This window comes from Gemmobacter aquatilis (assembly GCF_900110025.1).
In the GTDB taxonomy this organism is placed as follows: Bacteria; Pseudomonadota; Alphaproteobacteria; order Rhodobacterales; family Rhodobacteraceae; genus Gemmobacter; species Gemmobacter aquatilis.
On record NZ_FOCE01000012.1, the window covers coordinates 54,459 to 105,818 of the forward strand.

Here is a 51,360-nt window from a genome sequence, read left to right on the forward strand (position 1 = left end):
CCGACGCTTTCGCGGCGTCGATGGCGGACCGCCAATCGACCGGGATCGGCGGGGCGTCCTGCGCCTCGGCATAGCCGTTGCCGGTGGTTTCGGGGCCGGGGTCCATCCGTTCGGCGAGGCCCTTGCGGATGCCAGCCAGCACGGTGGCGGCGACCAGATAGGGGTTCGCGTCCACCCCGGCGGGGCGGTGTTCGATCCGCCGCGCGCGGATGTCGCCCGCCGGGATGCGCAGCGCGACGGAACGGTTGTTCACCCCCCAGGTCGGGCTGACCGGCGCGTAGCTCTGGCTGGCAAAGCGGCGCCAGCTGTTGGCATGGGGGGCAAAGACCAGCATGGATTCGCCCATGGTGGCGCGCAGCCCGCCCAGTGCGTGCAGGATCGTGTCGGACCACAGGCCTTCGGTGTCTTCGATGAACACGTTGCGGCCCGCATCGTCTTGCAGCGAGACGTGGAAGTGCATCCCCGAACCGGCGTAATTCTCGTTCGGCTTGGCCATGAAACAGGCGGTCACGCCATGGGCGCGGGCCTGCGCCCGCACGATGCGTTTCAGGCGCATCAGATCGTCGGCGGCCTGCATGACGTTTTCGCGGTAATGCAGCGTCAGCTCATACTGGCCGGGGGCGTATTCGGAGATCATCGTTTCGGCGGTGATGCCCGCCTTGGCGGCCCCGGCATAGATGTCGGAGAACAGCGGCAGCATCCCGTGCAGGTGATCGACGGAATAGACCTCGGTCTTGGACGAGGGGCGCCCGTCCAGCACGTCGCGCGCCGGGATCATCTTGCCGTTCGCGTCACGCTCATTGGCCAGCAGGAAGAATTCCAACTCGAACGCGCCCGCCGGGTGCAACCCCTCGGCGGCCATGGCATCGACCTGCCGTTGCAGCGCATGGCGCGGGTCGGAACCCATCTTTTCGCCGTCGAGTGTATACATCGACATGAACACCTCGCCGCGCGGCGGCTGGGTGTTGTGCAGCGGCTTCAGCGTGCCGGGGATCGGCCAGGCGCGCAGGTCGCCATCGCCCTGATCCCAGATCAGCCCGGTTTCATGCACATCCTCGCCGCAGATATCCAGCCCGAGGATGGAAATCGGCAGATGCCGCCCGCCCTTGTAGAAGCTGAGCAGCTCGTGACGGCGGATGATCTTGCCGCGCCCGATGCCATTGGCATCATGCAGGATGATGTCGAAAGCCTCGATTTCGGGATGGGCGGCGAGGAAGTCTTCGGCCTCGGCCACGGTGGAGCCGGAGGGGCTGTGTGTCTGGGTCATGTTATTGGAACAGTTCTGTAAGAATGTCGTCAAAGGCGGCGATCAGGCGGTCGATCTGGCGTTTCTTGGTGGCGGGGCTGACCAGCATCATGTTGTGGAACGGCGCGATCAGGCAGCCGCGGTTCAGCAGGGCGGTGTGAAGCGCGGCCTCGATTTCGGGCTGGTGGGCGGTGGCGGCCTCCGTGCCGTTCTTCAGCGGGCCGGGGGCGCAGATGAATTCCACCCGCGCGCCGACGCGCACCACATGCCAGGGGGCGCGGTGTTTCTCGATCACCTTGCGCAGGCCGGTGGACAGGCGCTCGGCGCCCTTTTCCATATGGGCATAGGCCTTGGCGGTCATCACCTCGGCCAGATTGGCCTTGAGGCAGGCAAATTGCAGCGGGTTGGCCGAGAGGGTGGTGCCCATGCCGGAATGGCCGGCAGGGCGGGCCTCATTATAGGCGGCAAAGCGGGCGGCCACTTCGGCGCGCATCCCCCAGACGGCGGTGGGCAGGCCGCCCGCCACGCATTTGCCCACCACGAACATGTCGGGGCTGAGCGAGTGGACGGAGGTATAGCCGCCGAGGCCGGAGGAGATGGTATGCGTCTCGTCGATGATCAGCAGGGCGCCGTGGCGGCGGGTGAGGGTGCGCAACCCGTCATGGAAGCCCGCTTCGGGCAGGACCATGCAGGAATTGGTCATCACCGGCTCGGTCAGCACGGCGGCGATTTCGCCGGTCAGCAAGGCGGCCTCGACGGCGGCCAGATCGTTGAATTCGACGCAGGTGGCGGTGTGTGACAGGTCGGTGATCTGGCCGACAAGGCCCTGGCGGTTGGCGGTCTTGCCGCCCTGCAGTTCCACCATCGTGTCATCCAGCGTGCCATGGTAGCAGCCGTTGAACACCAGAACCTTGGGCCGCCCGGTGACGGCGCGGGCGACGCGCAGGGCAAAGCGGTTGGCATCGGTGGCGGTGGTGGCGATCTGCCATTTGAAGGCGCCGAAGCGTTCGGTCAGCAGGGCCGCGGCGGCCAGCGCGTCTTCGGTGGGCAGCATATAGGTCAGCCCGCGCCCGGCCTGTTTGCGGATCGCCTTTGCCACGGGGGCGGGCGAATGGCCGAACATCGAGCCGGTATCGCCGAGGCAGAAATCGTCGATCCCGAAGCCGTCCAGATCCTCGATCCGGGCGCCTTTGGCCTTGGTCACCAGCATGGGGAAGGGCATCGGCCAATCCTTCATCCAGTGCATCGGCACACCGTCAAGGAAATGGGCGCTGCCTTTCTGCAAGGCGGCCTGCGTCTGCGGGCGGGCGGTGGCAAAGCGTTTCGCCTCGCGCTGGGCGAGGGTGGCTAGGCGGTCGCGGCGGATGCCGGCAAGCAGCGAGCGGTCGGTCATGGGGCACCTCTGGGGGGTCTGCCCGCTTATCGCCGGTAATTTGATCAAATTCAAGCGGCAAGATGGCCGCGCGTGATCCGGGATGAGCCTGGGAAAGCGGCACTGCTTTCACCCTGGCAAAAATACTCAATCCTCACGCGCCACTTGCGCGCCGGGTCAGGCAGCGCGCGACGGGATTCGACGTTCCAGCGCGCGGAACAGCAGCACGATCAGGCCTGTGATCGCCATATAGACCACGGCCAGCAGCAGCAGCGGTTCATAGGTGATGAAGGTGTCCTGCCGCACCCGGCTGGCGACGGCATAGATGTCTACCACGGTGATGGTGGCCACCAGCGGCGTGGCTTTCAGTTGCAGCACGGTTTCGCCGCCCAGCGTGGGCAGGGCGCGCTGCACGGCTTGCGGCAGCCAGATGCGGCGCAGGAGGGTCAGGCGGGGCATCCCCATGGCGCGGGCGGCCTCCAACTGGCCATGGGCGACGCCGCGAAAGGCGCCGCGCATCACCTCGCCCTCGTATCCGGCGAAGCTGAGCGTCAGGGCGAGCAGGGCATAGGGCCAGGCTTGCCGCAGGATCGGCCAAAGCTCGCTGTGGCGGATCCACGGGATTTGCGGGAACAGCGAGCCCAAGCCGTAATAGAGCAGCCAGAGTTGCAGCAGCAGCGGTGTGCCGCGGATCACGGTGCAGAAGGCGCGGGCGGGCCAGGCCAGCCACCATGGCCCCGCCGCCTGCGCCAAGCCCAGCGGGATGGCCAGCGCCATGCCAAGCGTGACGGAGGCCAGCAGAATCCAGATCGTGCGCCAGAGGCCAAGGGGGGCGAGGCCGAGGTAATCGGGCAGCCAGTCCCAGCGCAGGGTCAGGGCGCACCACGCCACCAGCGCCAGCGCGACGGCGGCCATGACGAGGCGGTGGGGCTGCCAGAACGCGCGGTTCATCCCCGCACCCCGCGTTGGCCGCGCCGGGCCCAGCGTTCCAGTCGCGCGAAGATCCAGCCGGAACCGATGGAAAGCACAAGGTAAAGGGCGCCTGCCGCCATGAAGAAGGTGAAATAGGCCTTGGTCGTGCCCGCTGCCTGCCGGGTTTCCTGTGTCAGCTCGCCAAAGCCCACCACGGCGAGCAGCGCGGTGTCCTTGGTGGCGATCAGCCAGAGGTTGGCGAGGCCGGGCAGCGCCGCGGACAGCATCAGCGGCAGGGTGATGCGGCGGGCCAGCAAAGCGGGGGGCATCCCCATGGCGCGCGCCGCCTCGATCTGGCCCGCGGGGACAGAGAGGATGGCGCCGCGCAACACCTCGGTCGCATAGGCGCCCTGCACCACGCCCAGAACGGCGATCCCGGCGGCGAGGCCGGAAATCTGGATACGGTCAAACCCGAAGCCGATCAGCAGGCGGTTCACGCTGTCGGTGACGGCGTAGTAGAGGATCAGGATCAGCACCAGTTCCGGCACCGCCCGGACCACGGTGGTATAGATCGCCAGCAGGTCGCGGGTGACCGGGCCGCCATAGAGTTTGCCAAAGGCCCCGGCCACGCCGATCAGCGACCCCAGCCCGAAGGCGCCAAAGGCGATGATGATCGAATTCATCAAGCCGCGCAGCAGATTCGCCCCCCAACCGGGAGGCGAATATTGCAAAAGGTCAAGCGAGGAGGCCGCCAGCGCGGCCCCGGCCAATGCCGACACGCCTTAGCCGCCGTAGATGGAGGAGGCGAAATAGGGTTTGGACACGGCCTCGTAAGTGCCGTCGGCGATGACCTTGGCGATGCCCGCGTTGAATTTCGCCTTCAGCGCGTCTTCGCCCTTGCGCAGCCCGACGCCGACGCCAAGGCCCAGCACATCGGTGTCATTCGCCACGGCGCCCTTGCTGTCGCAGCAGGCGGCGCCTTCGGGCGTGGCGAGGAAGGCATCGAGCGCGATGCTGTCGGCCTGCGTCGCGTCGATGCGCCCGGCGATCAGGTCCTGATTGGCCTCATCCTGCGTCTGGTAGATCTTGATTTCGGCGGCGGTGGCGGCGAAGTGTTTCTGCGCATAGGCCTCGTGCACGGTGGAGACCTGAACGCCGATGATCTTGCCCGCCAGACCTTCGGGCGTGGCGGGGAACGCATCGCCCTTGGCCCCCACGACCACCGTCGGCGTGTCATAGTATTTGTCCGAGAAATCAATGGTCTGCATCCGTTCCTCGGTGATCGACATCGAGGCCATGATCGCGTCGATCTGGCCTGCGGTCAGCGCGGGGATGATGCCGTCCCATGCCACGGGCACGATTTCACATTCCAGCTCGGCGGCCTTGCAGACGGCGCCGATCATGTCGATTTCCCAGCCGGTCCAGTTGCCCGAGGCATCGGGGGACGAGAAGGGCGGATAGGGTTCGGAGGCGATGCCGACCTTGACGGTTTCGGCCAGCGCGGCGCCGGACATCATCAGGACGGCGGCGAGGGAAAGGGCGATTTTCTTCATCAGATACCTCTTGCTGGTGGTCGTTGCGCGGGTTCAGCCCACGCTTTTCAGGAATTGTTTCAGCCGGTCGGACCGGGGGGCGCCAAAGACCGCCTCGGGCGGGCCTTCTTCCTCCACCCGGCCGTTGTGCAGGTAGACGACGTGGCTGGCCACTTCGCGCGCGAATTTCATCTCGTGCGTCACCAGAATCATCGTGCGCCCTTCGGCGGCCAGATCGCGGATCACCGCCAGCACCTCGCCCACCAGTTCGGGGTCGAGCGCGGAGGTGGGTTCGTCGAACAGCATGGCGCGCGGTTCCATGCACAGGGCGCGGGCGATGGCGGCGCGCTGTTGCTGACCGCCCGACAGGAAGGCGGGGTAGGTGCCCGCCTTTTCGGCCAGCCCGACGCGGGCCAGCAGGCGTTCGGCCCGCGCCACCGCCTGCGCCTTGGGCACGCGCAGCACATGGACCGGCACTTCGATCAGGTTTTCGAGGATGGTCTTGTGCGACCACAGATTGAACTGCTGGAACACCATGCCAAGGCTCTGGCGCAGGCGTTCGATCTGGCGGCGGTCGGCGGGGCTGCCATCGGCGCGCATGGCGACGGGTTCGCCGCCGATGGTGATGCGGCCGGAACTGGGGGTTTCAAGGAAGTTGATGCAGCGCAGCATGGTGGATTTGCCGGAGCCCGAGCCGCCGATCACCGCCACCACATCGCCTTCGCGCGCCGTCAGCGTGATGCCCTTGAGCACGTTGAGCGTGCCGAACGACTTTTGCAGCCCTTCGATGCGAATCGCTTCGGGTCTGGGGGGGGCAGGTTGGGGGTCGGTGGCGGCTGTCGTCATCGCAACTCCGTCATTCGCTGATTGCAGTAAGACGGCGGCGGTGTAATTATGCAAGTGTATAATTGAGGCGGCCATGGCGGAAGAACGGCGGAAATTCAGGCGCGAAGGCGAAGAGCGGCGGCGCGATGCGCTGATTTCCGCCGCGCTGGAGCTGATTGCCGAGGGCGGGCCGGGGGTGGCGACGGTGCGGGCGATTGCAGACCGCGCCGGGGTGACGCCGGGGCTGATCCGCCATTATTTCAGCAGCAAGGAAGAGCTGACGCGCGAGGCCTATCGCGCGCTGATGGAACGGATGAGCAGCGACAATGCGGCGGTGCTGGACCGGGCCGCCGATCCGCGGGCGCGGCTGGCGGCCTTTGTCGCGGCGGCGCTGCGCCCGCCGGTGATGGATGCGGCGCGGATGGGGCTGTGGGCCGGATTCATCCACCAGGTGCGGCGCGATGCGGCGATGGCGGCGGTTCATGCCGAGACCTATCTGGCCTACCGCGACCGGCTGCAGGCGCTGATCGCGGCGCTGCCGGGCACCGGCGATGCGGCGCGGCAGCGGGCGCTGGCGATTGCCTGCAACGGGGTGATCGACGGGCTGTGGCTGGAAGGCAGCGCGCTGCCCGAGGCCTTTGCGGCGGGTGAGCTGGAGCGGATCGGGCTGGACGCCGTGGGCGCCATTCTGGGGCTGGATTTGCCGGCCCCTTCTGAACAGACGGAAGACAGACCATGAAATATGCCAGCATCACCGAGCGCCTTGCCGATCTGGGCGGCGCGAAATGGGAAATTCACGCCAAGGCGCGGCGGATGAAGGCCGAGGGGATCGGGGTGATCGAATTCACCATCGGCGAGCCGGATGTGCCTTGCCCGGAAGAACTGATGGCGGTGGCGGCGCGGGCGATGATGGACGGGCGCACCGGCTATTCCAACGGGCGGGGCGAGCCGGGTTTGGTGCGGGCATTGGCGGCGCGCTATTCGGTGCGGCGCGGGCGGGTGATCGGGGCGGATCAGGTGATGTGCTTTCCCGGCACGCAGACCACGCTGTTTGCGGTGCTGATGGCGCTGGTCGAGGCGGGCGACGAGGTGATCCTTGGCGACCCGATGTATGCGACCTATGAGGGGTTGATCCGTGCCACCGGGGCGGTGCCGGTGCCGGTGACGCTGCGCGCCGAGCGGGGTTTTCATCTGAGCGCGCAAGATGTGGCGGCGGCGATCACGCCGCGCACGCGGGTGCTGTTCCTGAACACCCCGCATAACCCCACCGGGGCGGTGTTGACGCGCGACGAGATCGCGGAGTTGGGCGCAGTGGCGCAGGCGCATGATCTGTGGCTGCTGTCGGACGAGGTTTATGAGGATCTGGTGTTCGATGGCGTGCAATTCGCCTCGCCGCTGGATCTGCCGGAGCTGGCGGAGCGGGCGATTGCCTGCTGCTCGATCTCCAAATCCCATGCGGCGCCGGGGTTCCGGTCGGGTTGGTGCATCGGCCCGGCAGAGTTCTGCGCCCGGCTGTTGCCGCTGTCGGAAACCATGCTGTTCGGCGGCCAGCCGTTCATTGCCGACATGACGGCGCAGGCGGTCAGCCACCCGTCGCCGGTGGCGCCGGGGATGGTGGAGCGGTTCCAGCGCCGGGCGGAGCTGATGGCCGGGATACTGGACGGGCAGGCGGGGCTGCGGGTGCATCGGCCCGAGGCGGGGATGTTCGCGCTGGTCGATGTGCGGGCCACCGGGCTGTCGGGCACGGAGTTCGCGGCCTCGTTGCTGGAGGCGGAGCATGTGGCGGTGATGCCGGGCGAAAGTTTCGGCGCGGCGCTGGCGGGCTGGCTGCGGCTGGCGCTGACCCAAAGCGACGCGATCACCGCCGAGGGCTGCGCCCGCATCGCCCGCCATGCCGCAAGGCTGCGGGCCAAGGCGGCCTGAGCGGCCTTTTCTCCCATCGTCAGGGGTGTTCAGCCCCGGCATCGGCAGGGTTGCCCCCATCACGCGATGGGGATCAGATGGCTGGGCCTGATTGCAGGGGTCGGGGTCAGGTGTCGGAGCCGCTGCGCGTGGCGGATTCGAACCAGGTGACGATGGCGGCACGCTCTTCCGGCTCGATATAGCTGAGATTGGCGGGGGGCATCGCATGGGTCAGCCCGGCCTGCACATAGATGCGCCGCGCCTCTGCCGCGATCTGTTCGGGGGTTTCGAGCAGCACGCCTTTCGGCGCCCAATGGATGCCCTCCCAGCCCGGTTCGGCGGCGTGGCACATCGAGCAGCGGCCCTGCACGATGCTGGTGACATCCTCGAACCCCGGGGCGGAGGCGTAGATCAATGCCTGACCGGAGAGGGCGGCTTGCTGATCTTCCGCCGGGGCTTCGGGACGGAAGGTCGAAAGCCAGGCGATGGCGAGCATCAGCAGCACGGTCAGTGCCCATGTCCAGTGCGGGTTGCCCTTGCGGGCGTGCTGGGTGTTGAACCAGTGGCGGATGGTGACGCCCATCAGGAAGACGAGGCTGGCGATGAGCCAGTTATAGGGCGTGGCGAAGGCCAGCGGGTAGTGGTTCGACAGCATCAGGAACAGCACCGGCAGGGTGAGGTAGTTGTTGTGGGTGCTGCGCTGCTTGGCGATCTTGCCATATTTCGGATCGGGTTTGCGGCCTGCCTTGAGGTCTGCCACCACCACGCGCTGATTGGGCATGATGATGAAGAACACATTGGCCGTCATGATCGAGGCGGTGAAGGCGCCCAGATGCAGCAGGGCGGCGCGGCCCGAAAACACCGAAACGTAGAAATAGGACATGCCGACCAGCACGGCGAACAGCGCCAGCATCAGCAGTGTCTGGTTCGCGTTCACGAAGACCTTGCAGAGCAGGTTGTAGGCGATCCAGCCGAAGGCCAGCGAGGCGAGCGAGAGGGCGATGGCTTGCAGGGTGGTCAGCTCGGCCACCGTGGGGTCGACGAGGTAGATCTCGGCCCCGAGGTAATAGACCAGCACCAGCAGGGTGAAGCCCGAGACCCATGTCATGTAGCTTTCCCATTTGAACCAGATCAGGTGATCGGGCATCTGGGCGGGGGCCACGAGGTATTTCTGGATATGGTAGAAGCCGCCGCCATGAACCTGCCATTCCTCGCCATCGGCGCCGGAGGCGAGATTGCGGTCGCGGTGCAGGCCGAGATCAAGCGCGATGAAGTAGAAGCTCGATCCGATCCACGCCACGGCGGTGATCACATGGGTCCATCGCACGGCAAATTCGACCCATTCCCAGATCACGACGTAATCATTCATCGGCTTCTCCTTCGGGCTGGCTGTGCAAAGAGCTATACCGGCACATCGCTTTTCGGTTAATTCCATCAAATGCCGGAGCACTTTCAAATGCTCGAAGAAAATGAGGCGGGGCGCGCATGTCTTATGTGAATACCATCAAGATGTTCGTGCGTGTCTATGAATTGGGCAGCATGAGTGCGGCGGCGCGGGATCAGCGCACCTCGCCCGCGGTCGCCTCGGCGCGAATCTCGGAGCTGGAGAAGCATCTGGGGGTGCGGCTGTTCAACCGCACGACGCGCAGCCTGCAACCCACCGAAAACGGGCGGATCTTCTATGAAGGCGCGCGCCGGGTGCTGGAGGCGATCGACGAGGCGGAAGCGGCGGTGACGGATGTGACGCAGAACCCGCGCGGCACGGTGTTCGTGGCAGCGCCCCTGGGCATCGGGCGGCGGTTCATCGCGCCGCATGTGCCGGCGTTCAAGGATCTGTATCCGCAGATCGAGGTGCGGTTGCGCCTGTCGGACCGGATCGTCGATGTGACGGCCGAGGGGCTGGACGTGGCGTTTCACCTTGGCTTGCTGGATGACAGCGCGCTGAAGGTGCGGCTGGTGGCGGATTGCCCGCGCGTGCTCTGCGCGGCGCCGGGCTACATCGCGGCGCGCGGCAACCCGCTGGATGGGGCGGCGCTGGTGGCGGACCGGCATGATTGCCTGAACCTGCGCTTTCCGGGCGCGAAGGAATTCCAGTGGATGTTGCAGACGCCCGAGGGGCCGAGGCGGTTTGACATTTCGGGGCCGTTTGAAAGCGATGATGGCGATGTGCTGACCGGCTGGGCGCTGGACGGGCGGGGCATCGTGATGAAGCCGATCTTCGAGGTGGCAGAGCATCTGCGCGCCGGGCGGCTGGTGCCGGTGGCCACGGCCACGCCGCCGATGCCGACGCAGTTGAGCTGCCTGAGCCCGCATCGGCGGCTGCGCGACCCGAAGATCCGGCTGTTCGTGGATTTCGTCATTGCGCGCGTGCGGGCCGACATGGCGGCGCGGATGGCGGGGCTGGCGGCGGAACCGAACGCATGAGCGCGCGTTGGGGCGCGCGGCAAACCTGCCGGGGCAAGGGCGGGGAGCCGGGGCATGGGGACTGAGGCGCGGACGATCTGTGTGGTCGCCAACCCGAAATCCGGGCGCAATGCGCGGGATCGGGCGGCGATCGGGCAGGCGATGCAGGTCTTTGGCCCGGCGGCGGAACTGCGCCGCTGGCATCGGGGTGATGATCTGGATGCCTTTGTGCGGCGGGCGGTGGCGGACGGGTTCACCACCATTGTCGCCGCCGGGGGCGATGGCACGGTGATGGGCGTGGCCCATGCGCTGCTGGGGCAGGATGCGGCGCTGGGGGTGCTGCCGCTGGGCACCTTCAACTATTTCGCGCGCGGGTTGGGCCTGCCGCAAGAGCCGGAGCCGGCGGCGCGCGCCATTCTGGGCGGGCATCGGCGGCGGATTTCGGTGGGGTCGGTCAACGGGCAGTTGTTTCTGAACAATGCGAGCGTGGGCATCTATCCGTCGATCCTGCAGGCGCGGGAAGCGATCTATGAACGGTGGGGCCGGTCGCGCGCGCTGGCGCATTGGTCGGTGATCCGCACGATCTGGCGGTTTCAGCGGGCCAAACCGCTGGATCTGGTGACGGATGGGGTGCGGCAAAGCCTCAAGACGCCGCTGATCTTCGTGGCGCGGTCGGCCTATCAACTGGAACGGTTCGGGCTGACCGGGGCCGAGGCGATCAGCGATGACCGGTTCGCGGTGTTCGTGGCGCGGGGCGGCACGCGCTGGCATCTGCTGCGCACGGCCTGGCGGCTGGCGACGCGGCGGGTGAAGGTGGGCGAGGATGTGGACGTGATTTCGGCGCGCGATGTGGTGGTGGAGACGGGCAAGCGTCGCCCGCTGGTGGCGTTTGATGGCGAAAAGCGGCGAATGGCCGGGCCGCTGGATTTTCGGATCGAGGTGGGGGCGCTGGTCATCATCGTGCCGGACGACGCGGACCGGGTGGACGCATGACGCGGATCGTGCATCTGTCAGACCTGCATTTCGGCGCCACGGCCCCGGCGCTGCTGGCGCCGCTGTGCGCGGCGGTGGCGGAGTTGAAACCCGATCTGGTGGCGGTGTCGGGCGATCTGACACAGCGGGCGCGGGCCGGGCAGTTTCGCGACGCGATGGCGTTTCTGGCGCGGCTGGGCTGCCCGGTGATCTGCGTGCCGGGGAACCATGACATCCCGCTGTGGAACCTTGCGGCGCGGCTGTGGGCGCCTTGGGGCAGGTGGCAGCGCCATGTCGGCCGGCCGCTGGAGCCGGAGGTGGAGACGCAAGGGGCGGTGGTGGTGGGGATCAACACCGCCAATCCGCTGGCCTGGAAACAGGGGCGGATCACCGCGCGGCAGCTGGACCGGATCGCGGCGCGCTTTACCCGGGCCGGGGACCGCGCGCGCATCGTGGTGATGCATCACCCGCTGGAACATCTGCCGGGCGAGACGCAATGGTTGATGCAGGGCACCGCCGAGGCGCTGCGCCGCCTGCCGGGGGCGGGGGCGCAGGTGGTGCTGTCGGGACATATCCATGTCAGCCATGCCGGGCCGTTCACTGCCGCCCCGGGCCTGCTGTTCGTGCAGGCGGGCACCGGGCTGTCAACCCGGGTGCGGGAAGAGCGCAACGCCTTCAACGTGCTGGATTTTACGCCGGGTTCGGTGGTGGTGCAAACCTGGGTCGCGGATGCGGCGGGGCGGTTTGCGCATCTGCGCGACGGGCGGTTCGATCTGCCGCAGGCCCGCTAGGTGGAGGTGCTGTGGGACAGGGCGCCGCTGTGGCTCGGCCATCTGCCGGGGGCGGGGCAGGATCTGGTGATCGCGTTTTCCAGCATCGGCCATGACCCGGCGCGCCTGCCCGCGCCCGAGTTTCGCGCCACCGCCACGGCGGGCGGGCGCCCGGCGCTGTTCGTCGCGGATGCCAGCCGCAGTTGGGCCAATGCGCCCGATTTCGTCCCGGCGCTGCACCATGCCGTCACGGTGCTGCGCGCGCGTCAGCCGATTGCGCGGATCGTGACGCTGGGCCTGTCGATGGGCGGGTTCTGTGCGCTGGCGGCGGCGGAGGTGCTGGCGGCGGATTGCGCGATTGCGATCTCGCCGCAATTCAGCGTCGATCCGGCGCGGATGCCGGACGAGACGCGCTGGGCGGAGTGGGCCGGGCGGATCGCGCGGTTCACCTATCCGCAGGCGCCTTTGCCCGCGCGGGCGGTGCTGTGTCACGGGATGGAGGATGACGCGGCGCAGGCGCTGGCCTTCCCGGCCCGCACCGGGATCGACCATTTCCTGTTCCCCGGCCAAAGCCACAGCACGCTGGGCCCGCATTTGCGCCAGAGCGGCATCCTGCCCGGCGTGATCGAAGCCGCGCTGGCGGGGGATCGCCGCCGGTTGGGGCGGATCATGTCCAGCGCGCGCGGTGTGGCGCGCCGGCGGCTGGCGGATCAGCTGCCGCGATAGGTGGAATAGGCGAAGGGCGAGATCAGCAGCGGCACATGGTAATGCTGCGTCGCGTCAGGGATGCCGAAGCGGATCGGGATTTCATCGAGAAACAGCACGCCGTCGCCCGCCTGACCGCTGGCGCGCAGATACTCGCCCGCGCCGAACACCAGCTCGTAACTGCCGGGTTTCAGCGCCGCGCCTGCCAGCATCGGCGCATCGGTGCGGCCATCGGCATTGGTGGTGGTTTCGGCAATCTTTTTGTGGCTTTGGCCGCTGATCCGGTAAAGCGTGATCTTCACCCCCGCCGCAGGTTTGCCCAATGCCGTATCCAGAACATGGGTGGTCAACCGTCCCGTAGCCATCCTGCACCTCTGCGCCTTGCCAATCCTGCGGGCAACTCTGCCCGTCTTTGCGCCGCTTGGCGATAGTGCAGATGCAGCACAGGTCTTATCGGGATTTTTTGAAAAAACATTGTGCGATTGGCGCCTAATATGGGCGGGCAAGAAAAGGACCGATCATGCCGAACAGATATCCGCGCGATTTCCGGGGTCATGGGCCGCAGGCGCCGAATGCCGCCTGGCCGGGGGGCGCGAAGATCGCGATCTCGCTGGTGCTGAACTATGAGGAGGGCGGCGAGAACAACCTGCTGCATGGTGATGCCGGGTCTGAGGCGTTCCTGTCGGATATTGCCGGGGCGGCGCCCTGGCCGGGGCAGCGGCACTGGAACATGGAATCGATCTATGATTACGGCGCGCGGGCCGGGTTCTGGCGGCTGCACCGGCTGTTCACGTCGCGCGACATTCCGGTGACGATCTACGGCGTGGCCACCGCGCTGGCCCGTGCGCCCGAACAGGTGGCGGCGATGAAGGCGGCGGGGTGGGAAATCGCCTCGCACGGGCTGAAATGGGTGGAACACCGCGACATGCCCGAAGAGGTGGAGCGCGCCCAGATCGCCGAGGCGATCCGCCTGCATACCGAGGTGGTGGGGGCGCCGCCGCGCGGCTGGTATACCGGGCGCTGTTCGATGAACACCGTGCGGCTGACGGCGGAAACCGGGGTGCTGGACTGGATCTCTGACACCTATGACGACGATCTGCCCTATTGGCTGGAGGTGGGCGCGCGTGACCAGCTGGTCATCCCCTATACGCTGGAGGCGAATGACATGCGCTTTGCCACCGCCCCCGGATACATCACCGGCGAGCAGTTCTATCAGTATCTGAAGGACAGTTTCGATACGCTTTATGCCGAAGGGCAGGCGGGGGCGGCGAAGATGTTTTCGGTCGGGCTGCATTGCCGCCTGATCGGGCGTCCGGGCAAGATCGCCGGGTTGCAGCGTTTCCTCGACTATGCACAATCGCACGAAGGTGTGTGGTTCCCGCGCCGGATCGACATTGCGCAGCATTGGGCAAAAACCCATCCGAACAAGCGGTTCGCGCGGCCGTCCCGGATGGAGCGTGAGGTGTTCGTGGCCCGCTTCGGGTCCATTTTCGAACATTCGCCTTGGATTGCCGAGCGCGCCTATGAGCTGGAGCTGGGCTCGGCCCATGACAGCGCCGTGGGGCTGCACAACGCGCTGGCCCGCATGTTCCGCAGCGCCACGGCTGACGAGCGCCTGGGCGTGCTGCGTGCCCATCCCGATCTGGCGGGCAAGCTGGCGGCGGCGAAACGGCTGACGGCGGAAAGCACCGCCGAACAGGCCAGTGCGGCGCTGGATGCGCTGACCGATGAGGAACGCGCGACCTTTGAACGCCTGAACACCGAATATGTCGCCAAGCACGGCTTCCCCTTCATCATCGCCGTGCGCGACCACACGAAAGACAGCATCCTGCGCGCCTTCCAAAGTCGCATCGGCAACGACAGCGACACCGAATTTGCCACCGCCTGCGCGCAGGTCGAACGTATCGCAGAACTGCGCCTGAAGGATATCCTGCCATGAGCACCTATGCCGGCCCGATCGACGGGCTGCCGCCGCAAACCGCGCTGCATACCGGGCGCGCCGTGTTTACCGAATCCTATGCGGTGATCCCGCGCGGGGTGATGTCGGATATCGTCACCAGCTATCTGCCGGGCTGGGGCAAGACCCGTTTCTGGGTGATCGCCCGGCCGATGACCGGCTTTTCCGAAACCTTTTCGCAATATATCCTCGACATCCCGTCCGAGGGCGGGTCGGACGCGCCGGAACCGGAGCCCGGCGCCGAGGGGGTGCTGTTCGTCACCGAAGGGCGGCTGCGGCTGACCCTTGACGGGGCGCCGCATGTGCTGGGGGCGGGGGGCTATGCCTATCTGCCGCCGGGCTGCGACTGGACGCTGCACAATGTCAGCGCGGCGCCGGCCAGGCTGCACTGGCTGCGCAAGCTTTACGAGCCCGCCGCAGGCGTGGCCCCGCCCGAGTCCTTCGTGACCAACGAACAGCACCATGCCCCCGCCGCCATGCCCGGCACCAAGGGCGCCTGGGCCACCACCCGCTTCGTCGATCCGTTCGACATGCGCCATGACATGCATGTCAACATCGTCACCTTCCAGCCGGGCGGGCTGATCCCGTTCGAGGAAACCCATGTGATGGAACACGGGCTTTACGTGCTGGAAGGCAAGGCCGTCTACAAACTGAACAAGGACTGGGTCGAGGTGGAAGCCGGCGATTTCATGTGGTTGCGCGCCTATTGCCCGCAGGCCTGCTATGCCGCAGGCCCCGGCCCCTTCCGCTATCTGCTCTACAAGGATGTGAACCGCCACGCCAAGCTGCGCGGCCCCGGCGCTTTCGGACGCTGATGCGCTTCATCCTGGCAAAAATACTCCACGGGGGTCCGGGGGTGTGAAACCCCCGGGCGCTCCCCGCCCCGCGAAAGGCCTGACATGCGCGAGATCCATCCCGAACCCCTGACGCCCGAGGCTTTCGCCCCGTTCGGCGATGTGCTCGACGCCACGGGCGCGCCGGACCGGATGATCAATCAGGGCCTGTGTGGCCGGTTCCATGACCGGGCGAAGCTCGATTTCGGCGCCGAAGGTCGGGCGGGCCTGTCGATCTTCAAGGCCGAGCCGCGGCGCTTTCCCTATCGGCTGGATCTGGTCGAACGCCATCCCGACGGCTCGCAGGCTTTCATGCCGATGACCGCCGATCCGTTTCTGGTGATCGTGGCGCCGGATGAAGGCGGCAGCCCCGGCAGGCCGCGCGCCTTTCTGACGAATGGGGCGCAGGCGATCAATTTTCATCGCAACACCTGGCACGGCGTGCTGACGCCGCTGGCCGCGCCCGGCCTGTTCGCCGTGCTGGACCGGATCGGCGCCACGCCGAACCTTGAGGAACACTGGTTCACGGACCCGTGGACGATCACCCCCGCCTGAGCGGGCGGGGGAACGCCCGGCCTCCTCCGGGTGACGAACCGGGTCGCGACCACGGGGGGCGCGGGGCGGCAGCAACAACATCCCCCGAGGGAAAGGGTAACCGATGACAGAGACCACGCATCCCGTGGACGAAATTCTGCCGCCGCCCAAGCTGTTCGCGCTGGGGCTGCAACATGTGCTGGTGATGTATGCGGGCGCCGTGGCGGTGCCGCTGATCGTGGGGCGGGCGCTGAAGCTGGATCCGGCCGATGTGGCCTTCCTGATTTCCGCCGACCTGTTCGTTTGCGGCATTGCCACGCTGATTCAAAGCCTTGGTGCCACGCAATGGTTTGGCATCAAGCTGCCGGTGATGATGGGGGTGACCTTTGCCGCCGTCGGGCCGATGGTGGCGATGGCCAATGCCAATGGCGGGCCAGAGGGCGCGCGGGCGATCTTTGGCGCCATCATCGGCGCGGGCCTCATCTCGATGCTGATCGCGCCGCTGGTCAGCCGGATGCTGAAATTCTTTCCGCCGGTGGTGACCGGCACGATCATTCTGGTGATCGGGGTCAGCCTGATGCGGATCGGCATCAACTGGATCTTCGGCAACCCGGTGGGCCCGACCGCGCCGATGATCGTCGATCCGGCGGCGGCGGAGTGGATGAAGGCGGCAAGCGAGGCGGCAGCGGCAGGGGCCTTGCCGGAAATGCCGCCGAAGCTGGCGGCGGCGGCCACCATGCCGAACCCGGCCTATGCGCCTTTGGGCAATATCGCGGTCTCTGCGGTGGTGCTGGCGGCGATCCTGCTGATTGCGCGCTTCGCCAAGGGGTTCATCGCCAATATCTCGGTGCTGCTGGGCATCGTGCTGGGCTGCATCATTGCCGTATCCATCGGCGCGATGGGGTTTGAGAAGGTGGCGGCGGCAGCGCCTTTCGCGCTGATCATGCCGTTCCATTTCGGGATGCCGGTGTTTGATCCGGTGCTGATCGTGACCATGGTTCTGGTGATGATCGTGGTGATGATCGAATCCACCGGCATGTTTCTGGCGCTGGGCGATCTGACCGGCAAGACGGTGGATCAGCCGATGCTGTCGGCGGGCTTGCGCACCGATGGGTTGGGCACGCTGATCGGCGGGATTTTCAACACCTTCCCCTATACCTCGTTCAGCCAGAATGTCGGCCTCGTCGGCGTGACCGGGATCAAGAGCCGGTTTGTCTGCGTGGCGGGCGGGATCATCCTGATTCTGCTGGGCCTGTCGCCCAAGATGGGCGCGCTGGTCGAATCGGTGCCGACCATGGTTCTGGGCGGTGCCGGTCTGGTGATGTTCGGCATGGTGGCGGCAACGGGCGTGCGGATTCTGGCGGGGGTGAATTTCGCCGCCAATCGCAACAACCTGTTCATCGTGGCGGTCAGCCTTGGGTTCGGGATGATTCCGCTGATCGCGCCAAACTTCAAGATGTGGATGCCGCATGCGCTGCACCCGCTGATCGAAAGCGGCATCCTGCTGGCCTCGATTGCCGCCGTGGCGCTGAACGCCTTTTTCAACGGCGCCTCGGGCAGTGCTGCGGATGCGAAAGCGGCGGCGGCGGTGGCCGAACACTGAACCCGGTGCCCGCGCGGCCTTGCCTTGGGCCACGCGGGCATTTTCTGCGGACAAGCGTCTTGCTGTGGCGCGGGTTTTCATGTCTCACTCTCGCCCATGCAGCAAAATGATCCGCTTGGCCCGATCCTGAACAGCCCGCCGCCCGCGATCAGCCGCGCCGAGGCGATGGTGCTGCTGGCCACCCATTATGGCGTGATCGGCGACATGGACCGGCTGTCCTCGGAGCGCGATCTGAACTTTCGGGTGGAGGGTGACGAGGGGCGCTTTGTGCTCAAATTCGCCAATGTGGCGGAAGACCCTTCGGTGACGCGGTTCCAGAATGCGGCGCTGGAGCATATCGCGGCGCGCGATCCGGGGCTGCCAGTGCCGCGCGTCATCCCCTCGCTGACCGGCGAGACGGACATCCCGCTGGCCTCGGGTAGTCTGATGCGGTTGCTGAGCTATGTGGAAGGCGTGCCGCTGCATCTGGCGCCGCCGTCACCGGCGCTGCGCCGGTCGATGGGGGCGATGGCGGCGCGGTTGACCCGCGCGCTGGAAGGCTTTGCCGATCCGGCCGCCGATCATGTGCTGCAATGGGATATCAAACAGGCGGGCCGGTTGCGCCCCTTGCTGCCCGCGATTGCCGACCCCGATCTGCGGGCGTTGTGCGCGCGCTGGCTGGACCGGTTCGATACGGTGGTGCAGCCCGCGCTGGCGGCGCTGCCGTGGCAGGTGGTGCATGCCGATCTGAACCCGCATAACGTGCTGACCGATCCGCAGGATGCGGGGCGCGTGGCCGGGGTGCTGGATTTCGGCGATATGGTGCGCACGCCGCGCATCTGCGATCTGGCGGTGGCGGCGGCCTATCAGATCGACCCGGCGGCGGTGCAGGCCAGTCTGGCCGATGTGGTGGCCGGCTGGGAGGCCGTGCTGCCGCTGTTGCCGGGCGAACGGGCGGTGCTGGCCGATCTGGTGGCGATCCGCATGGTGACGACGCTGGCGATCACCAGCCACCGCGCGACGCGCCAGCCCGAGAATGCAGAGTATATCCTGCGCAACTTCCCTTCGGCGCGGGCGGGGCTGCTGGCCCTGCCGGGCCCTGTGTGAGGCGACCATGACCAAAGACCCGATGCCCAATGCCTTCCGCCCCGGGGCGGTGGATCTGCCGCCCGGCGAGGCGGCGCTGGTGGCGCGACGGCAGGCGGCGCTGGGGCCGGCCTATCGGCTGTTCTATGATTCGCCGCTGCATCTGGTGCGGGGCGAGGGGGTTTGGCTGTATGATGCCGCGGGCAAGGCTTACCTCGACACCTATAACAACGTGGCTTCGGTCGGGCATTGTCATCCGCAGGTGGTGGCGGCCATGGCGGCGCAGGCGGGGGTGTTTGCCAGCCATACCCGTTATCTGCATGACGGCGTGCTGAATTATGCCGAGCGGCTGCTGGCGACGATGCCAAGCGCCTTGGGCCACGCGATGTTCACCTGCACGGGGTCAGAGGCCAATGATCTGGCGCTGCGCATCGCGCGGGCGGCGACGGGTGGCATGGGGGTGATCGTCACCGAAAACGCCTATCACGGGGTCACGCTGAGCGTGGCGGAGTTTTCGCCCTCGCTGGGGGCGGGGGTGCCCTTAGGCGCGCATGTGCGCACGGTGCCCGCGCCGGATGCGGCAAAGCTGGGGCCGGATGTGGGCGCGGGTTTTGCGGCGGCGGTGCAGGCGGCGATCGACGATCTGCTGCGCCACGGGATCAAGCCCTGCGCGCTGATCGTGGACACGGTGTTTTCCTCGGACGGGGTGTTCGCCGATCCGGCAGGCTTTCTGGCGCCTGCGGTGGCGGCGATCCGCGCGGCGGGTGGGCTGTTCATCGCCGACGAGGTGCAGCCGGGCTTCGGGCGCACCGGGGCGGGGATGTGGGGCTTTGCCCGGCATGGCGTGGTGCCCGACATGGTGTCGCTGGGCAAGCCGATGGGCAATGGCTATCCGGTGGCGGGGCTGGTGCTGCGGCCCGAGGTGATTGCCGAATTTGGCGCGAAGGCGCGGTATTTCAACACGTTCGGCGGCAATGCAGTGGCGATGGCCACGGCGGGCGCGGTGCTGGATGTGATCGAGCAGGAGGGGTTGATCGCCAATTCCCGCGATGTGGGGGCGGTGTTTGCCGATGGGTTGCGCGGGCTGGCGAAAGATCACGCCTGTCTGGGCGAGCTGCGCGCGGTGGGGCTGTTTCTGGGGCAGGACATCGTGACCGATGGCGCCCCCGATGCGGCACTGGCCGGGCGGATCGTCAACGGCTTGCGTGCGGCGGGGGTGCTGATTTCGGCCACCGGGCCGGTGGGGCATGTGCTGAAGATCCGCCCGCCGCTGGTATTTTCGCGCGCGCATGTCGCGCTGTTTCTGGAGCGGCTGGACGGGGTGTTGCGGCGGCTGTGACACGGCGGTTTGGGCGGGCCGGGCAGAGGGGGCTTTGCCCCCGTCGCCTCCGCCCTGTCCGGCCCGATCCTTGCGGATCGTGCGTTCGGGCCTGACGTGCTTCCACTGGAAGCCCGTCCGGGCGGCCCTCACCCCCCAGAGTATTTTTGCCAGGATGAAGCTGCGGGGTCAGGCTTTCAGCCGGCGGGCCACGTCGAGCATCCGGTTGGAAAAGCCCCATTCATTGTCATACCAGCCGAAGACGCGCAGCATTCCGCCCCGCGTGACGCGGGTTTCGGGGCAGGCCATGATGATGGATTCGGGCCGGGCGCGCAGATCGGTGGAGACCAGCGGCTTGTCGGTGGCGCCGATCACGCCGCCTGCGGTGTGGAAGGCGGCGTTGACCTCTGCCGCCGTCGCGGGGCGGGTGGTCATCACGCAGAGATCGACGGCAGAGACCGAGGCGGTGGGCACCCGCACGGCAGAGCCTTCGAGCCGCCCGGCCAGATCAGGCAGCACCAGATCGACGAGGCGTTGCGCCGAGGTGGTGGTGGGCACCATGCTGAGCGCCGCCGCGCGCGAGCGCGAGAAATCGGCGGCGGGGGCATCGACGGTGGGCTGGCTGCCGGTATAGCAGTGGATCGTGGTCATCGAGCCGGTCTCGATCCCCCAATGGGCATGGATCAGCCGGGCGAGCGGCGCCAGCGCATTGGTGGTGCAGGAGGCGTTGGACACGATGCGCTGATCGGTCAGCGCGGCATCATTGGCGCCCAGCACCAGCGTCAGATCGGCGGCTTGCGAGGGGCCGGAGATCAGCACGCGGCGGGCGCCTGCGGTCAGGCCGCGTTCGGCAATGGCGCGGGCATCGGCGCGGCCGGTACATTCCATCACCAGATCGGTGTCGCGCAGGTCCAGCGTGGAAATATCGGGGGTGCGGTGCAGCGGAATGGCGTGGCCATCGACCACCAGCGCGCCGTCTGTCAGCGCGACAGTGCCTTTCCACGGGCCAAAGACGCTATCATATTCAAACAGATAGGCGCACATGTCGGCGGCGGCGATGTCGTTGATGCCGGTGATGGTGATCCCCGCGCCCGCGCCGCCCGCCCAGGCGCGCAGGACCGAGCGGCCGATCCGGCCGAAACCGTTGATGAAGACGCGCATGGCGGGCTCCTCGCTGCTTTTGCGGGCAGTCTGACCACGCGGCGGGCGGCGGTGCAATGGGGTTTGATCAAAAACCTGTTTGCGCTCACGCCCCCGCGATCAGGTGTCCCGTGCGATCAGATGGCCAGAGCGACCAGATGGTTGTCCCAGGACAGGGCGGTGCTGCGGCGGGGCAGCAGGCCAGCGGCGTCGAGGGTGGAAATGGCGCCATTGCCATCGGTCACGATGAACCCGCCGGGGCCAGCCGCCACGCCGCAGGCATCGGGGCGGCGGTGGGTGGCGACAAAGCGGCCATCGGTGGCGAAGACCTGCACCGCGCCGCCTTTGGGCGAGGTGATCGCGAGGGCGTCCAGCGTGGGGCTGTGGGCGATGGAGCCGGCATAGCCCTGCATCACATAGGCCTCGGTTTCCGGCGGCGGGCACAGGGTGAGGGCGCCGTTGTCCCACAGGCCAAGCAGCGGGACGGGGTCGGCGGGATCGCCCTCCCACTGCATGGCGAAGGCGACGCGGCCATCGGGCAGCAGTGCAAGGTGGCGGATGGAGTTCTGCGCCAGATCGGGTGGCAGTTCCGCTTGGCTGAGGATCTCGCCCCCCGGCGAGAGGCGGGCGAGGTTGGGGCGCATCGTGGCGATGTTGAGCTTGCGGCGGTCGGTCGGGTCGGTCTGGATGCCGCCATTGGCGATGATGAGGTCATCCGACAGCGGCAGGCGCTTGAGGTCATGCGGGCCGATGCCGCCCGAGGCCCATTCGCCGATGCGGGCATAGTTGGCGGTCGCATCCCACAGGCCGATGCGCCCGGCAGAGCCTTCGGCCTCCACCTCGGATGTATAGAGGGTGGCGCCATCGGCGGAGAAGGTGCCGTGGCCGTTGAACTGGCGGCCTGCGGGCGGGGTGAGGCGGGCGACCTGCGTGCCGCGCGCGCAGTCGATCACCAGCGCATAGGTGCCGGGGCGGCGGGCGAAGGCCACGGCCTCGGGCCGGGTCGGGTGGGCGGTGGCGGCATGGCCGCGCGCGGGCAGCGGCAGGGCAAAGACGGTTTCGCCCTGCGCCGACAGCCCGTGCAGCACGAAGGCGCCGGTGGCATCCTTGGCGGCGGCGAGGAAGGCGGGGCTGCCCGCATCGGCCCAGCCAAGCCGGGGCAGGGTGGAGGCGGCGAGAAGCGAGGCGAGGAAGCTGCGGCGCTGCATGGTCAATCGCCGTCTGCGGCGTTGAAGCCGATCCCGGCGCCGAGGGCGGGGGCCAGTTCGGCCAACGCGGCGTCGCGGATCGCGCGGATGTCCTGCGCCAGAATCTCCAGCTTCAGGCGGGCTTGCGGATCGCTGACCCCGGCGAAAACCGGGTCTTGCAGCGCATCGGCCTGCGAAAGCGCGCGGTCGAAGGCGGCCTGCGTCTGCGGGGCTTCGGGCACCAGTTTCAGCGCGAACTGGCGCAGCGCCAGCAGCGAGAGTTGCACATCGCGCAAGGATCGGCCTGAAGCGCGGGCCTCGGCCCGTTCGGGGCGCGGGCGGTCAAACGTGCCCAGCGGGCGGCCCAGCCGTTGATCGGCGTTGAATTCCAGCCCGGTGATCAGGGCGGTCAGCAGCGCCTGCCGCGCCTCGGTTTCGGTCAGGTAGCGGTTGCCGGGGCCGGGTTGGGTGAGCGTGGCGGCGAAGTCGTCTTGCCAGCCTTGCGCCACGGATTCGGCCATGCCGGCCAGATCATCGGCGGTGGCCTGGGTCAGGGCGCAGGCGTAATCGCCCGAGGGGGCGGGATCGGCGTAGAGCAGGCGTTCCAGCCCGAACAGCCCGCGCGCGGCGACGGATTGTTCGGCGAAGTGATCCGGCGCGAGGATCGCCGGGTCGGCGGCTTTCAGCAGCGCGGCCTGTGCCTTGGCGCCCAGCCCCTTGGGATCGGGCCAGAAGGCGATGGCCAGCGCGCGACCCTCCTCCTCCACCGGGCCGAGGCGCAGATGGGCGACGGCGATCCACGCATCAAAGGCTTGATGGTAGAGCGGGCGCAGCACCGCCGGGTCGCAACTGTCGGAGGCTGCAAGGGTGGCGGTGGTGTCGCGGAAATGCGCGAGGCCGGGCAGGATGTGATCCGACACCGCTTCGGCCACATCGGCGCGGGCGGGAAGGGCGAACAGGCAGGTGGCAAGGGCAAGGCGAAGCAGCATTACAGGCTTTCCAGATAGGCGATCAGGGCGGCACGGTCTTCGGTCGGCAGGGCGACCACGGCATCGCGGGCCGCCTGCGCTTCACCGCCATGCCAGAGCACGGCCTCAATCAGGCTGCGCGCGCGCCCGTCATGCAGATAGGTGCTGTGGCCGCTGATCTGCGCCGTCATCCCGATACCCCAGAGCGGCGCGGTGCGCCATTCACGACCTGTTGCGCGGGATTCGGGGCGGTGATCGGCCAGACCTTCGCCCATGTCATGCAGCAGCAGGTCGGTGAAGGGCCAGATGAGCTGAAAGCTTTGTTCCGGTTGGGATTTCAGGCGGTTGGTGACGAATTTCGGGGTGTGGCAGGTGGCGCATTGCAGGCTGTGGAAGATCTGCTTGCCCTGCAGAACCGCGGGCGCGTCCATATTGCGGCGTTCCGGCACGGCGAGGTTGCGCGAATAGAAGGTGACGAGATCGAGGCTGGCGCCATCCACCTCCAACCCGTCGCGGAGGCCGGGCTCCTGACCATCGGGGGCGGCGAGGCAGGTGGCCTGTGCGGCGGTGCAATCGCCTGCGGGCGTGGGGTGCAGCGGGGTGGACAGGCCCATGTCGCCCGCAAAGGCGCCGGCGCTTTGTTCCTTGACGGTGGGCGCCCCGGCCTTGTGGCCAAAGCGGCCCAGCATCGGCACGCCATATTCGACGCTCATCACGATATTGGCGCGGCCCGAGATGCCGTCGCCATCGGCGTCGTCTTCATCGGCATGGGCGAGGATGTCGGCGGCGGGGATCGCCTCCAGCAGGCCCAGCCCGATCATCTGGGGGGCGACGCGGGGCGACAGCAGCGTGTCGGGATGAAGCGGGCCATGGGCGGGGGCATCGACACTGTAGGTCGGCGCGCGCAAGGAGACCACGGTGCCATCGGCCAGCGTGACCGGCTGTTCGGCATAGGTGAGGCCCATCTGCGCCTCGGCGGCGTAGCCGGGGGCGGCGAGATCCTGCAACTGGCCGCCATAGGTGGGTTCGGGCCGGGTGGCGAGGTAATCGCGGATCGCGGGCACCGGATCGCCGCCGGGGATGGACAGGCGCAGGAACATCGAGACGCGCCCGTCATCCGGCCCTTCGGGCGGGTGGCCGCGCCCGTCTTTCAGGTGGCAATCCTGACAGGCGCGGGCGTTATACAGCGGGCCCAGCCCATCGGAGGCCAGCGTGGAGGCGGGCGAGGCGACCCATGTCTTGCGGAACAAGCCGTTGCCCAGCTTGAAATCCATCTCGCGGTCGAACGGCATGTTTTCCGAGGATTGCGAAAAGGCATCGGCAGAGGCGATGGCCCGCGTGGTGGCTGCACCGCCGGGCTTGGCCTCGAACGGTTCGGGTTTGGTGAAATCGGTGGGGGCGGCCAGCACGGGTTTGATGCGCGCGGCCTCGGCCTTGGTGCGGGGGATCACGTTCAGGTGGCGGTCATCCAGCGCGGTGTCGGCGGTTTGGGCCATGGCGGGAAGGGCTGCGAGCAGCAGGAGCGGCAGGGACAGGCGGGCGATCATGGGGGTGGTCCTGTGGGGCGGGCGGATTACCTGACTATAACTATCGGATAATTCGCCCGCCAGTGTCATTCCGCCCGTCCGCGGATTTGGGCCTCAGTATCCCGCGGTTCCCGGGGCCGGATTTGTCGCTACGGCCAGGCGGGGTTTCGAGAAGGCCGATGCCGCCCGCTTCATCGGCGATCGGGCTGGCGAACGGGCGCGGCAGGCGCGTGATCGAGCGTGCCGGGCGGGGCCGGGTTACTGGAAGACGGCGCCGGGATTGTCGAGGCTGTCGGAGCCTTCGAGTGCGACGCCTTCGATGCCCAGCGTGGCGACGACCCGTTCGATTGAGGTGGTCTGTGTCACCAGCGCGTTCACCGCGCCCATGATCAGCTCTTCGCCCTTCTTGTCGCCCGCGGCGAGCATCTGGTCATAGGCGAAACCACTCTCGGCGGCGGTCTTGATCGCTTGCAGGGCGACGACAGAGGCCTCCAGTTCGGCGCGCAACTGCATGTCCAGCGCGCCATCCTTCTGCGCCACCAGTTCCGACAGCGACGGGCCGGAGACGAGGGTGCCATCGGGGCGGGTATAGCTGCCGAGATAGACGTTGCGGATGCCGACCCCATCGTAGAAATGGCTGTTGAACGTGTTGTCCGAGAAGCAGTCGTGTTCCTCCTCGGGGTCGTTCAGCATCAGGCCGAGCTTGATCCGCTCGCCCGCCAGTTCGCCATAGGACAGGCTGCCCATGCCGGTGAGGATCGCCTGCACCCCTTTGGCGGGATCGGCGGTCACGGCGGCGCGGGCGGCGCCGCCTTCGGCCCAGTTGCCGGTCATTTCGGCCAGATCGGCCACCAGCAACTCGGTTGCGGCGGTCAGATAGGCGGCGCGGCGGTCACAGTTGCCATTGGTGCAGCCGTCGCCCGGCAGGTAATCGGTGAAGGGGCGAGCGCCCGCACCGGGGCCGGTGCCGTTCAGATCCTGCCCCCAGAGCAGAAATTCGATGGCGTGATAGCCGGTCGCCACATTCGCCTCGATCCCGTCCGCCTCGTGCAGGGTGGATTTGAGGAAATCGGGGGTGATCGCGCTGGCGTCGATCTCGGTGCTGCCAAGGGTGAAGTGCGGCGTGGCGATCACGTTCAGCGTGGAAAGCAGGTTTTCCTCGGACTGGCCATAAGAGGCATCGACATAGTCGATCAGCCCTTCGTCCAGCGGCCAGGAATTCACCCGGCCCTCCCAGTCATCGACGATCGGGTTGCCGAAGCGAAACGCCTCGGTCTGCTGATAGGGCACGCGGGCGGCGATCCAGGCGGCGCGGGCCGCCTGAAGCGTGGCATCGGACGGGGTGGCGATCAGCGCCTGCACCGCCGCTTGCAGGGCCTGCGCCGTGGCGAGGCTGTCGGCATAGCCTGCCTCGGCGAGGGTGGCATAGGTCTGCACCACCTCGGCCTCGGTCACGGCGAAGGCAGGCAGGGCGGCGGTGCAGAACAGGGTCGCAAGCAGGGTGTGTTTCATCAGTCCGGCCGTTACTTTGTCAGGATCAGTTTGCCCGCGCGGGTGATCCGCAGCGAATAGATCTGATCGTTGAGGATGATCCGCGCCAGATTGCCGCCTGCGGTCAGCAGGGTGGCATCGTGGCAGGGGGTGGCGTCGGCAGCCAGAAGGCTGCGCGGGTCGATACTCATGTTCATCGGGGCATCTCCATCCGGTCGAGAAAGGCACTGAGGTCCGGTGTCGCGGGCATCAGCCCCTCCATCGCCAGACGGAGCAGGTCCATCAGGCTCGGCGCTGGGGATGGGTCGGCCAAAGGGCCGCGCGGGGGAGCTATCATCTTCGGGCCTCGGGGTGGCTGCGTTGCGGTTGCTGTGGTCCGGGCTGACCCGAGGCGGGTTGGCTTGGATATGGCAAAAGGTGACAAAAAGACTTGGCTTTGTAAAGTCCGATTCTTTTACTTGGGAAATTTCACCGGTTGCAGAATGTGGCCGCCTTGCACTATCGCGGGGGCAGGGCACCGGGTTAGAGTGCAAAAAAAACGCGAGCGGGCAGACAAGGAAAAAGCATGAAACAGGCAATGCTGGCCGCTGCGGTGGCTTTGAGCGCGATTCTGGGGCAAGGCACGGCGGCGCAGGCGGAAGAGCGGGTGACGCTTGGCTTTGCGCGGCTGTTCACCAATGACGCGCTGGGCGACACGCATGACCGCTGGCGCAGCGGATCTTACTATGTCAGCCGGTTTCGCGCGCCGCGCTGGGGCGGATCGCTGCCCACGCAATTCGGCGAATTGCTGGAATTCCGTCTGCGCACCGAAATCATCGCGCCGGAAAGCCTGACCGACCCCACGCCGGACCGCCGCTATGTCGGGGTGATCGCGCCGGGCATGGCGACGCATTTCGACATGGGCGGGGTGGAAACGCTGCTGGGGGCGGAACTGGTGTTCACCGGGCCGCAGACCGGGGTCGGGCGGTTCCAGCGCGAGGTGCATGACCTGCTGGGGCTGGACGAGCCGACGGTGCTGGACAGCCAGATCACCGACGGCGTGCATCCGACGGTTTACGGCGAGATGGCGCGCAGCTTCGCCGTGTCGGACCGGGTGACGTTGCGGCCGTTTGCCGAGGCGCAGGCCGGGGTGGAAAGCTATCTGCGCTTTGGCGGCGACATGGTGGTGGGCAATTTCGGGCGCGGTGGCCTGATGTCGCGCGATACGGTGACGGGGCAGCGCGTCGAGGGGATTGCGGGCACGATCAATGCCGGGACCAGCTTCACGCTGGGCGGCGATGTGGCGCAGGTGTTCGACAGCGTCTATCTGCCCGAAAGCGGCACGGCCGAACTGACCGATACGCGGATGCGCCTGCGCGCCGGGTTCAACTGGCAGGGCGAACGCTCGGCGCTGTTCTATGGCGTGACCTGGCTGGGCAAGGAATATGAAGACCAGCCGGACGGGCAGGTCGTCGGGTCGCTGCGGCTCAACCTGCGGTTTTGAATGGGTGAGCTTCGCCTCGCAAATAGCTGATCTTGCGGCAACAATCCGTATCAAATGGGCGGATTGTTGCCAAAATATCATAGCACTGTTGCCGCAAGCCTGTTAACTTTTGTCCATAAAATAAAAAACGAGCAGGCATACAGGCATGAAAACGGGCTCTCGCGGCACGTTTGTCATTTCCTGGGCGCAGACAGAGACTGATGGAGTGCGGGCGGCGCCGCTGGATGTTCTTTGCGTAGGAGCATCCTGGTGCTGGACGGGGGCGGCTGTCCGGGTGGATGGGCCGTCCAATCTTCTGATTCTGGATGGGGCCGAGGGGGCAGCGGATCTGAGAAAACGGGCGGCGCGCATGGTGCGCCGGCTGGTCGGGGCATCGCTGGGGCGTGAAGCGCTGGATGCGCCCTTGGTGGAAGACGAGGAGGACGTGCCCGAACAGGGGTTCGTCGTCACGGATGGTATTCACAGCTACGGGATCACACTGATCGAGGTGCCCGATACTGGCGCACGCTTGCTGATGTTTCTGGGCGAGATGCCGCCGGTGGCGCGCGACCTGTGGGTGGTGCGGGTGGCGATTGACCGGACGCAGAGTGGGGCCGGGGCGCGGCAGGCGGGCGGGGTGATCTGTTTCACCCCCGATACGCGCATCGCCACGCCCGAGGGGCCGCGGCTGATCCAGCATCTGCGCCCGGGCGACCGGGTGCTGACGCGCGACAATGGGGCGCAAGAGATCCTGTGGACCGGGCATCGCCGCATGACCGGCGCCCGGCTTTACGCGATGCCGCATCTGCGGCCGATCCGGTTCCGGTCGGGCGCGCTGGGGCTGGGGCGGCCCGAGGGTGACCTGCTGGTGTCGCCGCAACACCGGATGCTGCTGCGCGGCGCCACGGCGCGGGCGCTGTTCAACAGCGACGAGGTGCTGGTGGCGGCGGAGGATCTGATCAACGACCTGTCGGTGGTGGTGGATCATGCGCTGCGCGAGGTGACCTATATCCACATGCTGATGGAGCGGCACAACATCGTCTTTGCCAACGGGCTGGAGACGGAAAGCTTCCATCCCGCCAATTGCGCGCTGGAGACGATCGAGCCCGCGCAGCGCGAGGGATTGCTGGCGATGTTTCCGGGCATCGCGGCCAATCCGTTCAGCTATGGCGATTATGTGCGGCGCAACCTGTCGGCCTCGGAAGCGGCGATCCTGCGGCATGATATGGCGGCCTGAGGCGATTTTTCTGCGAAAAATCGCTGACGACGTGTTGGGTTGGCGATTTTTCTGCGAAAAATCGTTGAAGGCGTGCTGGGTGGCGATTTTTCTACGAAAAATCGAAGGGTGGCCGCAGGAGGGGGCGTTGACACGGGCGGTGACCCGTCTATAAGCGCCGCCATGGTCCCGGGGGAAGCTCCGGGGCTTTTCATTGGTGTTGGTGGCCCCCGCAAGGGGATGCCTGTCGCCCGAACCCGCAGGGGGGAGGGAAAGGACAACGCCCTTCGTCTGTCTAGAAGGAGATCAGCGATGACCAAACGGACCGCTGCCAAGTACAAAATCGACCGCCGCATGGGCGAAAACATCTGGGGCCGCGCCAAATCCCCGGTGAACAAGCGGGAATACGGCCCGGGCCAGCACGGCCAGCGCCGCAAGAACAAACTGTCGGATTTCGGCACCCAGCTGCGCGCCAAGCAGAAGCTGAAAGGCTACTATGGCGACCTGACCGAAAAGCAGTTCCGCAAGATCTATAACGAAGCCGAACGCGTCAAGGGTGACACCGGCGAGATGCTGGTGGGCCTGCTGGAGCGCCGTCTGGACGCGGTGGTCTACCGCGCCAAGCTGGTGCCGACCGTGTTCGCCGCCCGCCAGTTCGTGAACCACGGCCACGTCACCGTGAACGGCCAGCGCGTGAACATCGCCTCCTACCGCGTGAAGGAAGGCGATCTGATCGAAGTGCGCCAGAAGTCGAAGCAACTGGCCATCGTGCTGGAATCGGTTGCCCTGACCGAACGCGACGTGCCGGACTATCTGGAAGTGGATCACTCCAAGATGACCGTGAAATTCGTGCGCACCCCGGGCCTCGGCGATGTGCCGTATCCGGTCGTGATGGAACCGAACCTCGTCGTCGAATACTACGCGAAGAACTGATCCTTCGCGGGATGTACTTGGGAAGGGCTCGCTGCGGCGGGCCCTTTTCGTTTTGGAGTGGCCTTCAGCGGGAATGGCTCCCCTCTTTTCTTTCGCGTTGCGGCAGCCTATCTCGCAAATGCAGCACAGGAAAAGGAACATGCGATGGCGTCCCGGAAACCCGCCCTTGAAACCCGGTTCGAGCAGGGGCTGTTTGCCTCGCGCTGGTTGATGGCCCCGATGTATCTGGGGTTGGTCGTCAGCCTTGCCATGCTGACGGTGATCTTTCTGAAAGAGCTGGCCTATTACGCGCCCAAGACCTTTTCGATGGGGGCGGATCAGGGGATCCTGGCGATCCTGACGCTGATCGACCTGTCTCTGGCGGCGAACCTGCTGCTGATCGTGCTGTTTTCGGGTTACGAGAATTTCGTCTCGAAGCTGGATCTGGAGGACAGCCGCGACCGGCCCTCGTGGATGGGGAAGGTGGATTTCTCGGGGCTGAAGATGAAGCTGATCGCCTCGATCGTGGCGATTTCGGGCATCCATCTGCTGAAGGTCTTCATGGAGATCGGCAAGAAGGGCGCCGATGCGGCGGTGACCGAAAGCCAGATGTTCTGGATGGTGGTTCTCCATCTGACCTTCGTCGCCTCGGGGGTGCTGCTGGCGCTGATGGACTGGCTGGCGGGGCTGACCACCAAACACTGAACGATTTCGGGTTTCTGGCGCCGGTGGCAACATGCCACTGGCAAAGGGCGCGGCCCGCCGCTAAACCCTGCGCGGACTGCAATGGAGACAGCGATGAACGACGCCATCCGCCCGCAACCCGGTATCATGGATATTGCCCTGTACGAAGGTGGCAAGGCCCATGTTTCGGGCGTGAGCAATGTGGTGAAGCTCAGCTCGAACGAAAACCCGTTCGGGCCTTCGGACAAGGCGAAAGAAGCCTTCGCCCGGTCGGTGCATCAGTTGCACCGCTATCCCAATACCGACCACGCGAGCCTGCGTCAGGCGATTGCCGAGGTGCATGGGCTGGAGGCGGGGCGCATCATCTGCGGTGTGGGGTCGGACGAGATCATCCATTTCCTGTGCCAAGCCTATGCCGGGCCGGGAGATGAGGTGCTGTATACCGAGCATGGCTTCCTGATGTATCGCATTTCGGCCATGGCGGCGGGGGCGACCCCGGTCGAGGTGGCAGAGCGTGAGCGCACGACCGATGTGGATGCGCTGCTGGCGGCCTGCACGCCGCGCACCAAACTGGTGTTCATCGCCAACCCCAACAACCCGACCGGCACGATGATTTCGGCGGGCGAGGTGGCGCGACTGGCGCGCGGGCTGCCGCCGCAGGCGATTCTGGTGCTGGACGGCGCCTATGCGGAATATGTCGAAGGTTTCGATGCCGGGCTGTCGCTGGTCGAGGCGTCGAGCAACGTGGTGATGACGCGGACCTTTTCCAAGATCTACGGGCTGGGCGGGTTGCGCATCGGCTGGGGCTATGGGCCGAAAGCCATCATCGACGTGCTGAACCGCATCCGCGGGCCGTTCAACCTGTCGAACACCCAGTTGGACACCGCCGAGGCGGCGGTGCGCGATCAGGATTTCGTGGCGAAATGCCGGTCTGAAAACGCGCGGCTGCGCCATTGGCTTGCCGAGGCGCTGGCCGAACATGGCGTGCCGTCCGACACCTCGATGGCGAATTTCGTGCTGGCGCGCTTTGCCAGTGTGGAAGAGGCCGAGGCCTGCGATACATTCCTGCAATCGCAGGGGCTGCTGGTGCGGCGGGTGGCGGGCTACAAGCTGCCGCATTGCCTGCGCATCACGGTGGGCGACGAATCCTCGTGCCGGCGGGTGGCCCATGCGATCGGGCAGTTCAAGGGTGTGAAATGACGGCGCCGATCTACAACCGGGTGGCGCTGATCGGGCTGGGGCTGATCGCCTCAAGCATGGCCCATGCGATGAAGACAGGCGGGCTGGCGGGCGAGATCGTGGGTTATGCCAAATCCGCCGACAGCCGCGCGGTGGCGCTGGAGATCGGGTTCATCGACCGCGCGGCGGACACGGCGGCGGCGGCGGTCGTGGGCGCCGATCTGGTGGTTTTGGCGGTGCCGGTGGGCGCGATGGGGGCGATTGCCGCAGACATCGGCCCGCATCTGTTGCCGGGGGCGACGGTGACCGATGTCGGCTCTGTCAAGCAGGCGGTGATCGACGCGGTGGCGCCGCATATCCCGGAAGGGGTGCATTTCGTGGCGGGCCACCCGATTGCGGGCACCGAACATTCCGGCCCGCGATCCGGTTTTGCCTCGCTGTTCAAGAACCGCTGGTGGCTGCTGACCCCGGCGGAAGGCACCGATCCGGCGGCGACGGCGCGGCTGCGCCACCTGTGCGAATCAATGGGCGCCAAGGTGGACGAGATGGAGGCGGCGCATCATGATCTGGTGCTGGCCGTCACCTCGCACACGCCGCACCTGATTGCCTATACCATGGTCGGCGTGGCCGATGACCTGCGCCGGGTGACCGATAGCGAGGTGATCCAGTATTCGGCGGCGGGTTTCCGCGACTTTACGCGGATTGCCGCCAGTGACCCGACCATGTGGCGCGATGTGTTCTTGACGAACAAGGATGCGACATTGGAAATACTCGGGCGGTTCACCGAGGAACTGTTCGCGCTGCAACGTGCAATCCGGCTTGGCGATGGCGATCATCTTCATGCCTATTTCACGCGGACGCGGGCGATCCGTCGGGGGATCATCGAAGCCGGGCAAGATACGGCAGCACCGGATTTCGGGCGCGCACAGCCGCCCGCAAAGGGGAATGCAGGATGAAGGCAGCAGTTGCGCTGACACTCGGGCTGGCATGGATCGCTGGCGGGGCAGGGGCCGAAGGGCTGGGCACCTCGCCGCTGCCGAAACCCCGCCCGCAGGTCGAAGCGCAACTGGTGCCCGAAGCACATCTGGTGGCCACCGTCTCGACGGCGAACCAGACGGGAGCGAACCAGATGGGGGGTACGCCGATCCTGCGGCCCCGCGCCCGGCCTGAAGGGCTGGTGGTGGCGCTGGCCGCACCGCAGATCGACGCCGACAGCATCGTCGATCTGGCCGCCGTCGCCGCGCCTGCGGTGAAGATGCCCGCGCCGCGCCCCGGCAATCTGGCGGTGGGCGGCAGCACCATCGCCCCCGACACACCGAAGAAAAAGGGATGGAGCCTGTTCAAGGCCGCCGCCGTGCGCAATCCGCAAAGCAAGGAAAGCCTGCTGCCGAAAAAGGGCTCGGTCTGTGGTGATCCGTCGATCCGCGGCAAGCAACTGGCGCCGGTGGTCAGCAAGGTCAAGGGTTGCGGCATTGACGATCCGGTGGAAGTGACCGAGATCGCGGGCGTGAAGCTGAGCCAGCCTGCCACGATCACCTGCGAAACGGCGCAGGCCACCAAACAGTGGATCGAGACCGGTGTGAAATCCGCCTTCGCCAAGGATCCGGTGAAGGTGTTGCAGATCGCGGGCAGCTATGTCTGCCGCCCGCGCAACGGCATTCGCGGCAACAAGGTCAGCGAACATGGGCGCGGCCGGGCGCTGGACATTTCGGGCTTCACGCTGGCCAGCGGCAAAAGCCTGTCGGTGCAGGGCGATTACCGGAAATACAAACCGATCAAGGCCTCGCACAAGGCGGCCTGCGGCATCTTCGGCACGACGCTGGGCCCGGGGTCCGACGGGCATCACGAGGATCACCTGCATTTCGACATCGTAAGCTATCGCAACGGCACCTACTGCCGCTGAACCGAAGGCCGGGCCAAGTGTCCGGCCTTTTGCTTTTGACGCCCGGGTTTTGCTTACCGTTCCGTCAGTTTCAGCTCGATCCGCCGGTTCTGCGCCCGCGCCTCGGCGCTGGTGCCCTGCGCCACGGGTTGCCATTCGCCAAAGCCGGTGGCGGCCAGCCGGTTGGGCGGAAAGCCCAGCTCGTCCTGCATGAAGCGCACCACCGACAGCGCGCGGGCCTGGCTCAGTTCCCAATTGTCGCGGAAGGCCCCGGTGCCCGACAGCGGCGTGTCGTCGGTATGGCCATCGACGCGGATGATCCAGTCGATGCCGGGCGGAATGTCACCCGCAATGTCGTTCAGCGTGGCGACGACGCCGGCGATCTGGCTGCGGCCCTCGGGCGCCAGATCGGCGGCACCGGGGGTGAACAGCACCTCGGACGAGAACACGAACCGGTCGCCCACGATGCGCACGCCGTCGCGCCCGGCCAGCACCTGCCGCAACTGCCCGAAGAATTCGGACCGGAACCGCTCCAGATTCAGCTTCTCGGCCTCCAGCCGCTTGCGTTCGGCCTCTTCCAGTTCGGCCCGGCGGCGCTGTTCCGAGGCGACCTGCGCGAGCGCGGAATTGAGCTGTCCGCCAAGGTTTTCGATCTGAACATTCGCTTCTGCATCCTTGGCGGCGGCGGCATCCAGCAGCGCCTGCAGGCTGCCCAACTGGCCGCGCAGCGCAGCGATCTGTTCATTGAGCAGGGCGACGCGGCGCGCGGCCTCGGTGGATTGGGCGTCCTGTTCGGCCAGCAGCGCCTTGGCGGTGGTCAGCAGATCGCCGTTCGCCTCTTTGCCCTGCGCGGCGGCGATCAGGGTCAGGGTTTCTTCGGCCCGCTTGCGCTGTTCTTCCAGCGCAAGCGTCATCGCCGTCAGTTCCGTGTCCGAGGCTTGCAGCTTGGCGCGCAATTCCGCCAGGGCGGCGGCATCGACCAGTTGCGCCGCTTCGGCTTCGGACAGTTTCACCGATTGCGCGGCGCTGTCGGCGCGCAGCTTGTTGGCCAGTGCCGCCATGGCATCGGCCTTGGCGGCGGCAAGGCGGGCGGCTTCGGTCTGCGCATCCACCTCTTGCCGGGCCTTGGCGAGCGCGAGGTTCAGCGCCTCCTGTTCGGTGATCAGCCGCGCCTGCGCCGCCTTCAGATCCTCGACCGAGGCGGAGAGGGTGGTGACCTGCCCGCGCGCGGCATCACGTTCGGCCAGCAGGCTGGCCACCTGCGCCTCGAAGCTGACGATGCGGGATTGTGCGGCGGACAGCGCGCCCTCGGTCGTGGCGATCTGGCTGTTCAGTGTGGCGATCAGGCTGGCCTGTTCGGCGCCCTTCGCCTCGGCGGCAGCCAGCGTGGTACGCAGCCCGCCCAGTTCGGTTTGCAGATCGGTGACCTTGGCGCGTTCCAGCCCCAGCGCATCGGCAAGGCTGGCGACCTGTGCGGTCAGCGCATCCAGCTCGTTCCCCTGCGAGGTGATGGTCTGGCGCAGCACCGATTGCATGACGGTGAAGATGGTCAGCACGAACATCAGCACCATCAGCAGCGTGGTGACCGCATCCACGAAGCCCGGCCAGATCATGCCATCGCCGGAACGAGAGGAGCCGCGACGTGACAGGCCCATGTTACCCCCTTGCCCGCGAAGCCTGGCGGATCGCCTGTGTCAGCGCCCCCAGATCGGTGCGCAGATCGGCGATGCTTTCCTGCCGCCCGGCCGAGATTTCTTCAAGGATGCGCAGCAGTTGCACGTCGATCGACCGCAGCCGCATCCGGCTTTCGGCGTCGATATGCGGCCCGCCCGCGTCGCCGGTCAACGCGGCCAGCAGGCGGTCCTGCCCCTCGGCGATACGGGCCAGCAGGGCGGCTTGCGCATTGTCCTGCTGGGCCAGCCGCTTGGTCAGCCGCCCGATGGCCTGCCCCAGTTCCGACAGCCGTTCATCCTGCACCGCGCGGGTGGCATCGGCCTCGACAAAGGCCATGCCCAGATTGTCGATCTGGCTGCCCAGCGTATCCAGCACCTGCGCCAGCGCGCCCATGTCGCCGCCTTCGCCCTCGCCGCCCGCAAGGCCGATGCGGGTGATCGAGGAAATCCACTCCTCAAGCTCGCGGTAAAAGCGGTTCTGACCATGGCCCACGAACAGTTCCAGAAGCCCCACCACCAGCGACCCGGCAAGGCCCAGCAGCGACGAGGAAAATGCCGTGCCCATGCCGCCCAGTTGCGATTCCAGCCCGCTCATCAGCTTGCCGAACACATCCAGCCCGCTTTCACCTTCTTGCGGGGCGAGCGAGCGGATGGTTTCGACAATCGCCGGAACGGTGGTGGCAAGGCCGTAGAAGGTGCCCAGCAGCCCGAGGAAGATCAGCAGATTGGCCAGATAGCGGGTGATGTCGCGCGCCTCGTCGATGCGGGTGGCGACGGAATCGAGGATCGACCGGCTGGAGCTGGACGACAGGTGCAGCCGCGCGCTGCGCGGGCCCAGCAGCGCGGCCAGCGGCGCCATGATGCGGGGGGCGGCCACGGCCTCTGATCCCGGCTTGTCCTGCACGAAGGCATCCAGCCAAGTGACGGATTGCACCAACTGCCAGACCTGCCAGAAACAGGTGATGACCCCCAGCGCAAAGACCCCGATGATCGTGCCATTCAGCAGCGGGTTGGTGGCGATGATCCCCACCAGCATGGTCAGGGCGACCCATGCCCCGGCGCTGACCAGCCCCAGCACGATCAGCATGAACACCACTTGCCGGATCGGCTGGGCAAAGACCGGGGCGGCGCTTGTCTGGGATCGTGTCATCGCTGTGGTCCTGTTCCCGCGTGCCGACTGCTCTTTTGTTGTGAACAGGATAGGGGCAGGCGCGGGCAGTGCCAAGCGCGAAGCTTAGCTGCCTATTTCACGAATGCGACCGATCTCGCGCACGCGGTCGGCCAGCCATTCCAGTTCGGCATCGGCAATGCCCAGTTCGGCCAGATGGGCGGCGGTGTTCCACAGGTAATCGCGGTTCGGTCCGCGCCCGCCCACCGCCTGCGCGATGATCTGCGCCTGTTCCTCCAGCGCAAGGCCACCGCAATATTGCACATGCGCCGGGTCGATCACATAGGCCAGACAGTCGATCGGCGCGCCCTCTGCCGTGACGGGCAGCGTAACCTCCAGATAGGCCGAAGAAATCAGTTCGCGGTCCCGCAGATCGGCCAGCGTCTGCGCCTCGGCGCCCGGGGCCACGCGGAAGGCCACGCCGTCGCAGATCGCCCCCGCCGCGCGGTCCAGCGCCAGAACGAGGCCGGGTTCAGCCTCGGTGCCGCGATGGTGGATCGACCGCATGCAGAAGCTGCGATGCCAGCCTGCGGCCCGGGCGATGCGGCGTTCGGCCACGGGAAAGCCGGGATGCCAGATCAAAGAGCCGTAACCGAATACCCACATGCGCTGGTTCTCCCTTCGCCGCAGATGTAAACTGGGGCGCAAACAAGGGAAAGAGGCAGGTATGCGGGCGCTGTTCTGGGGGATCGTGGTTCTGGCCGCGATCTATGGCGGGTACTGGTTCGTCGGCGCGCGGGCTGCCGAACGCGGGGCCGAAGCGGCGCTGGTGCGGCTGGCGGGCGAGGGGATTGCGGTCAAGCATGACGGATTGGGCGTTGCGGGCTTTCCCAGTCGGTTCGACCTGACGCTGACCGCGCCGCAAGTGTCGATCCCGGCGCGGGGCATCGGCTGGGCGGCACCTTTCGCGCAGATCTTCAGCCTGTCCTACAAGCCCTGGCACCTGATCGCCGCCCTGCCGGAAGACCAGAAGCTGACGCTGCCGGGGCAGGCGCTGACGCTGGCCTCTACCCGGATGATGGGGTCTTTGCGGCTGACCCCCAGCCCCGATCTGCCGCTGGCAGAGGCCGATGCGGTGGCCGAAGGCGTCAGCCTGCGGTCGGATCAAGGCTGGGCGCTTGGCTTCGCCTCGGCCAATCTGCGGCTGGCGCGGGGCGAGGGCGACAATTACGAGGTGGCGCTACGGGTGCTGGATCTGGTGCCGGATCAGGCGCTGGTGGCCGGGCTGGCGGGCAGCGGCCTGCCTGCGACGGTGGCGCGGCTGGATGCGCTGGCAGATGTGGCGCTGGACGGGCCGCTGGCGCTGCGCGATGCGGTGCCGCCTGCGATCAGCGCGGTCACGCTGCGCGAGGCGAATATCGTCTGGGGGCCTCTGACGCTGCGCGCCACCGGGCGGCTGGTCGCCGATGCGCAGGGCCGGGGCGAGGGGCAGATTGATCTGCGGGTGGAAGGCTGGCGCGCCGGGTTCGAGGCGGCGGTGGCGCTGCGGCTGATCCCTGACCGTTTCGTGCAGGCCGTTGAAAGCGTGCTGGTGCAGATGGAAACCCAGTCGGGCGCGCCGGGCGTGCTGACCCTGCCGCTGGTGATGCGCAACGGGCGGATGATGCTGGGCCCGGTGCCGCTGGGGGCTGCACCCCTGCTGCGCTAGGCCGTAGGGCGGAAACGGATCATCGCTTCGGCCAGACAGGCGGCGGCGGTGACACCATCCACCAGCGGCACGTCAGTCATCGCATGCAGTTGTGCCAGCAAGGGCGCCATGCCCGCGCAGCCCAGCACGATGCTGTCGGCCCCGTCCTCTGCCGCAGCGCGGCGGATCACCGAGGCCAGCCGGGCCAGTGTTTCGGGCGCGGCGGCCTCCACCTCCAGCACCGGAATGTCGCTGGGATGCACGGCGCGGCATTGCGCGCCAAAGCCGCCGCTGGCGATGTTGCCCGCGATCACCGGCACCGAAACCGCCAGCGTGGTGACCACCGAAAAGCTTTGGCCCATCAGTTGCGCCATGTGATAGGCCGCCTGACCGATGCCCAGCACCGGGCAATGCGCGGCGTGGCGCAGCTCGGCCAGCCCGGTATCGTCGAAACAGCCGATGATGATCGCATCCACCCCTGCGGTGCGGGCGGCAGGCAGCAGGGCCAGCAGTCCCGGCACCGCCGCCACGCCATCCTCGGGGCCCTGAATCGCCGGGGGCCCTGCGGTATTCGTCCAGCCCAGAACCTCGGCCCCGGTGACGTGGCGGGCCGCTGCGACCATGGCATCCGTCATCGCGGCGGTGGAATTGGGATTGATATACAGCAGTTTCACCGGCGCCCCTCGCCGTGCCCCGCCGCATCAAAGGCGCGTGCGGCCCCGCCACCGGGTGTTTGGTCTTTTTGCATGTGCTTCCCCCGTCCTGTCGGGCAAGGGTGTTCTTGCGGCGGCGGGAGGCGACTGAAATCCGCCTGCGCCATATCGGGAATCTGCGAATGTCCAAAAAATGACCACCGCACCGGGGCCGCGCCGCAGCCTTTGGCAGACCTGGCACCCGGCGGATCGGCGCGCGGGCGTGATGCCGCCTACAGCTCGATTTCGCCGTCTTTCAGGGGGGCTGGCGGCACGGGCTTGCGGCGGATGATGATGTCGCCATTCGGCAGCTTTTCCGGTGGTTCGTAATTGCGCAGATCGCCGATCATGTCGATCAGCTGGCGCAACTCCGGCTCCATCTCGCGCAGCGCATCTTCCATCCCGCGCAGCGCGGGGTCCATTTCGTCCATCAGCCCGCGCAGAAACATATCGGCACCGCGTTCCATCAGGCTGGGGCCGTCATCCTTGGGGGTGGGCGGATCGGAGGTGTCCTGCGCCCGGGCAGGGGCAAGGGACAGGCAGAACAGCAGGGGCAGGGTCCAACGGATCATGGCCGCATTATAGGGGGGAAGCGGCTGAACTCAAAGAGGCAGGTCGATGGTCACGGGAAAGTGGTCCGAGGCGGTCAGCAGCGCGTCGCGCAGTTCCGGCACCGCCCAGCATTTCGGATCGTTCAGCGGGTGCCAGATCCGCCAATGCGGGCGGCAGGGCAGAAGGCTGGGCGAGACCATGATGAAATCCAGCAGCGCCTCGAAATACCGCTCTTCCTCGGCATTGTAGAACCGCGCGGTGGTCGGTTGCAGGCGACTTTCCAGCGCCATCTGGGCGTGAGGATCATGCAGGCGCTGTTCCGGGTCGCAGGCGACACCCATCACCACCTCGACCCCGGAATGGCCGAACAGCTTTTCATATTCGTCGAGGCCCGGACCATCGTTGAAATCGCCCAGCACGATCAGATCCTGCCCTGCGACAAGCGTTTCGGTGATCCGGCTGCGCAGCCAGAGACATTCCGCCAATTGCTTGCGCCGGTTCTCGATCGAGATGCGGGTTGCCTCGGCGGGATGATGGGCGCCGTGCGGGGCCTTGGATTTCACATGCACCCCGATCAGCCGCAGCGTATGACTGCCCACAGTCACCGCAAGTTCCAGCGGCGGCTTGGAAAAGCGCACGGGTTCGGGCAGCCCGTCGGCGTTCAGATCGTGGCGGAAGGTGCCGTCGAAGCGCGGATCACCCTGTGGATCGTGCAGGGCGGTCAGGCGGTCGGGATCGTAAAGGAAGCTGATCTCCTGCTCGGTTTCTGACCGAAAGCCGGTCACCGCGCGGCGGCAGCGCAGGCCATAAGTGGCGGCGAATGCCTCCAGCGCGCGGGTGGAGGAGCGTTTGCCGTTGGTATCCGGCGCCTCGATGATCATCACCCCGTCGGCATCCATCGCGGTGAACACGATGCCAAGGGCCGCCAACTGGTCACCCCGGCGCACGCCATAGCGCTGCGAGGGGTCGCTATCTTCGTAAAGCCGACCGCGATCATCGAACAGCGCGTTGAACCATTCGACGTTATAGGTGGCCAGACGCAGGGGGCGACGGGGTTTCATTCAGGCCGCCTGACGTGCCGCGATTTCTTCCCAGGCGGCATTGACGGCAATCAGGCGGCGTTCGGCCAGCTTCACCGCCTCTTCCGGCACGCCGCGGGCGATCAGCCGGTCAGGGTGGCTGTCACGCACCGCGGCTTTCCAGGCATTGCGGGCCTCCTCGACCGAAGCATTGGGGGTCAGCCCCAGCACGTCATAGGGATCGCGCGGCGCGTCGGGCACATAGCGGGCGCGGATCGCGCGGAAGCATGGCTCGCCCACGCCAAAGATGCGGGCGACCTCGTGCAGAAATTCGTCTTCGGCAGGGTGATAGCTGCCATCGGCAACCGAGACATGGAACAGCCCCTCCAGCAGGTCGGTCAGCACGCGGCTGTCGCCCTGAAACATGGTGCGGATCTTTCTGGCATATGCCTCGAACCCCGCCACATCCTGCCGGGCGAGGTTGAAAACGCGGGCGGCGTGGGCCTCTTCTTCGGGGGGAACGTGGAACACCTGCCGGAAGGCCGACACTTCGTTGCGCGTCACCTCGCCGTCCGCCTTGGCCATCTTGGCCCCCAGCGCGATCACCGCGATGGTGAAGGCGACCGTCCGCTCGGGGCAGGCCTCGGGCGGGTTGCGGAAGCGATCAAACACCGCGCCAAGGCTTTCGCCCTGCGCCAGCGCGGCAATTGCTTCAAGGATGCGGGTCCAGATCGACATGAGCCAAGAATAACGGCGAAAGACCGAGCTGTCAGGTCAAGATTTTTTGTAGCAGCCACAGATCCCAGAACTGCCCGAATTTCCAGCCCGCTTCGGGCACGGTGCCGACAAGGCGATAGCCGAGCGCCTCGTGAAAGGCCCGGCCCGGCGGGTTGCCGCCCGACACACCGCCGATCAGCTGGTGATGCCCTGCGGCGCGGGCGTGATCTTCCAGCGCGGCCATCAGCGCCCGGCCAAGGCCCCGGCCATGCGCTTCGGGGGCAAGAATCACCGTATGTTCCATGCAGCGCGCATAGCCGTTGCCCGCGCGGAATTGGCCGTAGGTCGCAAAGCCGACCGGGCGCTCATTGACCAGCGCGGTGAAAAAGCCGTGCCCGGCAGCGTGGCGCGCGTCATAGTATGCCTGCATCGCCTCGGCAGTTTTTTCTTCCGAGGAAAACGTGACCAGCGTGGCGCGGATCAGCGGGTTCCAGAAGGCGCGGATCGGCTCCAGATCCGCGGGGCTTGTGGGGCGGATCATTGCAGCACCCTTGGCCCGTGCGGCGTGGCGAAGGTGGCGCGCAGCGCCTTGGCGGGGCCGGGCACGATCTGCACGCGCGGATCGGCGAACCGCCCGGCAAGGGCGGTGCGCAGGGCCGGGGCCTCGGGATGGGCGATTTCCAACAGGGTCAGGCGCAGCCCGCTGTCGGGCAGGCGCGTGGCGGGATGGGCGCTGCCCTGCCAGGCGATCAGCGCGGGAAAGGCGTTGTCGAACGGCAGGATGCCATCGGCGGGCACCGCCATCGTCCAGCGCAGCTCCCCCCGGCTGAGCGCCAGGGCGGCGCCGATGCCGGGCGGGCTGGCGGCGATTTCTGCCGCCAGATCGCTGCAGCGGCAGATCCAGTTGGTCAGCCGCGGCGGCCCGGTGAAGCGATCCAGATCGAACCAGCGCGGAAAGGCCGGGCGGGGCAGCGTCTGGTCGGGGGCGATGACCTCGAAATACAGATCGCCCAAGCCCAGCAGCCGGTTATGCGTTGCCATCAGCGCGTGCTGCCCGCCCGCCACCAAGGGCACGCCAAGCACCGCTTCGACATGGGCCACGCCCTCCTCCAGCGTCTGGGCCGACAGCGCGAGGTGATCGAGGGTCAGCATCTGCCCAGCGTGATCTTAGGTGTGGCTTTCAGCGAGACAACCAGCGCGTTGAACCGCGCCTGCGCCACCTCGCCCATCAGCCCGACGCCGCGTTCTGTCAGCCGCAGTTCCAGCACGCGCTTCTTGGGGGTCCAGTGCAGGCTGCCGGCCTCTTCGGGATGGTCGATCGAGAACATGGCACCGAAACGCATCGCCTTGCCCAGAACCTCGGCCTCGGTCATTTCTTCTTCGGTCAGCAGGCGGAACAGCGGCTCCATCCGGCTGCCCGCGCGGCTGTTCTTGTAGCGGTGCAACAAGGCCAGCCCCAGAAACACCCGCCCCGTATGATCCAAGCCCCCAAGGTTGGCCCGCGTCGCATTGTCGAAACAGCTTTCGGCGCGGTAATCCGGGTGGGTGCGCCACGAGGTATCGTGCAACAGGCAGGCCGCCTTGATCAGGCGGTGACGGTCGGGCGAGGCCGATTTGAACAGCGGCTGCAGGAAGGTGTACAGCTTCTTGCCAAAGCCGGGCAGACGGGCCTGCGTCGCCTCCGATGCGCGGCAAGCCTCGATCAGCGGGTCGCGGGCGCGCAGTTTCTCGGGCATCTGTTCATACAGCATCCCCTCGCGGATCCCGTAAGACGAGATGTCGATTTCCGAGGGTTTGAAGATCGTCACCAGCTCGCGCAGCACCTCGCTGGCCAGCGGCACCAGCTCCATCCGCTCGGCGCCGGTGCCGGTGCGGGCACGCAGCATCGTCAGGTCTGATGCGGCGATCCAGTCCAGCGTGTCGATCACCGATTTCGGCGTCATGCGGTATTCGTGCAGCACGGTCAGCGGGTAGTTGCGCCGCTCCATGTCCAGCCGGGCGATGACGCGCCAGCTGCCGCCGACCAGATAGATCCGCTCGCCGCGCGAATCGAATTCGCCCTGCATCTGGCGCAGGATCTTCTGGATATGCTCCTGCCGCTTCTTCGGACCGCCCTCCACCTGTTGCAGCCGGAACGGGCCCAGCGGCGAGGTCATGCGGCGCCCCACCTTGCCGCCGCCGATTCGCGCTAGTTCCATCGAGTTGCCGCCGATGTCGCAGACGATGCCCTTGGCATCCGGCCAGCCCAGCAGCACCCCCTGCGCCGACAGCCGCGCCTCTTCGTCACCGTCGATCACGAAGATCTTCAACCCGGTTTCGCGCAGCACCTGTTCCTGAAAGGCCGGGCCATCCTCGGCCTCGCGCACGGCTGCCGTGGCCACCACGGACAGCGGCGAAATTCCCATGCCCTCGGCCAGCAGCGCGAACCGTTTCAGCGCGGCCAGTGCGCGTTTCGCGCCTTCGGGGTTCAGACGCCCGGTTTCCGCCAGCCCTTTGCCCAGCCCCGCCATGACCTTTTCATTGTAGAAATAGGCTGGCGAGCGGGCCGCGCCATCAAATACCACCATCCGCACCGAGTTCGATCCGACATCGACCACCCCCACACGGCTCAGCGCCCGCACCGAGGGGTCATCGAACAGCGCCCGCCCAAAAGGGCCAGCATCGTCATGTGCCGCATCCAGCATGTCGGCTGATCCCGCCATTGCGTCTCTCCCGTTCTTGCGCTGCGACCTTGCCGCTCAAGCGGCGGCAGGGTCAAGCGGTTCCGCCGCGTTCAGGCAGGCGTTTCGTCGCGGCTGCGCGACAGGCGGGGCACATCCTTGGCCCCCGCCGTGCCCCGGCCCGAAAGCGAGGGGTTCTCCATGAAAAAGCGGTGACAATTGAACAGGTTGCCATCACTGGCCGAAAGCTCGCGCGTATAGTGGCCATCGGGGTGAAGCACCCAGCTTTGCGCCTCGTCGGCAAGGTTGGCCGCCATGATCTGCCCCATGATCTGGTTCTTGACCGTGGGGGTCAGGGCCTCGACCAGCGTTTCCACCCGGCGCGACAGGTTGCGCCCCATCCAGTCGGCCGAGGACAGGAACACCCGCGCCTGTTTCGACGGCAGGCCATGGCCATTGCCGAAACAGACGATGCGGCTGTGTTCCAGAAACCGCCCCACCACCGATTTCACCCGGATATTCTCGCTCAGCCCCTTCACGCCAGGACGCAGGCCGCAGATGCCACGCACCACCAGACTGATCTTCACCCCGGCCTGACTGGCGGCATAGAGCGCGTCGATCACCTCGGGTTCGATCAGACTGTTCAGCTTGATCCAGATTTCCGCCGGGCGCCCGGCACTGGCATGATCGGCCTCGGCGCGGATCAGTTCCAGCAGGCGGGCCTTCAGCGCAATCGGCGCAATCGCAAGGTTTTCCAGCCCTTCCGGCTGCACATAGCCCGACAGGTAGTTGAACACCTTGGTCGCATCGCGCCCCAGCGCCGGATCGCAGGTGAAGAAGGACAGGTCGGTATAGATGCGCGCGGTGATCGGGTGATAGTTGCCGGTGCCGTAATGGGTGTAGGTCACAAGGTTCTCGCCCTCACGCCGCACCACGGTACTGATTTTCGCGTGGGTTTTCAGATGCATGAAGCCATAGACCACATGCGCCCCCGCGCGTTCCAGCCGCCGCGACTGCCGGATGTTCGCCGCCTCGTCGAAGCGCGCCTTCAGCTCCACCAGCGCGGTGACGGATTTGCCCGCCTCTGCCGCCTCGCACAGGGCCGATACGATCGGGCTGTCCCAGCTTGTGCGATACAGCGTCTGCTTGATCGCCAGCACATTGGGATCGCGCGCCGCCTGTTCCAGAAAGCGGATCACCAGATCGAAGGTTTCATAGGGGTGGTGCAGCAGGATGTCCTTCTGGCGGATCGCCGCGAACATGTCGCCTTCATGGTCCTGCACCCGTTCCGGCACGCGCGGCGCGAAGGGCGGCCACAGCAGATCGGGGCGCGAGGACAGCACCAGTTCCTTCAGATCGGCCACACCCAGCAACCCGCGCACCTCGACCACCTCGTCGGGGCTGACATGCAGTTCTTCCATGATAAGCGCACGCATTTCGGGGGGCGAGCCTGCGCTGATCTTCATGCGGATCACTTCGCCCCGCCGCCGCCGTTTCAGCGCGGTTTCAAATTCGCGCACCAGATCTTCGGCCTCGTCCTCCACCTCCAGATCGCTGTCGCGCAGCACGCGGAAGGCACAATGGCCGCGATCGACATAGCCGGGGAACAGCATATCCAGATGCAGCAGCAGCAGTTCTTCCAGCGGCAGGAAGCGATGCTCGCCGGGCTTGGCGGGCAGCGAGACAAAGCGGGCAATCTGCTGCGGGATCGGCAAAAGGGCCTGCAGGCTGCGGTGATCGCTTTCCCGCTCCAGCTCCAGCGCAAGGCAGAAGCCGGTATTGGGGATGAAGGGGAAGGGATGCGCCGGATCGATGGCCAGCGGCGACAGCACCGGGAACACCTTGTTGAGGAAGTGATCCTCCAGATGTTTCAGATCGCGCGCCGTCAGTTTGGAGCGTGTGAGGATCTCGATCCCCTGCGTTTCCATCTCGCGCTTCAGCTTCTTGTAGGTGATCTGCTGCATCTTCATCAGCTTGCGCGCATCTTCGTTGATGAGCAGCAACTGCTCCGCCGGGCTGCGCCCGTCTTCGGAGGGCGAGGGGTTGCCGGTTCGCACCAGCGCGCGCAGGCCAGCCACCCGCACGGTATAGAATTCGTCAAGATTGGTGGCCGAAATCGACAGGAAGCGCAGCCGTTCCAGCAGCGGCACCAGCGGGTTCGCCGCTTCTTCCAGCACGCGCCAGTTGAAGGCCAGCCAGCTCAGTTCACGGTTGAAATAGCGGCGCGGCCCGGTGATTTCAGCCTCGGGCAGCTCGATGGGAGCGGGGAATGGGGTGCGGAGAAAATCAGCCTGTGTCATGTGCTTGCTTTTGTTTGGTTCTTGTAACGCCTGCATGACAGTATCGGGCTGTGCCTAGTTTCTGTCCAGCGCCTCGTCCAGCAACTCGGCGGCAAGCTGACGTGTCACCGGCCCGCCACGGGCCAGAGCTTCGGCATCCAGCCGCGCCACCAGATCGCGGGCGGCGGCAAGGCTGCGGTCCATCCGCGCCACCAGCCAGCCGATCAGTGCGGGCGCCACCACGATCTGCCGGTCAGCAAACAGTTTCAGCAGCACCGCCGACAGCAGCGCATCATCCGGCGCCTCGATCCGGGTGATGGCGGTGCCCTGCATCCGGCTCAGCAGATCGGGCAGGGCCAGCCCCCAGTCGCGCGGCGGGCGGGTGGCGGTCAGCAGCAAGGGAAGGCGCCGTTCGGCCAGCCGGTTATGCAGATGAAACAGCGCGGTTTCAGCGCGCGGATCGCCCGCGACATCGGCCGCATCCTCCACCACCACCGGCGTCAGGGCGCGCGCTTCAATATCCGCCAGCCCAAGCGAGCCGCCCGCCATGATCTGCGCGCCGTTTGCCGCCGCCCAGACATGTGCCAGATGGGTCTTGCCCGATCCTTCCGGGCCGATCAGCAGCATCTTGCCCAGCGGCCAGCCGGTCGCAGCCTCCACGGTTGCCAGCGCCAGGGCATTGGCGGGCGAAACGAAGAAATCCGCCCGCCGCAAGGACGCCCGGGCCGGCAGGTCGAACGCAAGCTGTGCCGTCACGCGGCATCCTCATCCTGAGCGGGATGTTCCAGCCCGGTATACAGGCGGCTGGTCTTGTATTGGTCGATGGCAAACCGCGCCAGAACCCCCATCGAGGCGGCTATCGGCACTGCGACCAGCATCCCCACAAAGCCGAACAGCGTGCCAAAGGCCGACAGCGCGAACAGCAGCCAGACTGGATGCAGCCCCACCGAATTGCCCACAAGCTTCGGTGTGATCACATTGCCTTCCAGAAATTGCCCCAGCGCGAAAATCCCCGCAACGATACCGATCGACAGCCAGTCCCCCCAGAACTGGAACAGTGCCAGCCCCATGGCCAGCGTGCCGCCAATGATCGCGCCGACATAGGGAATGAAAGTGATCGCCCCGGCAATCGCCCCCACGATCAGCCCGTAATTCAGCCCGGCAAGGATCAGCGCGATGGCGTAAAAGCTGCCCAGCACCAGACAGACCGACAATTGCCCGCGCACAAAGGCCGCCAGCACCGTGTCGATCTCGCGCCCCAGTTGGCGGATCACCGGCGCATGGTCGCGCGGCAGGATCTCGTCGATCCGGGCAATCATCCGGTCCCAGTCCAGCAGCAGATAGAAGGCCACCACCGGCACGACGACGATGAACAGCACCGCGCTGATCACCCCCATGGCCGAACCGATCAGCGAATTGATCAGCTCGCCCCCCTTGGACTGGATGGATTGGCCGATATCATCCAGCGCCTGCCGCATGGTCGAGGTTTCGTCCTGCAGATCGGGGAACCGTTCCAGCAGGAACGTCTGCAACTGCTTGAACATCTGCGGCGCGGCGTTCACCAGCTCGGTCAACTGGCTGATCAGCGTCGGCACCACGGCCAGCAGCAACAGCACCGTGGTCAGCACGGCAATGATGGCGATCACCCCGGTTGCCGCCACCCGCGACAGGCCCAACCGTTCCAGCCGGTCGGCGACCGGATCGAGGAAATAGCCGATGGCGCCGCCCACAAGGAACGGCAGGATGACATCCCCCAGAAACCACAGCAGCAAAATGAAGACGAGCGCGGCAAGCCCCCAGTATTTCGCCTGATCCCGAACCGGAAGTGCCATGCTGCCCCCTTGGCTTGCGCAAGCCTTCAGATTGCCCATCGGGGGGCGGGTTTCAAGGGGGGCAGGCGCTGGTCACAGCCCCCAGATCGCGGCTTCGGCAATCTCGACCGAATTTCCGGCAGGATCGCGCAGATAGATCGACCGCCCGCCCGAGGGCCAGTCGTGTTCATGCTCGATCTCCACCCCTTCGCCGCGCAGATGGGCTTTCCAGCGGTCAAGCTCCGCCAGATCAGCGGCGCGAAAGCACAGATGGCCCGCACCCGTCGCGCCATGCGCGGGGATGCCATGTTGCTGCGCCGGATCGGAGGACGCGCCGGGGGCGAAAATCAGCAGCATCTGCGCCCCGCAACGCAGGAAGGCAAAGCGCCCCGGCACCTCGCGCACCGGCTCCAGCCCGAAGACGCGGCGATAGAAGGCGGCGCAGCCTTGCGGATCATCGGCATAGATCACGGTTTCAAGGATGGCGGTCGCACGCATGGCAGGCTCCGGCAGCCGGGAACGCGCCCAGTATCCGCCCCCGCCGCCCGCATGGCAACCACCTGCGTGGCTTGCCTGATCGGGGGCGAGGCGTTAGGAACGCTCAAACGTTTTTCATGAGGCCACACATGCGTCTGACGCGCTACTTCCTGCCCGTTCTGAAGGAAAACCCCGCCGAGGCGCAGATCGTCTCGCATCGCTACATGCTGCGTGCCGGCATGATCAAGCAGCAGGCAGCGGGGATTTATTCGTGGCTGCCGCTGGGGTTCAAGGTGCTCAAACGCATCGAACAGATCGTGCACGAGGAACAGGTCCGCGCGGGCCACATTCCGCTGCTGATGCCCACCCTGCAACCCGCCGATCTGTGGCGCGAAAGCGGGCGCTATGATGACTACGGTCAGGAAATGCTGCGCATCAAGGACCGGCACGAACGCGAAATGCTCTATGGCCCGACCAACGAGGAGATGATCACCGACATCTTCCGCAGCCATGTGAACAGCTACAAGGACCTGCCGCTGACGCTGTATCACATCCAGTGGAAGTTCCGCGACGAGATGCGCCCGCGTTTCGGCGTGATGCGGGGCCGCGAATTCCTGATGAAGGACGGCTACAACTTCGACCTCACCAAAGAGGACGCGCTGCACGCCTACAACCGCCACATGGTCAGCTATCTGCGCACCTATGAACGCATGGGCCTGACCGCCATTCCGATGCGCGCGGCCTCTGGCCCGATCGGCGGCGACAACACGCATGAATTCCTCGTGCTGGCCTCCACCGGCGAGTCGGAGGTGTTCTATGACGCGCAGGTGCCCGACCTGAAACTCGGCGCGCGCGAGGTCGATTTTGACAACCGCGCCGAAGTGGCGGCGATCTGTCAGGAGTTCACCACGCTTTACGCCCGCACCGACGAAACCCATGACGAGGCCGTCTTCAACCAGATCCCCGAAGACCGCCGCAAGGTGGGCCGGGGCATTGAGGTGGGGCAGATCTTCTATTTCGGCACCAAATATTCCGAAAGCATGGGCGCCACCGTCGTCACCGCCGATGGCAGCCGCGTGCCGGTGGAAATGGGCTCGCACGGGATCGGCGTCAGCCGCCTGCTGGGCGCAATCATCGAGGCCAGCCATGACGACAAGGGTATCATCTGGCCAGAAGGCGTGACCCCGTTCCATGCCGGGATCGTCAACCTGAAACAGGGCGATGCGGGCACCGATGCGGCCTGCGAGGGCCTGTACAAGGCGCTGAAAGCCAAGGGGCTGGACCCGCTCTATGATGACCGCGACGAGCGGGCCGGGGCGAAATTCGCCACGATGGACCTGATCGGCCTGCCGTGGCGGGTGACGGTCGGCCCGCGCGGGCTGGCCAATGGCGTGGTGGAACTGACCTGCCGCCGCACCGGCGTCAGCGAAGAGATGAGCGCCGAGGCGGCGGTGGAGCGTCTGGCCGGGATCTATGCCGACTGGTGATCTGCGGCTGTGACGCCCGGGGGCTTCACGCCCCCGGACCCCCGTGGGGTATTTTTGCAAAGAAGAAGGGGCCGGGGCTACGCTGCGGCCCTTTTGCTTTTACAGGCCGTGACCAGAGTCAGGCCGAAGAAGTTGCCGAACTGCAGCAGGATGGGGAACGTCGCCAGAACGGCAGCGATCAACAGAGCCGACAAGAGCGGCGGGCCGAGCAAAGCGCCGTGAGGCTTTGCCAGAAGGTTCTGCACCCGAGGGACAGGGTGGCGCCAAGGCTCAGGCGTTCGCCGCATGCTGCAGCGGGCAGGGGGGCCAGAACGCAAACGAGCCAAGAGGTTGCGCGGTACTCCTCCCCGTTTTAACGGGGCGCAGAAGTAGACTTCAGGCAGCCATCTTCAGTTTCTGGGCGGGTGTGATGCCGCCGATGCCCATGTTGGGGCGCTCATTGTTGTAAGTCCATAGCCAGTCAGTTGCGATCTCCTGCGCCTCCTCGACGACTTCGTCGATGACGCAGAACTCGTCGCCCGTATCAAGGCACAGTCACCGCGGTAACAACCGGCCGGTTACAGCCATTCATGCCGGACGGTCCTGTTGTAACGCTCGACATAAGCGTTCTGCTGGGGCTTTCCGGGCTGGATGTGGTTCAGGGCAATGCCCTGCTTCTCGGCCCAGATCATCAGCGTGGAGCTGATGTATTCCGGGCCATTGTCCACCCTGATCGCCAGCGGCTTCCCGCGCCACTCAATGATCTGGTTCAGCGACCGGACTACGCGCTCAGCCGGGAGCGAGAAGTCGACTTCGATCCCCAAACCTTCGCGGTTGAAGTCGTCCAACAGGTTCAGAAGCCGGAACTGGCGGTCGTCGGCCAAGCGATCAGCCATGTTCGTCGGGAAAACAGTCCCCCGGACTGTTTTCTCATCCTCCTCACTCCATTGACCAGACCGTGTTCGGGGCCGCTGGGACGCTGAGTTCATCGGGCTTGTCGCGCTTGATCCTTCGCCTGGGCTTGATCCGCAGGTTCAGTTCCAGCTCGCAATAGATCCGATGAACGCGCTTATGGTTCCACGGGTGCCCCTGGGCATTACGCATGTGCAGGAAGCATAGCCCGAAGCCCCAGGTCCGGTGTGCCTTGGTCAGCCCTTCAAGAAGGTCTGCGATGAACTCATTCTCGGCATCGCGCTTCGGGCTGTAGCGAAAGCAGGTCTCGCTGACACCAAATGCCCGACAGGCCAGCGCGATGCTGACCCCCTTCGTCGCCACTGCCTTCTCGGCCAGCTCGCGGCGTTGAGCTGGCCGCGTCATTTTTTTCCAAGAGCTTCCTTGAGCAGTTCGGCCTGCATGCTCAGGTCGGCAAACATGCGCTTCAGCCGCCGGTTCTCGTCTTCCAGCGCCTTCATCTGGCTCATCATCGACGCATCCATGCCGCCATACTTTGAGCGCCATTTGTAGAAGCTCGCCGTGCTGATCCCATGCTCCCGGCACAGTTCAGGCACGGCCACGCCGCTTTCGGCCTGACGAAGCACAGCCATGATCTGCGGTTCCGTAAAACGGCTCTTTCTCATTCGAACCTCCTCAGCTCACGCTACGAGAAAATTCTACCTATGCAGC

49 protein-coding genes and 1 pseudogene (1 of these 50 cut by a window edge) are annotated in these 51,360 nt (G+C 66.4%); 21 read left to right on the plus strand and 29 right to left on the minus strand.

All coding sequences use genetic code 11. The features are described 5' to 3' along the window. The 6 genes from BMX43_RS16815 to BMX43_RS16840 form a co-directional block, all read right to left on the minus strand. Positions 1 to 1,267, minus strand: partial view of a glutamine synthetase family protein gene (locus tag BMX43_RS16815; protein ID WP_091303321.1) — the 5' portion only. The gene continues 128 nt to the left of window position 1, outside the view; only the first 1,267 of its 1,395 coding nucleotides appear in the window; its start codon is at positions 1,265 to 1,267; its stop codon lies off the left edge, out of view. A 1-nt stretch (position 1,268) separates the two neighbouring features. Continuing rightward, positions 1,269 to 2,639, minus strand: a complete 1,371-nt coding sequence (locus BMX43_RS16820; protein WP_091303322.1) for an aspartate aminotransferase family protein — start codon at positions 2,637 to 2,639, stop codon at positions 1,269 to 1,271. 156 nt (positions 2,640 to 2,795) lie between these two features. Further along, positions 2,796 to 3,569 (minus strand): ABC transporter permease, encoded by a 774-nt coding sequence (locus tag BMX43_RS16825; RefSeq protein ID WP_091303323.1) that lies wholly within the window; start codon positions 3,567 to 3,569, stop codon positions 2,796 to 2,798. Then, positions 3,566 to 4,309, minus strand: coding sequence for an ABC transporter permease (locus tag BMX43_RS16830; protein ID WP_091303324.1), 744 nt, complete (start codon positions 4,307 to 4,309; stop codon positions 3,566 to 3,568). The genes BMX43_RS16825 and BMX43_RS16830 overlap by 4 nt, the downstream gene beginning before the upstream one ends. Positions 4,310 to 4,312: 3 nt before the next feature. After that, the gene (locus BMX43_RS16835) at positions 4,313 to 5,083 is read right to left on the minus strand and encodes a transporter substrate-binding domain-containing protein (RefSeq protein WP_091303325.1); all 771 of its coding nucleotides are present in this window, start codon (positions 5,081 to 5,083) and stop codon (positions 4,313 to 4,315) included. Between the two features lie 33 nt (positions 5,084 to 5,116). Continuing rightward, entirely contained in the window at positions 5,117 to 5,908 is a 792-nt protein-coding gene (locus tag BMX43_RS16840) for an ABC transporter ATP-binding protein (RefSeq protein ID WP_091303326.1), read from the minus strand. Positions 5,909 to 5,981: 73 nt separating this feature from the next. Between BMX43_RS16840 and BMX43_RS16845 the strand changes: the two genes are divergently transcribed. Both BMX43_RS16845 and BMX43_RS16850 read left to right on the plus strand, forming a co-directional pair. After that, entirely contained in the window at positions 5,982 to 6,626 is a 645-nt protein-coding gene (locus BMX43_RS16845; protein WP_091303327.1) for a TetR/AcrR family transcriptional regulator, read from the plus strand. Beyond that, on the plus strand, positions 6,623 to 7,810 hold the full coding sequence (locus tag BMX43_RS16850; protein ID WP_091303328.1) for a pyridoxal phosphate-dependent aminotransferase: 1,188 nt from the start codon (positions 6,623 to 6,625) through the stop codon (positions 7,808 to 7,810). The genes BMX43_RS16845 and BMX43_RS16850 overlap by 4 nt, the downstream gene beginning before the upstream one ends. A gap of 106 nt (positions 7,811 to 7,916) precedes the next feature. Here the strand turns inward: BMX43_RS16850 and BMX43_RS16855 are convergent, their stop codons facing one another. Further along, entirely contained in the window at positions 7,917 to 9,158 is a 1,242-nt protein-coding gene (locus BMX43_RS16855; RefSeq protein ID WP_091303329.1) for a urate hydroxylase PuuD, read from the minus strand. A gap of 116 nt (positions 9,159 to 9,274) precedes the next feature. On the opposite strand from BMX43_RS16855, the gene BMX43_RS16860 reads away from it, so the two are divergent. The 4 genes from BMX43_RS16860 to BMX43_RS16875 are packed head-to-tail and all read left to right on the plus strand — an operon-like array spanning position 9,275 to position 12,660. After that, entirely contained in the window at positions 9,275 to 10,213 is a 939-nt protein-coding gene (locus BMX43_RS16860) for a LysR family transcriptional regulator (protein WP_091303330.1), read from the plus strand. A gap of 54 nt (positions 10,214 to 10,267) precedes the next feature. Next, positions 10,268 to 11,185, plus strand: a complete 918-nt coding sequence (locus BMX43_RS16865; RefSeq protein WP_091303331.1) for a diacylglycerol/lipid kinase family protein — start codon at positions 10,268 to 10,270, stop codon at positions 11,183 to 11,185. Further along, positions 11,182 to 11,955: a metallophosphoesterase family protein gene (locus BMX43_RS16870; RefSeq protein WP_091303332.1), complete on the plus strand. Its 774-nt coding sequence runs from the start codon at positions 11,182 to 11,184 to the stop codon at positions 11,953 to 11,955. Before BMX43_RS16865 ends, BMX43_RS16870 begins: the two co-directional genes overlap by 4 nt. A gap of 6 nt (positions 11,956 to 11,961) precedes the next feature. Next, entirely contained in the window at positions 11,962 to 12,660 is a 699-nt protein-coding gene (locus BMX43_RS16875; protein ID WP_175482153.1) for a serine aminopeptidase domain-containing protein, read from the plus strand. Here the strand turns inward: BMX43_RS16875 and uraH are convergent. After that, positions 12,645 to 13,004 (minus strand): hydroxyisourate hydrolase, encoded by a 360-nt coding sequence (gene uraH, locus BMX43_RS16880; RefSeq protein WP_091303334.1) that lies wholly within the window; start codon positions 13,002 to 13,004, stop codon positions 12,645 to 12,647. The genes BMX43_RS16875 and uraH overlap by 16 nt on opposite strands. Before the next feature lie 155 nt (positions 13,005 to 13,159). Between uraH and puuE the strand changes: the two genes are divergently transcribed. From puuE to BMX43_RS16910, 6 genes are all read left to right on the plus strand, one after another. Then, a complete protein-coding gene (gene puuE / locus BMX43_RS16885; RefSeq protein ID WP_091303335.1) occupies positions 13,160 to 14,578 on the plus strand; it encodes an allantoinase PuuE in 1,419 nt (472 codons plus the stop codon). Next, complete coding sequence (locus BMX43_RS16890; RefSeq protein WP_091303336.1) at positions 14,575 to 15,411, plus strand: bifunctional allantoicase/(S)-ureidoglycine aminohydrolase; 837 nt, start codon at positions 14,575 to 14,577, stop codon at positions 15,409 to 15,411. Before puuE ends, BMX43_RS16890 begins: the two co-directional genes overlap by 4 nt. Before the next feature lie 84 nt (positions 15,412 to 15,495). Next, positions 15,496 to 15,984 (plus strand): ureidoglycolate lyase, encoded by a 489-nt coding sequence (locus tag BMX43_RS16895; protein ID WP_091303337.1) that lies wholly within the window; start codon positions 15,496 to 15,498, stop codon positions 15,982 to 15,984. Between the two features lie 103 nt (positions 15,985 to 16,087). Further along, positions 16,088 to 17,566: a nucleobase:cation symporter-2 family protein gene (locus tag BMX43_RS16900; RefSeq protein ID WP_091303338.1), complete on the plus strand. Its 1,479-nt coding sequence runs from the start codon at positions 16,088 to 16,090 to the stop codon at positions 17,564 to 17,566. Positions 17,567 to 17,662: 96 nt separating this feature from the next. Then, positions 17,663 to 18,652 carry a phosphotransferase gene (locus tag BMX43_RS16905; RefSeq protein WP_091303339.1) on the plus strand — a complete coding sequence of 330 codons (990 nt, stop codon included), beginning with the start codon at positions 17,663 to 17,665 and terminating at the stop codon, positions 18,650 to 18,652. A 7-nt stretch (positions 18,653 to 18,659) separates the two neighbouring features. After that, positions 18,660 to 19,970: an aspartate aminotransferase family protein gene (locus tag BMX43_RS16910; RefSeq protein WP_091303340.1), complete on the plus strand. Its 1,311-nt coding sequence runs from the start codon at positions 18,660 to 18,662 to the stop codon at positions 19,968 to 19,970. 168 nt (positions 19,971 to 20,138) lie between these two features. Here BMX43_RS16910 and BMX43_RS16915 read toward each other — a convergent pair whose 3' ends face one another. The 6 genes from BMX43_RS16915 to hemP form a co-directional block, all read right to left on the minus strand. Beyond that, positions 20,139 to 21,110, minus strand: a complete 972-nt coding sequence (locus tag BMX43_RS16915; RefSeq protein WP_091303341.1) for a type I glyceraldehyde-3-phosphate dehydrogenase — start codon at positions 21,108 to 21,110, stop codon at positions 20,139 to 20,141. A 116-nt stretch (positions 21,111 to 21,226) separates the two neighbouring features. Then, entirely contained in the window at positions 21,227 to 22,297 is a 1,071-nt protein-coding gene (locus BMX43_RS16920; RefSeq protein ID WP_091303342.1) for a DUF1513 domain-containing protein, read from the minus strand. A 2-nt stretch (positions 22,298 to 22,299) separates the two neighbouring features. Beyond that, entirely contained in the window at positions 22,300 to 23,265 is a 966-nt protein-coding gene (locus BMX43_RS16925) for an imelysin family protein (RefSeq protein WP_091303343.1), read from the minus strand. Then, a complete protein-coding gene (locus BMX43_RS16930; protein WP_091303344.1) occupies positions 23,265 to 24,791 on the minus strand; it encodes a di-heme oxidoreductase family protein in 1,527 nt (508 codons plus the stop codon). The genes BMX43_RS16925 and BMX43_RS16930 overlap by 1 nt, the downstream gene beginning before the upstream one ends. 237 nt (positions 24,792 to 25,028) lie before the next feature. After that, entirely contained in the window at positions 25,029 to 26,282 is a 1,254-nt protein-coding gene (locus tag BMX43_RS16935; RefSeq protein WP_091303345.1) for an imelysin family protein, read from the minus strand. Between the two features lie 11 nt (positions 26,283 to 26,293). Next, positions 26,294 to 26,452, minus strand: a complete 159-nt coding sequence (hemP, locus tag BMX43_RS16940) for a hemin uptake protein HemP (protein ID WP_425431813.1) — start codon at positions 26,450 to 26,452, stop codon at positions 26,294 to 26,296. 374 nt (positions 26,453 to 26,826) lie between these two features. On the opposite strand from hemP, the gene BMX43_RS16945 reads away from it, so the two are divergent. The 7 genes from BMX43_RS16945 (at position 26,827) to BMX43_RS16975 (ending at position 33,617) form a co-directional block, all read left to right on the plus strand. After that, positions 26,827 to 27,744 (plus strand): lipid A-modifier LpxR family protein, encoded by a 918-nt coding sequence (locus tag BMX43_RS16945; RefSeq protein ID WP_091303347.1) that lies wholly within the window; start codon positions 26,827 to 26,829, stop codon positions 27,742 to 27,744. Positions 27,745 to 28,093: 349 nt separating this feature from the next. After that, positions 28,094 to 28,960, plus strand: coding sequence for a Hint domain-containing protein (locus tag BMX43_RS16950; protein WP_342711746.1), 867 nt, complete (start codon positions 28,094 to 28,096; stop codon positions 28,958 to 28,960). Between the two features lie 291 nt (positions 28,961 to 29,251). Further along, positions 29,252 to 29,872 (plus strand): 30S ribosomal protein S4, encoded by a 621-nt coding sequence (gene rpsD / locus BMX43_RS16955; RefSeq protein ID WP_091303349.1) that lies wholly within the window; start codon positions 29,252 to 29,254, stop codon positions 29,870 to 29,872. A 144-nt stretch (positions 29,873 to 30,016) separates the two neighbouring features. After that, the gene (locus BMX43_RS16960; RefSeq protein WP_091303375.1) at positions 30,017 to 30,556 is read left to right on the plus strand and encodes a TIGR00645 family protein; all 540 of its coding nucleotides are present in this window, start codon (positions 30,017 to 30,019) and stop codon (positions 30,554 to 30,556) included. 93 nt (positions 30,557 to 30,649) lie between these two features. Next, positions 30,650 to 31,735 carry a histidinol-phosphate transaminase gene (gene hisC / locus BMX43_RS16965; RefSeq protein ID WP_091303350.1) on the plus strand — a complete coding sequence of 362 codons (1,086 nt, stop codon included), beginning with the start codon at positions 30,650 to 30,652 and terminating at the stop codon, positions 31,733 to 31,735. Continuing rightward, positions 31,732 to 32,670: a prephenate/arogenate dehydrogenase family protein gene (locus BMX43_RS16970; protein ID WP_091303351.1), complete on the plus strand. Its 939-nt coding sequence runs from the start codon at positions 31,732 to 31,734 to the stop codon at positions 32,668 to 32,670. Before hisC ends, BMX43_RS16970 begins: the two co-directional genes overlap by 4 nt. Next, complete coding sequence (locus tag BMX43_RS16975; protein WP_091303352.1) at positions 32,667 to 33,617, plus strand: extensin-like domain-containing protein; 951 nt, start codon at positions 32,667 to 32,669, stop codon at positions 33,615 to 33,617. Before BMX43_RS16970 ends, BMX43_RS16975 begins: the two co-directional genes overlap by 4 nt. Before the next feature lie 53 nt (positions 33,618 to 33,670). Here the strand turns inward: BMX43_RS16975 and BMX43_RS16980 are convergent, their stop codons facing one another. From BMX43_RS16980 to BMX43_RS16990, 3 genes are all read right to left on the minus strand, one after another. Beyond that, the gene (locus BMX43_RS16980) at positions 33,671 to 35,251 is read right to left on the minus strand and encodes a peptidoglycan -binding protein (RefSeq protein WP_091303353.1); all 1,581 of its coding nucleotides are present in this window, start codon (positions 35,249 to 35,251) and stop codon (positions 33,671 to 33,673) included. Position 35,252: 1 nt separating this feature from the next. Continuing rightward, positions 35,253 to 36,419: a biopolymer transporter ExbB gene (locus tag BMX43_RS16985; protein ID WP_091303354.1), complete on the minus strand. Its 1,167-nt coding sequence runs from the start codon at positions 36,417 to 36,419 to the stop codon at positions 35,253 to 35,255. 84 nt (positions 36,420 to 36,503) lie between these two features. Further along, positions 36,504 to 37,043 carry a gamma-glutamylcyclotransferase gene (locus tag BMX43_RS16990; protein WP_091303355.1) on the minus strand — a complete coding sequence of 180 codons (540 nt, stop codon included), beginning with the start codon at positions 37,041 to 37,043 and terminating at the stop codon, positions 36,504 to 36,506. Between the two features lie 61 nt (positions 37,044 to 37,104). Between BMX43_RS16990 and BMX43_RS16995 the strand changes: the two genes are divergently transcribed. Further along, positions 37,105 to 38,085 (plus strand): DUF2125 domain-containing protein, encoded by a 981-nt coding sequence (locus tag BMX43_RS16995; RefSeq protein WP_175482154.1) that lies wholly within the window; start codon positions 37,105 to 37,107, stop codon positions 38,083 to 38,085. Here the strand turns inward: BMX43_RS16995 and BMX43_RS17000 are convergent. The 11 genes from BMX43_RS17000 to BMX43_RS17050 form a co-directional block, all read right to left on the minus strand. Beyond that, positions 38,082 to 38,738: an aspartate/glutamate racemase family protein gene (locus BMX43_RS17000; RefSeq protein ID WP_091303357.1), complete on the minus strand. Its 657-nt coding sequence runs from the start codon at positions 38,736 to 38,738 to the stop codon at positions 38,082 to 38,084. The genes BMX43_RS16995 and BMX43_RS17000 overlap by 4 nt on opposite strands. Positions 38,739 to 38,989: 251 nt before the next feature. Continuing rightward, on the minus strand, positions 38,990 to 39,328 hold the full coding sequence (locus BMX43_RS17005; protein ID WP_175482155.1) for an AAA+ family ATPase: 339 nt from the start codon (positions 39,326 to 39,328) through the stop codon (positions 38,990 to 38,992). 30 nt (positions 39,329 to 39,358) lie between these two features. Next, positions 39,359 to 40,369, minus strand: a complete 1,011-nt coding sequence (locus BMX43_RS17010; RefSeq protein WP_091303358.1) for an endonuclease/exonuclease/phosphatase family protein — start codon at positions 40,367 to 40,369, stop codon at positions 39,359 to 39,361. Further along, a complete protein-coding gene (locus BMX43_RS17015) occupies positions 40,370 to 41,065 on the minus strand; it encodes a TerB family tellurite resistance protein (protein ID WP_091303359.1) in 696 nt (231 codons plus the stop codon). Positions 41,066 to 41,096: 31 nt separating this feature from the next. Then, the gene (locus tag BMX43_RS17020) at positions 41,097 to 41,585 is read right to left on the minus strand and encodes a GNAT family N-acetyltransferase (RefSeq protein ID WP_091303360.1); all 489 of its coding nucleotides are present in this window, start codon (positions 41,583 to 41,585) and stop codon (positions 41,097 to 41,099) included. Then, positions 41,582 to 42,196, minus strand: coding sequence for a VOC family protein (locus BMX43_RS17025; RefSeq protein WP_091303361.1), 615 nt, complete (start codon positions 42,194 to 42,196; stop codon positions 41,582 to 41,584). The genes BMX43_RS17020 and BMX43_RS17025 overlap by 4 nt, the downstream gene beginning before the upstream one ends. Continuing rightward, positions 42,190 to 43,746, minus strand: coding sequence for a Ppx/GppA family phosphatase (locus tag BMX43_RS17030; protein ID WP_245749519.1), 1,557 nt, complete (start codon positions 43,744 to 43,746; stop codon positions 42,190 to 42,192). Before BMX43_RS17030 ends, BMX43_RS17025 begins: the two co-directional genes overlap by 7 nt. Positions 43,747 to 43,817: 71 nt before the next feature. Beyond that, on the minus strand, positions 43,818 to 46,004 hold the full coding sequence (locus BMX43_RS17035; protein ID WP_091303363.1) for an RNA degradosome polyphosphate kinase: 2,187 nt from the start codon (positions 46,002 to 46,004) through the stop codon (positions 43,818 to 43,820). A gap of 54 nt (positions 46,005 to 46,058) precedes the next feature. After that, positions 46,059 to 46,739, minus strand: a complete 681-nt coding sequence (locus BMX43_RS17040; protein ID WP_091303364.1) for a P-loop NTPase family protein — start codon at positions 46,737 to 46,739, stop codon at positions 46,059 to 46,061. After that, positions 46,736 to 47,815 carry an AI-2E family transporter gene (locus BMX43_RS17045; RefSeq protein ID WP_091303377.1) on the minus strand — a complete coding sequence of 360 codons (1,080 nt, stop codon included), beginning with the start codon at positions 47,813 to 47,815 and terminating at the stop codon, positions 46,736 to 46,738. Before BMX43_RS17045 ends, BMX43_RS17040 begins: the two co-directional genes overlap by 4 nt. A 72-nt stretch (positions 47,816 to 47,887) precedes the next feature. Next, a complete protein-coding gene (locus BMX43_RS17050) occupies positions 47,888 to 48,292 on the minus strand; it encodes a VOC family protein (protein WP_091303365.1) in 405 nt (134 codons plus the stop codon). A 128-nt stretch (positions 48,293 to 48,420) separates the two neighbouring features. Between BMX43_RS17050 and proS the strand changes: the two genes are divergently transcribed. Beyond that, entirely contained in the window at positions 48,421 to 49,758 is a 1,338-nt protein-coding gene (proS, locus tag BMX43_RS17055) for a proline--tRNA ligase (protein ID WP_091303366.1), read from the plus strand. 375 nt (positions 49,759 to 50,133) lie between these two features. Here the strand turns inward: proS and BMX43_RS17060 are convergent. Beyond that, positions 50,134 to 51,314: pseudogene (locus tag BMX43_RS17060) on the minus strand (IS3 family transposase). Positions 51,315 to 51,360 lie beyond the last annotated feature (46 nt).

Bases quoted from the DNA above. Each gene is read 5' to 3' on its own strand.
- BMX43_RS16950 (WP_342711746.1), top strand. From the start codon at position 28,094: ATGGTGCGCCGGCTGGTCGGGGCATCGCTGGGGCGTGAAGCGCTGGAT.
- BMX43_RS16925 (WP_091303343.1), bottom strand. From the start codon at position 23,265: ATGCTGCTTCGCCTTGCCCTTGCCACCTGCCTGTTCGCCCTTCCCGCC.
- BMX43_RS16985 (WP_091303354.1), bottom strand. From the start codon at position 36,419: ATGACACGATCCCAGACAAGCGCCGCCCCGGTCTTTGCCCAGCCGATC.
- BMX43_RS16855 (WP_091303329.1), bottom strand. From the start codon at position 9,158: ATGAATGATTACGTCGTGATCTGGGAATGGGTCGAATTTGCCGTGCGA.
- BMX43_RS16915 (WP_091303341.1), bottom strand. From the start codon at position 21,110: ATGCGCGTCTTCATCAACGGTTTCGGCCGGATCGGCCGCTCGGTCCTG.
- BMX43_RS16995 (WP_175482154.1), top strand. From the start codon at position 37,105: ATGCGGGCGCTGTTCTGGGGGATCGTGGTTCTGGCCGCGATCTATGGC.
- uraH (WP_091303334.1), bottom strand. From the start codon at position 13,004: ATGGCTACGGGACGGTTGACCACCCATGTTCTGGATACGGCATTGGGC.
- BMX43_RS17035 (WP_091303363.1), bottom strand. From the start codon at position 46,004: ATGACACAGGCTGATTTTCTCCGCACCCCATTCCCCGCTCCCATCGAG.
- BMX43_RS17020 (WP_091303360.1), bottom strand. From the start codon at position 41,585: ATGATCCGCCCCACAAGCCCCGCGGATCTGGAGCCGATCCGCGCCTTC.
- BMX43_RS17030 (WP_245749519.1), bottom strand. From the start codon at position 43,746: ATGGCGGGATCAGCCGACATGCTGGATGCGGCACATGACGATGCTGGC.
- BMX43_RS16960 (WP_091303375.1), top strand. From the start codon at position 30,017: ATGGCGTCCCGGAAACCCGCCCTTGAAACCCGGTTCGAGCAGGGGCTG.
- BMX43_RS16990 (WP_091303355.1), bottom strand. From the start codon at position 37,043: ATGTGGGTATTCGGTTACGGCTCTTTGATCTGGCATCCCGGCTTTCCC.
- BMX43_RS16870 (WP_091303332.1), top strand. From the start codon at position 11,182: ATGACGCGGATCGTGCATCTGTCAGACCTGCATTTCGGCGCCACGGCC.
- puuE (WP_091303335.1), top strand. From the start codon at position 13,160: ATGCCGAACAGATATCCGCGCGATTTCCGGGGTCATGGGCCGCAGGCG.
- BMX43_RS16835 (WP_091303325.1), bottom strand. From the start codon at position 5,083: ATGAAGAAAATCGCCCTTTCCCTCGCCGCCGTCCTGATGATGTCCGGC.
- BMX43_RS16890 (WP_091303336.1), top strand. From the start codon at position 14,575: ATGAGCACCTATGCCGGCCCGATCGACGGGCTGCCGCCGCAAACCGCG.
- BMX43_RS16900 (WP_091303338.1), top strand. From the start codon at position 16,088: ATGACAGAGACCACGCATCCCGTGGACGAAATTCTGCCGCCGCCCAAG.
- BMX43_RS16975 (WP_091303352.1), top strand. From the start codon at position 32,667: ATGAAGGCAGCAGTTGCGCTGACACTCGGGCTGGCATGGATCGCTGGC.
- BMX43_RS16860 (WP_091303330.1), top strand. From the start codon at position 9,275: ATGTCTTATGTGAATACCATCAAGATGTTCGTGCGTGTCTATGAATTG.
- BMX43_RS16825 (WP_091303323.1), bottom strand. From the start codon at position 3,569: ATGAACCGCGCGTTCTGGCAGCCCCACCGCCTCGTCATGGCCGCCGTC.
- BMX43_RS16970 (WP_091303351.1), top strand. From the start codon at position 31,732: ATGACGGCGCCGATCTACAACCGGGTGGCGCTGATCGGGCTGGGGCTG.
- BMX43_RS16920 (WP_091303342.1), bottom strand. From the start codon at position 22,297: ATGCAGCGCCGCAGCTTCCTCGCCTCGCTTCTCGCCGCCTCCACCCTG.
- BMX43_RS16935 (WP_091303345.1), bottom strand. From the start codon at position 26,282: ATGAAACACACCCTGCTTGCGACCCTGTTCTGCACCGCCGCCCTGCCT.
- BMX43_RS16895 (WP_091303337.1), top strand. From the start codon at position 15,496: ATGCGCGAGATCCATCCCGAACCCCTGACGCCCGAGGCTTTCGCCCCG.
- hisC (WP_091303350.1), top strand. From the start codon at position 30,650: ATGAACGACGCCATCCGCCCGCAACCCGGTATCATGGATATTGCCCTG.
- proS (WP_091303366.1), top strand. From the start codon at position 48,421: ATGCGTCTGACGCGCTACTTCCTGCCCGTTCTGAAGGAAAACCCCGCC.
- BMX43_RS16930 (WP_091303344.1), bottom strand. From the start codon at position 24,791: ATGATCGCCCGCCTGTCCCTGCCGCTCCTGCTGCTCGCAGCCCTTCCC.
- BMX43_RS16820 (WP_091303322.1), bottom strand. From the start codon at position 2,639: ATGACCGACCGCTCGCTGCTTGCCGGCATCCGCCGCGACCGCCTAGCC.
- BMX43_RS17015 (WP_091303359.1), bottom strand. From the start codon at position 41,065: ATGTCGATCTGGACCCGCATCCTTGAAGCAATTGCCGCGCTGGCGCAG.
- BMX43_RS17010 (WP_091303358.1), bottom strand. From the start codon at position 40,369: ATGAAACCCCGTCGCCCCCTGCGTCTGGCCACCTATAACGTCGAATGG.
- BMX43_RS17025 (WP_091303361.1), bottom strand. From the start codon at position 42,196: ATGCTGACCCTCGATCACCTCGCGCTGTCGGCCCAGACGCTGGAGGAG.
- BMX43_RS17045 (WP_091303377.1), bottom strand. From the start codon at position 47,815: ATGGCACTTCCGGTTCGGGATCAGGCGAAATACTGGGGGCTTGCCGCG.
- rpsD (WP_091303349.1), top strand. From the start codon at position 29,252: ATGACCAAACGGACCGCTGCCAAGTACAAAATCGACCGCCGCATGGGC.
- BMX43_RS16910 (WP_091303340.1), top strand. From the start codon at position 18,660: ATGACCAAAGACCCGATGCCCAATGCCTTCCGCCCCGGGGCGGTGGAT.
- hemP (WP_425431813.1), bottom strand. From the start codon at position 26,452: ATGAGTATCGACCCGCGCAGCCTTCTGGCTGCCGACGCCACCCCCTGC.
- BMX43_RS16865 (WP_091303331.1), top strand. From the start codon at position 10,268: ATGGGGACTGAGGCGCGGACGATCTGTGTGGTCGCCAACCCGAAATCC.
- BMX43_RS17005 (WP_175482155.1), bottom strand. From the start codon at position 39,328: ATGATCCGTTGGACCCTGCCCCTGCTGTTCTGCCTGTCCCTTGCCCCT.
- BMX43_RS17050 (WP_091303365.1), bottom strand. From the start codon at position 48,292: ATGCGTGCGACCGCCATCCTTGAAACCGTGATCTATGCCGATGATCCG.
- BMX43_RS16905 (WP_091303339.1), top strand. From the start codon at position 17,663: ATGCAGCAAAATGATCCGCTTGGCCCGATCCTGAACAGCCCGCCGCCC.
- BMX43_RS16840 (WP_091303326.1), bottom strand. From the start codon at position 5,908: ATGACGACAGCCGCCACCGACCCCCAACCTGCCCCCCCCAGACCCGAA.
- BMX43_RS16980 (WP_091303353.1), bottom strand. From the start codon at position 35,251: ATGGGCCTGTCACGTCGCGGCTCCTCTCGTTCCGGCGATGGCATGATC.
- BMX43_RS16845 (WP_091303327.1), top strand. From the start codon at position 5,982: ATGGCGGAAGAACGGCGGAAATTCAGGCGCGAAGGCGAAGAGCGGCGG.
- BMX43_RS16945 (WP_091303347.1), top strand. From the start codon at position 26,827: ATGAAACAGGCAATGCTGGCCGCTGCGGTGGCTTTGAGCGCGATTCTG.
- BMX43_RS16850 (WP_091303328.1), top strand. From the start codon at position 6,623: ATGAAATATGCCAGCATCACCGAGCGCCTTGCCGATCTGGGCGGCGCG.